The organism is Olleya sediminilitoris, assembly GCF_016785945.1.
Taxonomy (GTDB): Bacteria; Bacteroidota; Bacteroidia; order Flavobacteriales; family Flavobacteriaceae; genus Olleya; species Olleya sediminilitoris.
Window position 1 is genome coordinate 1 of sequence record NZ_JAEMEF010000009.1, and the last position, 57,671, is coordinate 57,671.

Below are 57,671 nucleotides of genomic sequence, written 5' to 3' on the forward strand. Positions count from 1 at the left end.
CAATAACATTATTTAAGTCTTGAGTAGTTGTATTATTAGTATCGTTCCAGATATAAGAATAAGGCGCAGTACCACCAGTTACAGAGATATCAATACTACCAGTAGCTTCACTATTACATAATACATCAGTGATAGATACTATACTAGCTGATAATATAGGTTGGGTCACTGTTATTGTTTGTGTATGACTTACAGTTAAGTTACACTCATCTGTTGCTATCCATGTTCTAGTTATAGTATAACTACCATCACAAATATTACCAGTTTCAATTTCAGAAAACGATACAACTGCCTCTCCACAGTTATCTGTAGCTGTTACAGTAGGAACGTTTGGTATATTTTCACTAGTTACAGTTATGTCATTTGGTAGCGTACTATCAAAATTAGGAGGAGTAGTGTCTTCAATGGTAATTGTTTGTACGTAATTTGAAATTGTACGACCACAAGAATCTGTAAAATTCCATGTATTTGTATAAGTACCAATGGTTGGACAATTTGAACTTGATACGAATGGACCAGAAGTTTTAATTACAGTAAGGCCTGAACATGATGCTTGAGGAAATAAAGCCTGAGCTAAATTTAATGCATTTGTATCATTACATTCAATTGTTCTGTCAAGATCATTTGTATTTGTAATCCATGTGGCTTCTGCAGGCGCATTTACAGTAACAGTTGTATTTAAGTTGTTTCCAATATTGCATTCATCTACATCATTGGAACTATTACTGACAAAATCTTTAATATTTAATTCTCCACTGTAATAAGCGACTAGATTGGATTCAAGAACATCAGAACAGTTATTTGTTAAATAATAACATTGATCGTTAATTGTTGTTTGATACTGTAAATCTAAACTTTCACTTGTGTCTAGTAAACCATTATCTATATTAAAGGTTAAGACTCTTGAGTTATTGTCATAATTATAAGTTATGCCAGAAGTTAAACCAGTAATGGGTAATGTTAATTCTGAACCTAGTGGAATAACTGTTGATAAAGAAACATTATTAGCGTTATCATTACCTATATTAGATATATTTGCTGAATAATTAACTGTTTGAGGAGTGTTACCAGGAGTAATATTAATTGGCGATGCAGTAAAAATGGTTTGTATGATAGGCTCATAAACTTCAACTGAAAAACCTAAAGCAAAAAGACCATAGGTTTCTTGATTAGAGGTTAATCTAAAAGTTGCGGAAGTTTGATTATTGTCAAGTATATTATTTCCATTATTACTCAAAGAAAATACAGAAGCATCAAATCCTAATGTATTTAAACTTGCTGGATTTCTATCTGTAAAGTTATTATTACCTACAGTTATTCTACTATTAAAGAAATTGAAAGTGTTTCTTTGTGGAGCATCAATGTCTACAAAGTTATTAAATGTATTTCGTATTTGTAATCTATCACCAGATAAAGATCTGTCTCCTTCTAAAGCACCAATTACAATATCTGCTTTAACGCTTCCGATTGGTACTGTTTGAAAACCAGATACATCAATATTAAAGTTGTTTTGAGAACTTGTTACATTTGCATAACCATCAAAAAGTGTAATGTTTCTAGTTTTTAGATTTTCACTTTTATAAACCATTATAATTTGCCAACCTCCAGAAGTACCAGTGTTTGTGTTTTCATGAGAAATTAAAAAGCCGGTTTTAGCCTCAACATTAGCTACTTGAAATTTACCAAATGGATTGCTTAAATTGTTTACACTGTTTGTAATATCTTTAACACAAACGTATGGGTCATTGTTAATAAGCGGATTTTCATCTCGACCTCTATAAATGACATCATCAGCTGTTATAGTTGTATAACTAGTTTGGCCAGGTAACATTAATTTTACATCATTGTAATTCCAGTTTGGTTGGTTGTCAGTTTGGGTTCCATTAGGTGTATCAGTACCTCTGTCTGCAGCAGCCCAATACAATAGTACTTTTTCAATTTGAAGACATGGATCATTTGGTCTTGGATTAGATAGGTTTGCACTACTGGAATTAAAGGTTGTATTATCGTTATCTATATCAACATAAACGTTATTGGTAAAAGTATGGTTATCTCCATTACCATTGTAATTTCCAGTAGCTGTCCTAGACAGCATATTATTAGCAATAATTGTTACGTCACCTGTTAAAGTAGAGTTATAACGTGGTGTAAATTGTTTTTTGACTTGAGCTTTAACAGATAAGCCAACCAAAAGGATTACTATAAATAGTAATTGCTTAATAAAATTTATTTTAATTTTTTCCAAAACTTTTTTTTATTATAAATTTTAAGCATTAAAACAAAATTCATTTATTTTGTATATACCAGTAAGAGACTTGTTAATTACCCTCATAATATAAATATTACTGCGTTAAAATATATTTTAAATTTAATTACTAAAAAAATTTACAACATAAGGGAGAACTACTACAGGTGCTAATTGTAGTTTATTGTTATTTATTAGATTTTAGGGATGTAATCAATTAATAGCACAACAAAAGAAGTATGAAAATTGCTCTGAATCAAATAAATATGTTATAGCACCCAAAAATACGTTAAAATGTATTTTTGAAAAATATTATCGATGAAATATGATTTTAAACGACTATTATGAATAAAAAGATACAATTTATTAGGCATGCTAAATCCTCATGGAAATATGATGTTTCAGATAAGGAACGACCTTTAAAAAAAAGAGGTGTAAATGATGTTGTATTAATGTGTAAACATTTAAAAACTAAAATTTTAAAGCCAGAGGCTATTTTTTCTAGTCCAGCTAATCGGACAAAATTAACCGCAATGTTGTTCGTCGATAACTTAAAGCTCAATTCTATAAAAATTGAGTACAAAAACGAACTTTATGACTTTTCAGGAGAGTCTGTTTTAAGTGTTTTAAAATCTTGTGACAATTCAATTAATACATTAATGCTATTTGGTCATAATTATGCACTAACCAATTTATGTAATTCTTTAGGAGATATAAGCATTGATAATGTAACAACATCAGGATTTGTAGAGATAGAATTTAAACAATCTTCATGGAAAGACATAAAAAACGGAAAAACAACTAAAATTGTATTCCCAAAACATTTAAAATAGCCAATCTATTTAGATATATTTGTAGTAAAATTTGCAAATAAATGACTGATCATATTTTAGACAAAAAGTACATAAATAGAGAGTTAAGTTGGTTACAGTTTAATCATCGTGTTTTGCAAGAAGCTGCAGATGAGACTGTTCCGTTAATAGAGAGACTTCGTTTTTTAGGGATATTTTCTAATAATTTAGACGAATTTTTCAAAGTTAGATATGCTACTGTTAAACGTATAGATTATGCAGGTAAAGCAGGTAAAAGTCAATTAGGAGGTATAAAAGCTTCAGAATTATTAGAGATTATTACCAACATTGTTATCAAGCATCAAACCGAAAGTCTAAAGATTTTAAATGACATTCAAAAAAAATTAGAAGCCGAAAATATTTTCATTCTAAGAGAAAATAAAGTAACAAAAAAACAAAAAGAATACCTTAGAAAATATTTTCTTGATAAAGTTAGTCCTGCACTTGTAACCATAGTATTAAATTCTGAAATCAAACTTCCTAATCTTAAAGATAGTGCAGCTTATCTTGCGGTAAATATGCACATGGAAGGTCAAGATAACCAATATGCTTTGATAGAAATATCAAAAAATATGGATCGTTTTATTGTCTTACCAAAAGATGGTGATACAGATAATATTATCATGTTAGACGATTTGTTAAGGCTATTTTTAGACGATATCTTTAATATTTTTGATTACACTAAAATTACTGCTCATATGATAAAAATCACTCGTGATGCCGAGTTAGATTTAGACAGTGATTTGACTAAAAGTTTCATGGAAAAAATTAGTGATAGTGTAAAAGATAGACAAGAAGGAGAACCAGTACGATTTGTCTATGATAAGACTATAGATAAATCAACGTTAGCCTTTTTAATGGACAAAATGGGAATTGATAATACAGATAGTATAATTCCTGGAGGAAGGTATCATAACCGTCGAGATTATATGGGTTTCCCTAGTTTGGGACGTACAGATTTGTTGTATGATAAGATTGTTCCGCTTCCTATTAAAGGATTAAGTCTAGAAGGTAGTATTTTTGAAGCTATAGCAAAAAAAGACTATTTGCAATACGCACCTTATCACACGTTTACTTACATTGTAAAATTTTTACGTGAGGCAGCTTTAGATCCTAAAGTTAAAACCATAAAAATTACAATATATAGGTTAGCACAAATATCTCATGTTGCAAGTTCATTAATAAATGCAGCCAAAAACGGAAAAAAAGTTATTGTTTCTATGGAGATACAAGCGCGTTTTGATGAAGAAGCAAATATCGCTTACGCGGAACAAATGCAGCGTGAAGGAATACAGCTAATTTTTGGAGTGCAAGGATTAAAAGTACACAGTAAAATGTGTATGATTGAAAGAGAAGAAGGTAAAAAAATGAAACGTTATGGTTTTATTAGTACAGGAAACTTCAACGAATCTACCGCAAAAATTTACACAGATTATACTTTATTTACAGCAAATCAAAAAATATTAAAAGACGTTAATAAAGTTTTTAACTTTTTTGAAGTAAATTATAAAGTACACCGTTTTAAACACATTATAACATCACCTCATTATACTAAAAACAAGCTTTTTCAATTAATAGATAAAGAAATTAGTAATGTAAAAGATGGCAAACCTGCATACATAAAACTTAAAATGAATAGTATATCTAGCTATCAAATGGTAGATAAACTATATGAAGCAAGTCAAGCAGGAGTTAAAATACAAATGATTGTTAGAGGTATTTGTTGTTTAGTTCCAGGTGTTAAAGGTATCAGCGAAAATATTGAAGTTATCAGTATAGTCGATAAGTTTTTAGAACACACAAGATTATATGTGTTTTGTAATAACAACGATCCAAAAGTCTATATCTCATCTGCAGATTGGATGACAAGAAATATAGAAAATAGGGTAGAAGTAAGCTGTCCAATATATGATCAAGAAATTAAAGAAGAATTAATTCATACGTTTCATATTTGTTGGAATGATAATGTTAAAGCTAGAATTTTAAATAAAGCACAAAATAACATTTACAAAAAAAATGAGGCACCTAAACTTAGGTCTCAATTTGAAGCTTATAATTACTTAAAAAATAAATTAGATGCTTAAAATTCAAAAATTTGCAGCAATAGATATAGGTTCAAATGCAGTACGCTTGTTAATATCAAATATTGTAGAAGAAAAAGATAAACCTACACGATTTAAAAAAAGCTCGTTAGTTAGGGTTCCTGTTAGACTTGGTGCAGATGTTTTTGTAAAAGAAGAAATATCAGAAAACAACATCATGCGTATGTTGGATACTATGCAAGCTTTTAAATTATTAATGCAAACACATGGTGTTGTAAAATATAAAGCTTGTGCGACATCTGCAATGCGTGAGGCTAATAATGGTAAAGATTTAGCTAAGTTAATTAAGAAAAAAACAGGACTACAAATAGATATTATTGAAGGAGAGGAAGAAGCAGCAATTATAGCAGCTACAGATTTACAATCTTATATAGATCCTAATAAAATATATTTATATGTTGATGTTGGTGGAGGAAGTACAGAATTTTCTGTAATAGATAAAGGGATAAAAACAGCGTCCAAATCTTTTAAAATAGGTACCGTTCGTCTATTAAACGACATGGTTAAAAAGGATGCTTGGTTAGAATTAGAGCAATGGATAAAAGCAAAAACCTCTAAACACGACAAAATTCAAGTTATTGGTTCTGGAGGAAACATTAATAAAATATTTAAAGTTTCAGGTAAAGCAATGGGTAAACCGTTATCATATTTTTACTTGACTTCATACTATAACATGCTTCAAACGTACTCATACGAAGAGCGTATCTCTACATTGGATTTAAATCAAGATAGAGCAGATGTTATTATTCCTGCAACACGTATATACTTATCTGCAATGAAATGGTGTGGAGCAAAAGATATTTTTGTTCCAAAAATTGGTTTATCAGACGGAATAATTAAAAGTATGTATAATGACACAGTTTCAAGTCATACAAAGTTAAAATAATACACTTTATCTATTTAATAGCTAGTTTTTGTCAAAAAAAATTATATTTACACTTATAACTATTTCAAAAAACTAACCAATTTAACTTATTTCATATGAAAAAAACTATTCTACTTTTTACATTCATGCTAGCCTCTTTTTATGGCTTTTCACAAGATGCTTTATATGGTGTTAGAGCTGGATATACAATCTCTAATTTAGACTTTGATCCAGAAGTACCAGCTGGTATTGAAAATGCACATAGAAATGGTTTTTTTATTGGTTTTTTTGGTGAATATAGTATATCTAAAACCTTTTCTTTTGCTCCAGAAATTCAGTTTTCTGCAGAAGGTGCTAAAGAGCAAAATTTGAGAATTAACTACATTCAAATGCCTTTATTTTTTAAATTTAAAATAGATCAGAGTTTATCTATAGGTGTAGGACCACAAGCTAGTTTAAAAGGACATTCTTACGAAGATGGATTTAAAAACTTTGGATTTTCTGCTTTAGGTGGTTTAGAATATTTAATTACTGACGAAATTTTTATTGACTTTAGATATTCTTACGGTTTAACCAACGTTTTTGATGACAATGATGTTGATTTAGAAGCTAAAAATACTAACATGCAAATTGGTGTTGGATTAAAGTTTTAATCTTAACAATCAAACAAAAAAAAGCCAACTATAAGTTATAGTTGGCTTTTTTTTGTTTGTCAGGTTTAATTAACCATGTATCGTTTCGTTTTTACTTAGGTTTTTCATTATGTCAGCTTCGTAGTCAAGTAAATCATTCCATTTTTGATCCACTTCTTTTCGGTCACCATATTGTCTTGCAAACCCTAAAAACATAGTATAATGGTTAGCTTCACTAACCATTAGTTTACGGTAAAATTCAGCTAAAGATTTATCTTCTAACTGCTCAGATAACAACCTAAAGCGTTCACAGCTCCTTGCTTCAATTAAAGCAGCATAAAGTAGTCTGTGTACTAATTGAGTCGTTCTGCTTCCTCCTTTAGGAAAAAACTTTAAGAGTTGTATCACATAATCATCCTTACGATCACGACCTAAAACCCAACCGTTTTTTAAGATTAAATCATGTACCATTTTAAAGTGGCTAATTTCTTCTTTAACCAAAGCAACCATTTCTTGAACCAGATCTGTATATTCAGGAAAACTTACAATTAATGATATTGCTGTACTTGTTGCTTTTTGCTCACAGTAAGCATGGTCTGTCAAAATATCTTCAATATTTTTTTCTACTATATTCACCCAACGTGGATCTGTTGGTAGTTTTAGTCCAAGCATAGTTATTGTTTTTGGATATTTATATTTTTGTAATCAAATACTCACCTTCAGGATCAATAGCAATATTATAAACAGGACAACTGACTGTTCTTGGTATACATGCTGATGCTACAAGATGTAACGTATTAGTGTTTAAGGATTTTATTTCGTCAATATAGACTTGGTTGAGTACATAATCAGTATTAGATAGCGATAAAAAAGCATCATCTAATACATGTTTAAAAATTTGCTTATTATTTTTATAAACTTCAACTTCTGTTATTACTTCCCTAAAATAATGTTTATTAGTAGTAGTTGACGTTTTAAATGTTTGTAACACATTGTTTTCCATGTCAGAATAGTTTTTTATTTTGACAGTATAACCATTGCTTAAAATGGTGTCATTAGTAAACTCAGTATATTCTTCAGGAAAGTACTTTAAATTTTCTGTAAAAGACAGTAGTAATTCTTTAGCAGCAACTCTATCTAAAGGTTGTTTTTTTGCATGATACCGACCATCACAACTAAATAGTGTAATTATTATTGTAATAATTAAAATGGAGTACTTAATCATAATCTAAACGTCTAAATCAAAAGTTTTTCTTAGTAATTCTAAGTTAGGGTTTTTTTCTTTAAGCTTTTCATATTTTTCAACAGGTGTGTAAGCATATTTTGTCTCTAACTGTTCATCAACAGTAATATCTAAAACTATATCATAGTTTTTAAGATTTTTACGTAAATAAGTCATTAGGTCAAAAGACTGTCGTTCAACCTCTACTTTGTTAGTGGAATTAGGAAAAGTCAACTGAATTGATACACCATCTGCTGCCAGTGTTGGTTTGTCAATAGATAATATAGATGCTAAATTAAACTTTCCTTCTTTTTCAATTTTTGACACAAAAGTATTCCAAACTTCAGTTAAGTCATCTTGATGAAAAGGTTCTCTTGGTAAGTTTTCTTCATCAACAACAACTTCTAATTGTTTAATTTGGTGTTCTTTTTTTGCTCTTATACTTTTTAGTGATAAGCCAGATGTTCTTTTTTTATTAGTTGCAATACCATTTTCTAAAACAATTTTTGGTTTAGATGGAGTAATAGGTTTTACTGCTTCCGCAGAAACTTTTGCAGTTGTATTTGTGTTGCTTACAACAGCTTCAACATTGGGTTTTGTAACTTTAACAGGAGTTATTCCAATTTTTTTGAAATAAGAAGGTGGAATTATGAACCGACTGCTATTTTTTTTTTCTCCATCAAAAGTGATAGAGGCTAATTGCATTAGGGTAAGTTCAACTAGGAGTCGCTGATTTTTACTGCTTTTATATTTCAAATCACACTCGTTAGCCAAGTTAATTCCTTTAATTAAAAAGTCTTGACTTGCTTTTTGAGATTGTTCTAAATATTTAGTTTTAGTGTCTTCACCAACTTCAAGTAACTCTATAGTTACTGGGTTTTTACAGACTAATAAATCTCTAAAATGAGACGCTAAACCTGCAATATAATGGTGACCATCAAATCCCTTTGATAAGGTTTTATTAAACTGAATTAATAATTCAGGTATTTTATTTTCTAGGATATTGTCCGTACTTTCAAAGTAAGTTTCATAATCTAAAACATTTAAATTTTCAGTAACAGATTGTCTTGTTAGTTCTTTACCAGAAAAACTAACGACACGATCAAATATGGATAATGCATCACGCATTGCTCCATCTGCCTTCTGAGCAATAATGTGTAAAGCATCGTCTTCTGCATTTATACCTTGCTCTGTAGCAATATATTTTAAATAATTTTTAGCGTCTTTAACAGTTATTCGTTTAAAATCAAAAATTTGGCAACGTGATAATATAGTTGGTATTATCTTGTGTTTTTCTGTGGTTGCTAAAATAAAAATACAGTGTTTTGGTGGTTCTTCTAAAGTCTTTAAAAAAGCATTAAAAGCGGATTGAGATAACATGTGTACCTCGTCAATAATATAGACTTTGTATTTACCAACTTGAGGCGGAATACGAACTTGGTCTGTTAGATTTCTGATATCATCAACCGAGTTGTTTGAGGCAGCATCCAGTTCAAAAATATTAAATGCAAAATCCTCGTCTTCAGACTCAGTACCATCACTATTTATCATCTTAGCTAAAATACGTGCACAACTAGTTTTACCAACACCACGTGGTCCTGTAAATAGTAAGGCTTGTGCTAAATGATTGTTTTCAATAGCATTTAGTAAGGTATTTGTAATAGCAGATTGCCCAACAACGTCCTTAAAGGTTTGTGGTCTATATTTTCTGGCAGATACTACAAAGTGTTCCAAATTATATCGAATTTTTAAACATCTGTTTGATGCTATAATAATGAATAACAAATTTAAAAAATACCCATTAAACTAAGAAACCTTATCCTTGATTTTATGGATAGTTATTAACAAAACTATAGTTATTGTATTTGTTGAAACTATTTAAAGTTTATTGTATACCAAATGTATTGTTTGTTGTAATTTTGCATTTAGTAAATCGCCTTATCGCTTTAAATTTAGTTTAAAGAGGAAAGTCCGGACACCATAGTGTAATCATAGTGGTTAACAGCCATCCACCGAAAGGTGAGGAAAAGTGCAACAGAAAGTATGTACAGGTCATGCTGTAGTGAAACCAGGTAAACTCTATGAGGTGCAATACCATGTATACTAACGTTTGAGCGTACACGCGCGATTGTTAGAGGGTAGGTAGCTAAAGCGTGTTGGTAACAGCAAGCTCAGATAAATGATAAGGGCTCTTTGTTAAGAGTACAAAATCCGGCTTATAGATTTGCTTAACTATAAAAAAACCATCTAGTAATAGATGGTTTTTTGTTTTATTCTTCTTCGTCGATAGTTTTATTTTCAAAAAAACTAAATACGTTTCCTCCATAACTTTTGGAGTGTGTATAGTTTTGTAATTGTGATAAATCTGTGTGTTTAGAATGTTCTACAATTAATAAGCCTTCAGTTTCTAGTAATTTGTTTTCAAAAATTAAGGTTGGAATTTTCGCAAATTCTTCAACAGGAAAATCATAAGGTGGATCTGCAAATATGATTGTATGTTGTTGTTTGCTTTTTTCTAAAAATTTAAACACATCACTTTTAATGGTTTGTATATCCATTTCAAAACTAGTAGCAGTTTCGTTTATAAATTTTATACAACCATAGTCTTGATCTACACATAAAATTTGTTCTGTACCTCTAGAAGCAAACTCATAGCTTATGTTTCCTGTACCAGCAAATAGGTCTAATACCGAAATATCATCAAAATAAAACTGGTTATTTAAAATGTTAAATAAGGCTTCCTTTGCCATATCTGTTGTTGGACGTACTGGTAGCTTTTTTGGAGCTGTTATCCTTCTTCCTTTAAATTGTCCTGATACGATGCGCATTATAAGCTTTTTAGTAATGTAAAATGTAAGTGGTTCTCTTTTGGTTTTTCGGTAAAATCTAAATTGTCATTTCTATTTCCAAAAGACACATGTCTAATGTATTTATATGAAATTTGATAGATAGGGTCTTCCTCTGTAACACTTCCTAAAAACACCACGTTTATAATTTCTGGATTTAGTTTTAATTGCTCCAGAGTAAATATTAGGTAATATATAAAATCTTCCTTTGTATGATACTCAAATGTGTTGTATAACAAAAGTTTTCCTTTTTGTATTGCTATTATCTGAAAATTAGAACTAGAAATATTAACATATACCTTAGCTTGGTCATTGTGCTTTTCTAAAATTAATAATTTTTCTATTAATATGGTAGAGAAGTGGTTGTAAGTAAATGTACCAAACTGATCAAATATAAAATTGTTTACATTGGTAAAAGGCACATAAACATTAACACTGTCGTTACTAATTATTGTATCAAATGTAATGAAGTCTGTCTTTAAAATTTTGGTGTTAAATTTTAAATAATCAGCTAAAGCGTCTTCTTTAAATAATGGTTTGGGTACTAATGTTGCCCAATCATTAACATGTATAATGTTGATGTTATCAAACTTAATTTTTAATAACGCTTCTGTTTTAAAAAGATCTTTAACTGCATCTAGTAACTCAGTAGGTGTTTTTTTTATTTTAAAGTCTTGAGACTTTAAGTGTAAGACAGTATTATTGTCTTTTTTTAAAACACAAAAAGAAAGTCCACTCAAACTAATTTGAATGGACAATTCTAAGTTGCTTGAATTATGTATTGTATTACTCGTTACTGCCATAAGTTTTAGGCCAGTTTCCAAGTGTTTTAAAATCGCTCATAGATCCTACACGTAAAGCATCACCATTAACACCTTCAACAGATATTACTTGATTTTCTTTAAGTCTTAAGTTTTTGTCTTGATCGTATAAGATGTCATCTTTTTTAACATATGCTTCAAAAACAGGAATTTCATTTCCGTTTTCATCTTCTAACATTCCAGCATCCATTGTAAATTTAGTACCTTCTTTTGCTAGTGGTACATTCATCATGGTTTTGTATCTGTCAGTATCTTTAAATAATCTGTCTTTTACTGGTTCATAACCAATAGTGTCAACAATAACTTCGTCTTTAAACATAGTTACACCACCATAAGCTAAAGTTCTTTCTTCATCAACAACACTAGTGTCTCTTCTTTCTACTAATGTAAATTTACCATTTTCGATAAATCTAATTAATTCGTCATAACTTTTAGTGAATTTTCCAGTAACAGTTCTGTGTGCTAATTGTGCATCTCTAATATCTATTAAACGCTCAATAGCTGCAGCGTAACGTTTTTCTTTAAGTTTATTAAATTCAATTTCGCCATAAACAGAATTAAATGTGATATAACCTAAAAAGATTATAAGTGCCCAAAGCGCTATTGTTAAAAAAGGTTTTGCTTTAGTTGGGATAAATTTGTCAATAAGCCAAACAATCAAAATTGTTAGTAAAATTGCTCCAAGTACAATAAGTGCTAATTTTATCATAGTATTTTATTAAATTTAATTAAGGTCAGTGACAAATCTACAATTTTTTTTTATTCGTTAAAACCATTGTTGGTAAAAATGATTTATATATTTGATAAAAAGTTTACAATTCACACAATTTAATGACTAGTTCTCAATTTTATTCCCTTATAAAACAGCATTTTCCGTTTAATCCAACCACAAAACAAGATATTTTACTTTTACAACTTTCTGAATTTATTTTAAATGATAAAGAAAATGGAGTGTTTTTGTTAAAAGGTTACGCTGGTACTGGTAAAACCACTATTATTGGTACAATTGTAGCAAATTTATGGAAGATCAAAAAAAGTGCAGTTTTGATGGCTCCAACAGGTCGAGCAGCCAAAGTAATCTCTAATTATTCTAAAAAAGAAGCATTTACTATCCATAAAAAAATATATTTCCCTAAAAAAGAAAGAGGAGGAGGTGTAAAGTTTGTTTTGCAACCCAATAAACACAAAAACACCATTTTTATTGTAGATGAAGCTTCTATGATACCGGATTCGCCAAGCGATTCTAAATTATTTGAAAACGGATCATTATTAGATGACTTAATGCAATATGTTTATCAAGGACATAAATGTAAACTGCTTTTAATTGGTGACACTGCTCAGTTACCTCCAGTTAAATTAGATATTAGTCCAGCTTTAGATGTAAATACGCTTAGTTTAAACTATAATAAGTCAGTAACTAAAATGGAACTTGATGAAGTTGTACGTCAAGGTGAAGATTCTGGTATTCTAGAAAACGCTACCATTTTAAGAGAAGCTATTTCTGACGGATTTTATGACAGCTTTAAATTTAATTTAAAAGCTTTTAAAGATATAGTCAGATTAGTAGATGGTTATGAAATTATGGATGCTATAAATGACTCTTATAGTAGTTTGGGTCATGAAGAAACCAGTATAATTGTTAGAAGTAATAAACGTGCAAACCTATATAATCAACAAATACGTAGTCGTATTTTGTTTAATGAAAACGAGTTATCTGCAGGTGATTACCTAATGGTAGTTAAAAATAATTACTTTTGGATTAAGCCAATAACCGAAGCTGGTTTTATAGCAAATGGTGATATTATTGAAGTTTTAGAAATCTTTAGCATTAAAGAATTATATGGTTTTAGGTTTGCAGAAGTTAAAGTGCGTATGGTTGATTACCCTAAAATGCAACCATTTGAAACCGTTTTAATGTTAGATACCATTGAAGCCGAAACACCATCATTACCATATGAAGAGTCTAACCGATTGTATCAAGAAGTCCAAAAAGATTATGAAGACGAAACCAGTAACTATAAAAAATTCTTAAAAATAAAAGGTAATAACTACTTTAACGCACTTCAAGTTAAATTTAGTTATGCCATAACGTGTCATAAATCACAAGGTGGTCAATGGAATACGGTTTTTATAGAGCAACCTTATCTACCTAACGGAATAGACAAAGACTACCTTAGGTGGCTATATACTGCAATTACTCGTGCAAAAGAAAAACTATATTTAATTGGTTTTAAAGACGAATTTTTTGAAGAAGACCATTAAAATACCTTATTTTTATACTCTAATTTAAAACTTAGATGAAAATAATAGCAATGATTCCTGCACGATATAGTGCATCTCGTTTTCCTGGTAAATTAATGAAAGATTTAGGAGGAAAACCTGTCATTACACGTACTTATGAAGCAACAGTTAATACCAAATTATTTGATGATGTGGTGGTGGTGACTGATAGCGATATAATTTATGACGAAATCAATAAAATTGGTGGTCATGTTTTAATGAGTAAAAAAGAACACGAATGTGGTAGTGATCGTATTGCAGAAGCTGTTCAAGATTTAGATATAGATATAGTCATTAATGTGCAAGGCGATGAGCCTTTTACTGATGCAGAGTCTTTAAAAAAACTGATTCAGGTTTTTAAAGAAGATAAAGATCAAATAGTTGATCTAGCATCATTAATGGTAAATATTTCTAATTGGGAAGAAATTAAAAACCCAAATACAGTGAAGGTTATTGTAGATCAGCAAGATTTTGCATTATATTTTTCAAGAAGCCCAATACCTTATCCAAGAGATGAAGCTGTAGCTGTAAAATACTTTAAACATAAAGGTGTCTATGCTTTTAGAAAACAAGCTATACTTGATTTTTATAATTTACCAATGCTAACGCTTGAAGCTTCAGAAAAGATTGAATGTATTAGGTATTTAGAATACGGTAAACGTATTAAAATGGTTGAAACAGATATCGAAGGAGTAGAAATTGATACACCTGAAGATTTAGAACGTGCAAAAAAACTATGGAAGTAGATTATAGTCATATTAAAGTTATCGGTTTTGATGCTGATGATACACTTTGGGTAAACGAAACGTATTTTAGAAACGCTGAGCAAGAATTTGCTAAACTTTTAAGTCAGTTTGAAACCGAAAATAAAATAGACCAAGAACTATTTAAAATGGAAATTAAAAATCTTCCAGTATATGGTTATGGTGTAAAAGGTTTTGTGTTATCCATGGTAGAAATGGCTTTAGAGCTTTCAAACCATACGGTTTCAAATGCAACTATATCTAAAATTTTAGATATAGGTAAAAATATGATTAATGAAAAAGTAGAGCTGTTAGATGGTGTAGAGGAAGTACTTAAACAATTATCTAAAAAGTATAAGTTAATTGTTGCCACTAAAGGTGATTTACTGGATCAAGAACGTAAACTAGAAAAGTCAGGGTTGTTAGATTATTTTCATCATATTGAAGTTTTAAGTGATAAAAAAGAAGCTAATTATTCTAAATTATTAAACCATTTAGAGATTAAGCCTTCAGAGTTTTTAATGATAGGTAACTCTTTAAAATCAGATATTTTACCACTTGTTAATTTAAAAGCCAGTGCCATACATGTTCCGTTTCATACAACTTGGTTGCATGAGCAAGTAGATGTTAATACCAACGATTTAAAACAATATCAAACACTTAAAAGTCTAAAAGACTTACCCAAATTATTAAAATTATAATTGAAAACATTAGATATAAATACCTGGAACAGAAAACAGCATTTTGAGCATTTTTCAAAATTGAAGGATCCTTATTTTGGGGTAACAATTCCTTTTGATGTAAGCAAAGCCTACGCTTATGCTAAAGTTAATAATGTAAGCTTTTTTGGTGTTTATCTTCATGCATGCATGACCGCTATAAATGCAATAGAAAATTTTAAATATAGAATAGTAGATGATGCTATTCAAATTTGTGATACTATCCATGCTTCGGCTACAATTATTAGAAGTGACAAAACCTTTGGTTTTTCTTTTATAAATTATGATACAGACTTAAATGTGTTTTTATCTAATTTATCTGCCGAAAAACGAAGAATTGAAAACTCACACGACCTGTTTCCACCAGTTAATGCTAATAATTGCATACATTGCTCAGCATTACCTTGGGTGAATTTTTCCGGTCATAAAGAGCCCACTTCAGGCGCAGTAGAATCTGTTCCTAAATTAGCATTTGCTAAAGCAATTAAAGACAATGACCAATTAATGATGAATGTAGCAATTAGTGTTAATCACGCTTTAGTGGATGGTTATCATATTGGTTTATTTTCAGAATTATTTCAAGAACAATTAAATAAGTAATAAATTTACAAATAAAGACTAAAAGTCAATGAGTTATAAAAATTTTCCAATGGTGTCAAATGTAGTATTTGGACGTGGTAGTTTTAATCAATTAGCAGATATTATTCAACCTAAAAGATTAAACACTAAAGCACCATTTATATTTTTTGTAGATGATGTCTTTAAAGGAAATGCTTGGTTAACCTCAAGAATACCATTATCCTATCAAGATAAAATAGTTTTTGTATCTACCAAAGAAGAACCAAAAACAGAACAAATAGATCAGTATGTAGAGGATATTATACTAAACTTTAAAGAACGTCCTTCTGGTATTATAGGTATTGGAGGTGGTTGTTTGCTAGATGTAGCAAAAGCTGTTGCTATAATGCTCAATAATGATGGAGAAAGTAAAGATTATCAAGGTTGGGATTTGGTAAAAAACGAAGCTGTTTATCATGTTGGTATACCTACAATATCAGGAACTGGAGCAGAGGTTTCTAGAACAACTATTTTAACTGGTCCAGAACGTAAATTAGGTATCAATAGTGACTACACTCCTTTTGATCAAGTTATATTGGATCCAGAATTAACCAAAGATGTACCGACTGACCAATGGTTTTATACAGGAATGGATTGTTATGTACATTGTATAGAATCTTTAAAAGGAACCTATTTAAATGCTTTTAGCCAATCTTATGGTGAGAAGGCATTGGAGCTTTGTAAAGATATTTTTCTAGGAGATCATTTAACCGAAGAAGAAGCTCAAGATCAATTAATGATGGCTAGTTGGCATGGCGGAATGAGTATTGCCTACTCTCAAGTCGGTGTAGCACATGCTATGAGTTATGGTTTAGGTTATTTGTTAGGTATCAAACATGGTATTGGTAACTGTATTGTTTTCGATCATTTAGAAGATTATTATCCTGAAGGAGTAGCAATGTTTAAACAAATGAAGATTAAACATAATATAACTTTACCTCAAGGTATTTGTAAAGATTTATCTGACAAAGATTTTGATATTATGATAAATGTTGCTTTAAGTTTAGAACCTTTATGGGAAAATGCAATTGGTAAAAACTGGAAAGACAAAATAACTCACGAAACGCTTAAGGCATTATACCAAAAAATGTAATATGTACTGGTTAGCAAAATTAATATATTTTAAAGTTATTGGCTGGAAAGTAGTTGGAAACACCAATTTTTCTCAAGACACTATTAAAAAGGCTGTTTTTATATCAGCACCACATACTAGTAATTTCGATTTTATTATTGGCATACTATTACGTAAGGTTACTCGGGTCAAAACCAATTTTATCGGTAAAAAATCATTATTTACGTGGCCATTTGGTTATTATTTTAGAGCTGTTGGTGGTGTACCAGTAGACAGAAAAAACAAAGAGAATAAAGTCTTATCTATAGCTAAGCTGTTTGAAAATAAAGAAGAGTTTAGATTAACCTTAGCACCTGAAGGTACTAGAAGTAAAGTAGAGGAGTGGAGAACAGGTTTTTACTACATAGCTAAACAAGCCAATGTACCTATCATTATGTTTACAATGGACTTTGGTAATAAGCAAAACAAAATATCAGAACCTTTTTACCCAACGGATGACGTAGAAGCTGATTTTAAATATATGAAATCTTTCTTTAAAGGAGTTAGAGGTAAAATTTCAAAAAATTCGTAATAAAATAAGTTTTTTTATTAAAAATTAAATTTTGGTACGGGATTTGTTATACTATAATCGTAGTACTTGATGAAACATACAGTAAACTTCAGTCACTAAAAAGAAACATTAAAACTACTACGCTTACACAAATAAAAAGCGCTTTTAAGTTTATCTTAAAAGCGCTTTATTTTTTTATAGAATTTATAAATTGTTTTATTTTTTATTAGGAATTTCCTCAGTTTCACAATTAAATAAACTTTGTTCCATAATTAGTTTAGAGACACCTTCTGGTAGCATTTGTTGCCATCCATCTTCTCCAGAATTTATCATTTTTAAAACCCTTCTAGAAAACACCTCTAGTGTACTTGGGTCAAAGTCTGTGATATCTACAACCTTTCCATTGTATTTAAAGAATTTATATAATTCTTTCATTCGTGGATGTACTTTTAAAGTATCACTGGTAGTTAAAGTACCATCTTCATCTTTCATTGGGTACAGGTAAACACGTAAATCTTTAAAGAATAATTTACCAAATGCTTCTAAGATACCACCACTTAAGTGTCTGTAATATTTCTCGTCAAAAATATCTACAAGATTATTTACTCCCATTGCTAATCCCATTCTGTTTTTAGAATATTGAGAGAAGTATTCTACCAATTTATAGTATTCTTGGAAGTTTGAAATCAATACAGTATGTCCTAAAGAGCATAACAAACGTGCACGATCCATAAAATCTTGCTCATCAATTTCACCTTCAGCTCTTAGGTTAGATAAAGTAATTTCAAAAATAACCTGAGTATTGTTTTCGTCTACTTTATTTTCTTTAATAAACATCTCCAAAGACTTTTCATACATGTCAATATTAACTTTAGTTACAGGTCTAAAACTACCACGTAACGCTAATATATTTTTTTTGTATAAAACTCTTGCTGGTAATACATTATTTCCGTCAGGAGCAAACATGACAGCATCAGTCATTCCGTTTTTAACTAATTGTAAACTCATTAGACGGTTGTCTACATCTTTAAAAACTGGACCAGAAAAGTTAATAGTATCAATTTCTATTTGATCTTTATCTAAGTGATCATATAAGTAACGTAACAGCTTTCTAGGTTCGTTATACTTATAAAAAGCACCATAAATTAGGTTTGTACCTAAAATTCCTAAAGTTTCTTGTTGTAATCTTGCATCGTTTTCTTTAAAACGTATGTGCAAAACAATTTCGTTATATTCTTCTTCTTCAGGATCAATTTGATATTTAATTCCTACCCAACCATGTCCTTTATATTTTTTAGCAAAATCAATAGTTGCCACAGTATTAGCAAAACTAAAAAACATTTTGTGTGGATTTTTTTCTCTTCCAATACGTTCTTCAATTAATCTAATTTCATGAGCTACCATTTTACGTAAACGCGCTTCGGTTACGTAACGTCTATCGTTTTCAATACCATAAATAGCATCACTAAATTCTTTATCATAGGCAGACATTGCTTTTGCAATAGTACCAGATGCTCCTCCAGCTCTAAAAAAGTGACGCACAGTTTCTTGTCCAGCTCCAATTTCAGAAAACGTTCCGTAAATATTTTCGTTTAAATTAATACGTAATGCTTTGTCCTTAAGAGACGGAATATTTTCAAACTCTTTATCTCCTTTTAGCCTTATTTCCATATAAAATTTACAATGATGTTAAGTTTTACAAAGGTATCAAATAACTATAGCAAACAAAAAAAATATTCTATTTTTGTGAGAAATCTTCAACCATTGAAAATAACATTTTTAGGCACAGGTACATCACAAGGAATTCCTATTATAGGAAGCACTCATCCTGTGTGTTTAAGCCAAAATCCTAAAGATAAAAGGTTGCGTGTTTCTATAATGATAGAGTGGGATAAAAATACATTTGTTATAGACTGTGGACCAGATTTTAGACAACAAATGTTACTTAATAATCCTACTAAAATTGATGCTTTATTATTTACACATGAGCATGCAGACCACACTGCTGGATTGGATGACATAAGACCATTTTGTTTTAGACAAGGCGAATTGCCGATTTATGCACATAAACGTGTGATTAACGAGCTTAAAAAGCGTTTTGAATATGTTTTTGAAACAGAAAATAGATATCCTGGAGCGCCAACAGTAGCTATTAATACTATTGAAAATAAGCCTTTTGAGATTAATAATAAAACAATTATTCCTATTGAAGGTTTGCATTATAAGCTTCAAGTATTTGGTTTTAGATTTGAAAATTTTGCTTATTTAACAGATTTTAAAACAATTACTGAAACCGAATTAGATAAACTTAAAAACTTAGATGTATTAGTTATAAATGCTTTGCGTATAGAAGCCCATATTTCGCATTTTAATCTAGAAGAAGCTTTAGCAATTATAAAAATATTACAACCTAAACGTACCTATTTAACACATATTAGTCATTTGTTAGGGTTCCATGAAGAAGTCCAAAAACAATTGCCAGATAACGTATATTTAGCTTACGATCAATTACAAATTACGATTTAAAAAAACTTAAAAAAATGAAGAACAAAATCTTTATGTACCTGTTTATTTTTACATTACTAATAGTAGTGTTTCAATATGTAAATTCTAAAAAAATATTAGAAGACAGTAGTAAACGTATTGAAGTTTTAAGAGTTAATAACGAATCCATGAAGGATTCTTTAACAACTTTAAATGATGAGTTATCAGATTTGTCATTGTTTGATTTACGTTACAACCAAGATGCAAAAGATTATTTTTATAACAAACAATTAGATACTGAAGCATTAATTCCGTTTTTAAAAAACGAATTGTATAAATTAAATGAAACCGATGGAGAACATCCTTTAATTCCTTTTGCTGCTTCAGAAGGTAGAAAATTACAATTTAACACCATAAAAATGTTAAATCACAGATGGATTGTTGCTGATTTTTCTGATGGTCAATTTTGGGGAGAATTACTAATACAATACTTTATAACTCCAGAACAAAATGTTGATTTTGAAGTGCTAGATTACCTTTTATATACTAGATAAGGTTAAGAAATATTTTTTCAATCTCAAAGATTCAAAATAAAAAATCCCTAATTAATAAATAAGCATTTATAATTAGGGATTTTTTTGATTATTTAATTGTAGTGTTTAAATCAAATTGACTAACCAATCTTTAAATTCGTAAAAATTTTGAGGAGCAACACCATGTCCAACCGGAAACTCGCTAAACTGATGTTTAATGTTTAATGCTTCTAAGAATTTTGGAGCTTGTCTTGCCCAATCCACAGGAATAACTTGGTCTACAGTACCATGTGATCCGTAAAAGTTAAGGTGTTTATAAGCCGAAGCATCTTTAGCAGTAAATAAATCTTCATTGACATAACCACTTAAAGCGATAATATTATTTACTTTTTCTGGGTATGTTAAAGCTACTGCATAGCTTAAAATACAACCTTGGCTAAACCCTAATAAGGATACACTATCTTTATTTACAGGATAGTTAGCAATAGCCTGATCTATAAATGTAGCTATTAAATCTCTAGATTCTATGGCTTGATCATTATCGCTCCATTTACCTTGTTCTGCATCAAAATTAATAGCATACCAGGCATTACCATAGGGTTGCATTGGGTAAGGTGCTCTAACAGATATTATAAATAATTCTTCTGGTAGCTCTGTTGTAAAGCTAAATAAGTCGTTTTCGTCACTACCATAACCATGAAACAAAATAAGTAAAGGTGCATTTTCTTTTAAAGACGATGGTCTTGTGATGTGATGTAAGTTAAAGTTTTCCATTATTTACCTAGTCCTTTAAAAATTTTTTGAAAAATTGGTCCAATAACCGGAATTGGTTTCATGGATCCATTAATAGCTGTCATTACACCTAAAAACAAAAGTGCTCCCATACTTATCCAAAATGCAATAGAGATTTGGAAGTTGTCAAATTGACTAACAAAATAGGCAATAAACATCCATAAAAGACATAAGCCTAACCCTTGTCTGTTATGAAAACTTGTAAATTCATTTTTCTTTTCTCCATTCATTATTATAGCAATAACGCTACCAATTATGGTTAAATAGCTAACGACTGCTAGTGTTTTTCCTTCTTCAATGGTGTTTTGATTCATTATATTATAAAACTGTTTTATTATTTGCGATTATTCCGTAGGCTTTTCCTTTTAATTCTTGACCTAAAAAGGCACTATTTTTAGATTTTGAAACAATATCACTTTCCGCGAAAGCGTATTTTAAATCAGGATTAAATAAAGTTAGGTTTGCTGCTTCACCTTCATTAATACTATTAATTTTTTGACCAAATCTAGTTTTTCCTTGTGTTAATAACTCAATAGCTTTTTTTGTAGAAACTACTGTATTTAAAGCTCCAAATGCACTTTCAAGTCCAATGGTGCCAAAAGCAGCATGATCAAATTCTACTTTTTTGTCTTCAATTGTTTTTGGATTATGATCACTTGTTACCATGTCTATGGTTCCGTCTTTTAAACCTTCAATTAAGGCATCAACATCCTTTTTTATCCTAAGTGGTGGATTGACTTTGTAATTGGTGTCAAATTGAACCAAAACATCGTCAGTTAAGCATAAGTTATGTATGGCAACACTACAGGTTACATCAAGTTTTTTGTTTTTGGCTTCTCTTATTAGAGCAACACTTTCAGCAGTTGAAATGGTTGGAATATGTAGTTTTCCTTCCGTATACTCAAGTAAAAATAAATCTCTAGCCACTTGCATAGCTTCAGCTAGATTAGGGCTTCCTTTTAAGCCTAAAGAGGTGCTTGTCAATTCTTCATTAACAATTCCTTTGCCAGATATTTTTGTTTCGATAGGAAAAGAGCAAACTAAACCATCAAAATTACTTGCATATTGCAGCGCTATTTTTAATAAATTAGGATTACTTATAGGTTTTTTGTAATCATAAAAAGCAACAGCTCCAGCGTTTTTCATATCAAATAATTCAGCTAAATCAATACTTTCACTGTGTCTAGTTAAAGCACCTATTGGTAGTAAGTTAACTGCATTGTTTTGAGCTTTAGATAGTACAAAAGCCACATTGGCATTGGTGTCTATAATTGGATTTGTGTTGGCTTGTACAGCCACACTTGTAAATCCAGATTTTGCTGCAGTTTTTAATCCATTAGCAATGGTTTCTCTATCTTCAAAACCAGGTTCTCCAAAACTAACACTACTATCAAACCAACCTTGTGAAACGTGTAAATTATCTAAGGTTATAGTTTTGTAATTGTTAGTATTATCAATGCTTTTAGCAATTTTAGTAATCTTACCTTTTTCGATTAAAATATCGCAAACTTGGTTATTAAATTTGCTAGAAGGATCAATTATTGTTGCTGTTTTTATTAAGGCGTTCATTTAAAGTATTTTAAGATGAGCATTTCTAAAATTAGTAACACGAGTCCCAAAATTACAAACCATTTCCATAATTCGTTAACTTTAGTATCGTTATTTATGTTATCTAAAACAGTAGTAATCGAGTTACTAACTGTTGCGTTATTATAATTATCAAGATTAAGGTAGTTTAAATTACTCTCGGTACGATTGTAATTGTAACTTACATTTTCCAATATTTTGGTTTTATCTTTAATATCGTAAATACCAGCTAATTCTGGTATGTCATTAGTTTTGATAAGGACTTTATTATTAAAATAATATTGTTCTGGGATGATTTTGTCATTACCATTAACTAAAGTTAAAACCGCATCTTGCTGTAAATTTGTAGCCACATCATAACTAGTATTTTGCCCAATGGTATAATATAATGTTGTTGTGTTTAAACTTTGCTTTGCTATGTTGTAAAACGTTGGAACAATTAAATTTATATTTTTAAAATTTGAATTATCCGTATTTATAGGAGCCGAAAAGACATATAAAGACTGGTTTTGTGATAAAAAAGATTTGTTATCTTCAAACTGTAAAATTGGTGTTGCTTTTAGATTTATCTGAGGAAAATAACGTTCTACTTTAGGATATTGAAAATTATCTACTCGTTTTTCAAATACACCATTAGCATACAGTGGATGCGCATAATTTATTGTTGTTATACGCTTTTGGTTAGCATTTATTGCGCTAAAAGGTGCAAAATTAAAACGCTGTAAAAAGGTGTTGTAATTATTAAGGTTTCCGTTTGTGTTTGGTATAAAAACAACCGAACCTCCTTGGTCTGTAAAAGCTTTTAAAGCAGTGGTTAGACTTTCTGGTAAAGCTTCAATTTCATTAATAACCACTAAATTTTGTGAGTCAAAAAGACTGTAATCTAGATTGTTTGTTGTTTTTGTAGTAAAAATGAATTCATCTTCTGTGAAAATTCGACTTAAATAACTGTCATTAGTATTACTAATAGCTAAAACGTTAATTTTTGAAGGCGAATTAATATTGAAATATAAGCTGTTGTCAAATTGTAATTGAGTATCTTCAATGGTTATTTTTCCTTTTGTAACTTGATCATTAGGAATAGTAAATACAGTGGACGCTTTTTGGTTTAAATCTACAGTTGCTTTGGATAATAAATTATCATTATTATAAATTGAAACTGGTAAAGTAATTTTTGATGTACTATTAGTCTTTAATATAACTGATAACTCTATATTATTTACTGTTTGTTTGGAAATATACAAACTATCAATACTTATATTACTTATACTTTCAGGTTTTAATTGCACTAAATTTACAGTTAGATTTGTATCTTTTTTAATAGTGAAATCAGTGTTTTTTTGCTGAAAATCTGAAATAAAAATCAAGTTTTTTACGGTATTATCTTGATTGTTAAATGTTTTTTTTGCTTTAAGTAAAGCTGCATTATAACTTAACTGATTAGAAGAATAATTAAGTTGTAATAAGTCGTTTTTAATAGCTTTAATTGTAGTATTTAAGTACGTTTCTGTATTTGTGACAATAGATAGGTTTTGGTTTTCAGGAAGGGTTTGTATTAAATCCTGAATAGCACGTTTTAATAATGGACCTTTAGCTCCTTTAGCTTGCAAACTAAACGAGTTGTCAAGATAAATAACAGTTTGTTTAGATGTATTGAATGCTTTTATTTTTGAAGTATAAGGTTGTGCAAAAGCTATAATAATAGCTGCTAATAAAAGTAAACGTGTTAATAGTATTAACCATTTTTTTATGGTAGCACTTTTACGAGTTTGTAATTGTACTTTTTTAAGAACATCAACATTGGTAAAGTACTCTTTTTGAAACTTTCTAAGTTGAAATAAATGGACAATAATAGGGATAAGCAGTAAGAAAAGCGCGTAAAGAAGTTCTGGGTTTTTAAACTGCATTAATTTTAAAGTTTGTCAAAGATAATAATTGCATTTATATAATAGCTATTCACAAAATAACATTTTAACAAAATCTTAATGTTTATATCATGTAACAAATTATACTTTTAAGCGTCTTTTATTATAAGACCATTAACAAACATAATAATTAATAATGAAAAAACTATTAGTAACTACTTTAGCAACAGGACTTTTATTAGTGGGTTGTAACAGTACAAAAACAACCGACAAATTGGCGTCACAAACTCCAATTGCAACATCCATTGACTTATCTAAAGTCGTTAATGATAAAGCTCCTGTAACCATTAATCCAGGACGTTTTACAACACAAACTGTAAATTACAGATTACCAAGGGTTGTACAAGGGACTTACTCTGTAAGTGATTTTGGAAAATATATTGACGATTTTAAAGCTTTTGATTATAAAGGTAACGAGTTGCCAACTACTAAAGTAGATACTAATACGTGGACTATAGCCAATGCTACACAGTTAGATTATATTACTTATAATGCAAACGATACATTTGATCAAGAAGCTAATTCTGGTGGTGGAATAGGAGGAGAAGTACCATTTTCTCCTGCTGGAACAAATATCGAGCCTACAAACTACGTTTTAAATTTACACGGATTTATTGGTTATTTTGATAGCCTTAAGGATAGTCAATATAGTTTAGACGTTACTGCACCAGTAGATTTTAAACGTACATCTGCATTACAAGAGACAGGTAAAACAACCAGTGAAGATGGTAAATTAGCAACTTCAAGTTATTTTGCACCAAGATATTTTGATATTACTGATAATCCAATGTTTTATGGAGAATTAGATGTTGAAGAATTTCAAGTTGGAGATATTAAAATTGTATTAAGTGTTTACTCGCCTAACAAAGTACATACAGCAGCAAGCATTAAAGAAGTAATGGAAAAAATGATGCAAGCTCAAAAAGCATATTTAGGAGACGTTAATAGTACACCACGTTATGATATCTATTTATATTTATCTGAAGGAAAGCCAGAATCACCTAAAGGATTTGGTGCATTAGAGCATCATACGTCTACAGTTGTAGTTTTAAGTGAAGATTCTCCTTTTGAAACTTTAGCCGAAAGCATGATAGATGTTGTATCTCATGAGTTTTTTCATATTGTAACACCTTTAAGTGTACACTCTGAAGATGTACACTATTTTGATTACAACCAACCAACATTTTCTAAACATTTATGGATGTATGAAGGTGTTACTGAATATTTTGCTACTTTATTTCAAGTAGATCAAGGTTTAGTAGATAATCAAGAGTTTTATGGAGATATTTTATCCAAAATACAAACATCTGCTAACTTAGATGATAGTATGAGTTTTACCGAAATGAGTGAAAATGTTTTGGATGAACCATATGCACCACAATATTATAACGTATACATGAAAGGAGCCTTAATAGGTATGTGTATTGACATTATTATGCGTGAAGAAAGCAACGGTAACAGAGGTATTTTATCTTTAATGAAAGAATTATCTAATAAATACGGAAAAAACAAACCGTTTGAAGACGATAAATTAATTGATGAAATTATCGCAATGACTTACCCAAGTGTTGGCGAATTTTTAAATACTCATGTTGTTGGAGGTACACCAATAGACTATTCTGTTTATTTTGAAAAAGTAGGATTAAAACTAGATTCTGGTCGTGTAAAAACTAATTATATCCAAAACGATGGAGCTTTAATTTTTACTCCAAATCGTGAAACTATGACTATTCCTTTTAGCGAAGCTGTAAAAGACAATAGCTTTTGGACAGAAAATGGAGTGTTACCAGGTGATGTTATAAAAACTGTTGATGGAGAAGCCTTAACTATGGGTTCTGCACAAAAGATATTAACTAATATGTACATGTGGCAACCAGGTAAAGATATTAATGTGGTTTTAGATAGAGCAGGAAAAGAGGTTGTTATCAAAACTAAATTAACACAGTCTTATACAACAGGAACTAAATTAAACGAAAATCCTGAAGCAACTTCTGCTCAAAAAGCAGCAAGACAAGCTTGGTTAAAAGGCTAAATATTTATTAAATAGTTTGGCACAAAAATTGAAATGTTTAATTTTAAACAATGATTTGTAGATACTTACATTTTAATTAAGATACAAACTTAAAAAAATATTACAATGAAAAACTTTATTATGATTGCTTTTGCTTTATTTTTAGGATTAAGCACAGTACAAGCACAAGACGCTAAACAAATTGAAGATGCAAACTACGTTATACTTTTAGATAGTAAAGTATATCATTACACTGCAACAGGTGTAGAACAGTTGCGTAAAGAGTTAAAATTAAATAACGGGACTTTAGTAAAAACTGATGGAACTTATATTACAGATAAAAAAACTTTAAAACTTGAAGATGGTCAATGTTTAGGTATGAGTGGAACATTGTATAAAGATCAAGAAACACTAAATAAAAAGCTTATTAAATACATGAAGCAATCATAGTATATAGAATTACTTATATCAAAAAGCCTAATCTTTAGATTAGGCTTTTTTATTTTTCTATAGTAAAAGTAAACGTACTTCCTTGATTTAATTGTGAGTTTAGACTTACGGTACCACCTAATTTTTTGACCAAATTTTTAACTGTAAATAAGCCAATACCTGTACCTTTTTTACCTTTAACGTCTGTTTGATTGTTGTTATTAAATAATTCAAAAACGTTTTCTTGTTGCTGTTTAGCTATACCATTACCATTGTCTTTTACTGTAAAAGTATAGTGTTTTTGATTTTCAGTAAAACTCAAATAAACTTCAGGATTAGCTTTATTATTATATTTTAAGCCATTATCAACTAGATTAATTAAAACTTGTGTAACAGCAGCAATATTAGTAAATATTTGGTTGCTATAAACTGTTGTTTTTAATTGGTTATCATTCAATAAAAGTATACGTTGTACCTCTTTAAACAAATCATTTACATTTATATAATCTTTGTCTTCATTTAATAACTCGTTAGATTTATAATGAATCAATATTCCGTCAATATAATTTTTTAAAGATTGGGCTGAGTCTTCAATATAGCCTAAAAATTCAGTAGACTCTTTAGTAAGCGTATTTTCTTTTTCTTCTTTTAATAAATCAGTTAAGGATACAATATTAGCTAAAGGAGATTTAAGATCATGAGACACATGACTAGCAAACTTATTAAGTTCGTTGTTTCTTTCAGTTAACTCTTGTTTAGTTTGATCTAACAACCTGTTGCTTAGCCTTAATTCGAATAAATTAATAACCTGTTTTGCAATGGTTTTTAATACTTGTTTTTGTGAGTCTGATAACTGTCTAGGTTTATGATCGTAGATACATAATGTGCCTAAAGGATAACCATTTTTGGTAATCAAGGGTACACCAGCATAAAATATTGTTTGATAAAGTTCAATAATTGGGTTGTCTTTAAATCTTGGGTCAATTCTAGCATCTTCGACTATAAAAATGTCATCTTGTAATATGGCATGACTACAGAATGAAGTATTTCGTGGTGTTTCATTAAAATCTATTCCATAGTGAGATTTAAAAAAATTACGATCTGCGTCTAAAATGGTAATTAATGAAATTGGAACATCAAAAATTGTAGATAATAAACTAGTAATATTATCAAAATCACTTTCTGGTAAGGTGTCCACTAATTTGTAATTGTTGACTTCAGATTGTCTTTCAATTTCATTAATTGGATAATCAGGTATTATCATTTGATCGTATTATTTTATAATAGTTACGTATACACTTAATAAGTTGGATTTAAGATACTAAAATTTTTCAAAGACACCTAAACCAAATAAGGCAAAATCATATTTAACTGGATCATTTACATCTAGTTGCCTTAAACTATTGTCTAATTGGGTTAAAGCTTTTCCATCATTTTGTATTCTGTCTAACAATCCTAGTTTACGTGCCACATTTCCAGAATGTACATCTAAAGGACAGGATAATTGAGCAGGAGAGAGGCTGTCCCAAAGCCCTAAATCTACTTTAGTGGTATTGGGTCTTACCATCCAACGTAAAAACATGTTAATGCGTTTTGCTGCACTATTTTTAAGAGGATCACTAATGTGTTTTTGGGTACGTGGTAAGTGTTCTATTTCAAAAAAAGTGTGTTTAAATTGATGGATAGATTGTTGCAAACTGTTTGATGTTGCATGTTTAGCAAAAACAGCTTCTAAACCATTATGGTTAGTGTAAATATGTTGTAAGCCTTTAATAAAGGTTATAAAATCTGCACCATTAAAAGTACGATGTACAAAGGTTTCAAGTTTTTCTAAATCAGATTCTTGATGATTCATCACAAAATCAAATGGAGATTGCTCTAATAAATCCATCATTTTATGACAATTATTTATAATGCTTTTACGGTTTCCCCAAGATATAGTTGCGCTTAAAAAACCTGCAATTTCTATATCTTCTTTTTTAGTGAATAAATGCGGAATTTGTATTGGATCACTATCAATAAATTGTGGCGTATTATATTGTTCTACTTTACTATCAAGAAACTCTTTAAGGTCTTGCTGTGTCATTTATTAATTGGTTACTGAATGATAAATGTATTTGAAGTTGTTGTAAAGATATTGCTATTTGAAGTTTCTATAGTTAATGTTAGCTTAAATTCTGTTTGTGACGGAATTGTTTCGTTAAAAATGAATAAGACATCATCTGGAGATTTTTGATGATTCATATTTGTTTCAGATGGATTGTAAAATTCTACTATATCCATAGTGTTTTCAATATCATAATATGAAAAACTCATTATTTGATTTAAGCTTTCTCCAGCTGCTATACCATTAATTTCAGTATTTGCTGTAATGTTTAGATTTGTTATTTGAGATTCATAAACATAAATATTATCAGGACAAGTTGTGGCTAATGCTGAATTAATATTAGTATTGGAAAACATAGATATATCCTCTAAATCATAGATTAAATTTAAATATAATACAAAGTCTTCAGTAGTTGTAACTTGTGAGTTGTCTGTTAAATTAACAATTTCAATAGATTGTAAATTAACTAGATAGGTTTTTTCTTTACAACAAGAGAATAGAAGGCATTGAATAGCTAGAAAGCATCCATAAACATACATTGATTTTTTTATCATAAAATTGTTTTTTACAAGATGCTAAAAGATGTATTTAGTTGCGTTTAAAAGTGTTAATTATTCTAATAATAATACAGCTGGAATAATTAAAATACCATTGTAACACGCGTGTAAAAGCATAGAGTATGTTAATCCTAATCTTACGCGTATGTAACCAAATACTAGACCTATAACTATTTGTGGAGCTACTAATAATGGTGAAAGTAACAATATTTGTGATGTTATTTCAAAATTAAAAATGTGTACATATCCAAACAGAATAGCCATTAGGTAAAACGCTATTTTAAAATACTTTGTACTAAATAAGGTTAGAGGACCTCTAAATATTAATTCTTCAATCACAGGAGCCATAATTACAGCAGTAAAAATTATAGTAAAAGGAGTTTCTTCCTCCATTAATTTATTAATCGCATGACTATCTTGACTGTATAAACCCAAACTTTCAAGTGCACCAATAAACAATCCAAATCCTAAGCCTAATAAAATACATATTGGAATTGCTGTAAAAACAATGATTAATTTTTGGGACGTTGTAACGTGTTTTAATTGTTTTAAACGCGGATTTTTAACATAGTTTAGTATGGAGTTAAATAATAGCTTCATAGTTATATAATGTTTCCGTCTACCATAGTTAATTTACGATCTGCTAAATTTGCTAAAGTTTTATTGTGTGTAACAATAACAAAGGTTTGTCCAAACTGGTCACGTAATTTAAAAAATAGGTTATGTAAATTTTCAGCACTTTCGCTATCTAAATTTCCAGAAGGTTCATCTGCAAAAATCAGTTCTGGATTATTCACTAAGGCTCTAGCTACAGCAACACGTTGTTGCTCTCCACCAGACAACTCGCTTGGTTTATGATTATAACGGTGTGATAAGCCTAGAAAATCAAGCAATTCTTTAGCTCTATTTTCAGCTTCGTTTTTATTAGTCCCTTTAATATAAGCTGGAATACAGACGTTTTCAACAGCGGTAAACTCTGGCAATAATTGATGAAACTGAAATATAAATCCTATATGATGATTTCTAAATTGTGCTAATTGTTTTTCGGTTAAACCAGTAATATCTTTACCGTTAATTTCTAGCTGACTTTCTTTTTTATTTTCAATAAAATCTAAAGTTCCTAAAATTTGTAATAAAGTTGTTTTTCCTGCTCCAGAAGCTCCTACAACACTTACAATTTCGCCTTTTTTGATATGAACATCAACACCTTTTAGTACGTGTAAATCTCCATAATATTTATGTATATTTTTTGCTTTAATCATAGTTATTTATAAAGAACGGAAATTACTACTTTATAAATTATTAGACAACAAATAATGGCTTAGCTTTGTTTTTTTAAGACGTTTTTAATATCGTTATAGTCAACAAAATAGACTAACCTTAATGAAACAGTGTTGCGTTGTTCTTGTTTAAATAAGTCTGATGTACTTTCAAACAAGTTAGCTTCAGAGTCGTTAGATAAGTTGAAAATCTGATTACGATATAAAGCTGTTAGTTGACTTCCAGGTGCAAATTGCCATGTGTAGCTCAAGTCTAAATTCCAAGTATTAAAATTAATGTCTGGATCGTAATCTGGATCACTATTTATAGTGTTTTTAGTGTAAATAGAAGACCGTTCTAGACGTCCATTATCCTGTAAAATATACATATCGTTATCATAAGTTACAGTACTTAAATAGTTTCTAAAACTTAAGGTTAAAGCATTAAACGAGTTGAAGTTGTAACTACCAGAAATACTTGCTGTCATGTCTACGCGATCACGTTGACCAAAAATAATCCTATCGTCAATATCTTGACCATTTACATAACCTCTGTCTGCTGTATAGTTGTCATAGTCAAAACCTAATACCATTAAAAACTTATCGTTAAATTTAAATCTTGGATTTAAACCAAACCAAATATTGTTAAAATTTTTGCGTGTGTCATTAAATAAACGTCCATAACCAAGATTAGCATCTAGAGCAAAAAACAAGTTGTAATTACTGGATATCCATGCGTTAGATTGTGCATAGTTTTCGGTAATAAAATAACTATTAAAGCCATTTCTAGGTTCAAAATAGTCATATTGTTTACCAAAATTAAAATTACCATTTATACCTAGATTGTGTAATGTTTTAGTTTGACCATTAAAGTTAAAACCAGTATTAGCACCTGTAAATGTATTTGGATTAGCCAGTTGGTTATAATTTATCCAAGTACCAAAATAAGTATTGTTAAAGGTTTTTCCTGGCTCAAAGGTACGATAGCTAACTTCTGCATTAAAATTGCTGTAATTATTTCTAAATAATATACCAAGGTCATTAATATCATAGTTTTCATCAGCATAATCATAAGTCGCGCTATAACGTAAATTACCACTATTTTTTCCTAATCCAACTCTTGCTGTATAGCCATTATCTTTTGATGCTACATCATTAAAGGTGCTCATTTTAACTTCTGCAATTGCTCCGTAAGTGTTTTGCTTGTTAACTAAATCTAATAATAATCCTGTTACATTAGCGTCTCTAAAATCACCATCTCTAGTTACATTAGTATTAATTAAGGTTACAGCAGAGTTTTTATTAAATTGTTGGTCTAAAACCATGATATTGTAATTGGCTAATGGCTCAATCACTTGGCTACGTTTTTGACCAGTTTCTGTATTAGTGATGTCTACTGTTGTTTTTTCTGTAATAGCATTAAAAAAACCAATACCTAAACCTTGCTTTGTACGACCAGAAACTTTTACAGCATTTAATAGTTGAACTTTTTCAGGAAACTCTTCAAAAGTTTCATTGTCTTGAAGATTTAATCTTCCTGAAGCACGATCTCCAATGCGTCTAGAGTAAAATAAGTTTCCTTTGCTAAAAAGGTCAACACCTTCAGTAAAAAATTGACGTTGTTCAGAAAATTGTTGTTCAAAAGGACCAAGGTTTAATTGTACATCATCAAAACCTGCTTGACTAAAGTCAGGTATTAATGTAGCATCTAAAGTTAAGTTTTCGGTTAAACCGTACTTAATATCCATTCCTGCAGCAAAATCGCTTTCGGTTTCACCATCAAAAGTACTAACTAATCCAGAAGCATATGGAAAAAAGCTTAATCTTGTAGGAGGACTAATGTTTTTAATCCCTTTTAATTCAGCGTTATAAAGTCCTGCATTACCTTTGGTAACATCAATTGGACTCCAAGTCATTTGTTCTCTAGTTTTACGATAATGTCTATGAAACTGAATTCCCCAAGTTGGATCTTCTTGTTGCGTAAAACGCAAAGCACGATATGGTATTTTAATTTCGACAATCCAACCGTCATCAACCATTTTGACACTACTTTCCCAAACTGCATTCCATCCAAAGTCTTCACCATAATTTGGGCTTTCAACAGCATCAGCTTGTGTACCAGAGCTAAAAACGAAAAATTCGGTATTATTTTGTGCATCATTATTTGGATTAAATATCAATCCAAAAAAATCAGCTTGACCAAAATTATCACGCTGTGTAAATTGGCGCATGATGTCTTCTTTTACATCATAACAATATGCAGCAACGTAGATCCCAGAATCGTCATATGTCATTTTAACAGATGTTCTTTTATTGTCTGGAGCAACATCACCAACATCAGGTTTAAACTCGGTAAAATTTGTTGCAATTTGTGCATCATTCCAAGCCTTGTCATCTAAAACTCCATCTATTTTAGGAGGATGGTCTGTGCGTTTAATTTGATACGTTGGTTTAACTTGTGCTAACGTTTGTAGTGATACAAAAATGACTGATAGTAAAGTGAAAAAAGATTTCATTTAATGTTTTGGTTGATGATTACTGAACTAAAGACTAACTATTTTTAGCATTGTTACAGTTTGATTTTGCAAAACTATATTTGAACTAAAAAAAATCTCTTAATTAAACGTTAAATATTTCTTTTATCTATAGTTGAATAAATATAAGCTATGTTAAATTGGTTATTTTTATATTATGAAAGAAGAAAATTTACAAACAGCAACTTTTGCAGGAGGCTGTTTTTGGTGTACCGAAGCCGTATTTTTACGCATTAAAGGTGTTAAAAAAGTAGTTTCTGGTTACACAGGAGGTACCATTAAAAATCCAGCTTACAGAGAAATTGGTACAGGTAGAACAGGTCACGCTGAAGGCATTCAAGTTTTTTATGATGCTACAATTGTTGCCTATACAGAGCTTTTAGAGTTGTTTTTTGCCACACATGATCCTACAACTTTAAATAGGCAAGGACATGATATTGGAACGCAATATAGATCTGCAATATTTTATAGTACAGAAGATCAAAAAGATAAAGCAGAAGCTTTTATACAATTGCTAGAAGACCAAAACGTATTTAACGATCCAATTGTTACAGAAGTTACCCAATTAGGTCCTTTTTATATAGCAGAGGACGTGCATCAAACTTATTATGATAGAAATAAAGAAGCCTCTTATTGTCAGTTTGTTATTGATCCAAAAATTAATAAATTGAAACAATATTATACTGCTAAGTTAAAAGAAAACTATATTTAAGATGCTTTACAAAAAAAATGAAGAATATAACATGTAGGTTACTGAAGATGTCAAACAGCCTTATAAAGTTATTATTGAATAGTTAGGTAAATATAGTTGACACAAAGAGTTATTAAAACACCAGAACATGCAGCAAAAGCAATGTGAGTTTTTAACTTAAGGTTATGATTAATATGTTGCTATTTTTTTTGGAATACTATTTGCTTTCTATTAATTAGAAATACAAAATATTATAAATGAATATTAATAACACAAACAAATACACCAAACTTTTTTTAGGAATTATCTTTGATGCTTTAGGTTATGTCAGCTTTATTATACCTGGTATTGGTGAGTTTTCTGATATTATTTGGGCTCCAGCTTCGGCTTGGTTGATGACAAAATTGTATAAAGGAAGAACAGGTAAAATTGCAGCTGTATTTTCTTTTATAGAAGAAGCTTTACCTGGTTTAGATATTATACCATCATTTACCTTAATGTGGTTTTATACTTATATATTTAGTGATCAGGCTAAATCAGATCAAGTAATGCCTAAATAATAATTAATTAAAATAGTTTCCATATTTGCACACGTAATTAGATGTATTGTAAACGTTAAGTTTGGTAATAACCTGAAATTTGTAATATGAAACAAATATCAAACTTCGGGATTTTTACACTACTATTTGTTAGTAGTTTAACCATAATGGTAGGTACAGTTATTGCGCCTTCATTATCAGGTATAGCACAACATAAAAATTTAGCATTTTCACCTAGCTGGTTAATTACTTTACCATCACTAGGCGTTGTTCTTTTTGCACCAATAATAGGACGATTATTACCTAAATTAGGTACAATTAAACTTTTAAGCTTAGGACTTATACCATATGCAGTATTAAGTTTTATTGGTGCGTTTATTACCAATAATTATATATTAATATTAGATCGTATTTTACTTGGTGCAGCAACTGTTGCTATACAAGTATCAGTCACAGCTTATATTGCAGATTTCTTTACGGGAGAAGCTAGAATAAAAATGATTGCTTGGCAAGGCATGTCTATAGAGCTAGGAGGAGTAGTGTTTTTGGCAATTGGTGGAGTGTTAGGTCAAATACATTGGCAATTTCCTTTTTATATTTATTTAGTAGCTATTATTTGTTTGTTTTTGGTCGTTAAAACATTGCCAAAAACTAAATTTAGATCACAGAATATAACAACGGATACAAACGTAAACAAAAGGAACACAAGACAGGTAAACCTAATATTTATAGCGTCACTTTTAGCTATGATGTTTTTTTTTGTTGGTTTTGTAACTTTACCCATATACTTACCAAATTCTTTTGGTTTTACAGAGTCAGAAACAGGATATTTAATGGCTTTTATATCTGTAATAGCTATTATTACAGCAAGCCAAATGCCTAAAATGGTAAGTGCTTTTGGAGAGAGTAAAACTGTAACCATAGGATTTGTTTTTTTTATGCTAGGCTATTTAGTATTATCTACAAAACTAAGTCTACCGTTTTTGGTGCTAACTACTATTTTTATTGGTATTGGTATTGGTTTTGGATTTACAATTCCATTATTAAATCATATGATGTTAGAGGTAAGTACCTTAAAAACTCAAGGTGAAAACTTAGGATTATTTTCAATGGGTGTGTTTGGAGGGCAATTTTTATCTACATTTATAGAGTATGTTTCTAATAATTATACTGCAATCTATGCAGTTTCAGCAGGATTGGCAGCAATAATTGGAAGTGTTTTATTCTTTCTTTTTTCAAAAAAAACTAAGTATTAAATATGAGAAAAATCTTCTTACTTTTGAAGTAGAGTTAAAAGTAAATGAAGACAGAGCAGTGGAATAGTAAAATTATACTTGTTGAACAATTTGAAAGTAATAACCAATTACTATCAGATGCTTCTATGGGAATTTACTTTCATTTAGCAGATAATAACCAGATGATTATTCATTTTAAACCTTTAAATGAAGTGTTTAAACAAGAGGTTTTTACTACATCTGAAGGTCTTTTAATAAATTTTGAACGTGATTTAATAGATGAAGATGATATTGAATATGCTTTAGATGTCATGTCATTATTTAATAAATACCCAAAGTTTATTTTAAACAAATTAGTAGAAATTAAGCAAGTACAAAGTATTATAGGTTTACTTAAAACTGAATATAATAATAAAGAGGCCTCTTATATAATGTTTAAAACAGTTTTGAAGGTTTTAATTTTACATTTAATACGATATCAAAACAATCAGTTTCTAGATCAAGATTTAAACCAAAAAAGGGTGTTTCAGTTTTTAGAACTTATGGAAACAGAGTTTTTAAATCAAACCAAAACCTTATTTTATGCTAATAAAATTGGAATAAGCACTAAAAGATTAAATCAAATTTTAAAAGAAAAATTAAACCTTACAGCTAAGCAAATCATACAACAGCGACAAGTAACTGAAGCAAAACGAAGACTTATTAAAAGCGAAATAACGACTAAAGAACTAGCTTTTTTACTGGACTTTGATTCGGTTAGTAGTTTTTCAAGGTTTTTTTAAAAAAAATGTTGGTGTTAGTCCAACCATTTTCAAAACAGATTATAAAAAAAATATCCCGTAAATTTTACGGGATATTTTTTTATTAAATAATAGAAATTACTCTACTACTATAGGGAAAATAGCCATAACATCTGTTTCTCCACCAGCATTAGTACTATCACCATCACTTACGCCTTCAGCAGACTTATTTGGTAAATGCTGTAACTCTATTGTAATGTTTCCTGTTGATGCAACATCAGCAGTTGTTAAAGTAAATTCTAAACCTAATGGATTTCCGTCACCATCAAAATCTACGTAAGCAAATGTTGCTACATCATTTGTTGCTGTGTAAAAAAATTGGTGCTCATCATCCTCTTCTTCAATTTCTTCATTAATTGATTCAGCAGGACTTTCTGTTTCATTTAATAACTCTAAGCTTACATTATAAGTTGTACCTATAGCTAAAGGAGAAGATACTGTAATTACCGCATCATCTGGTCCATCACCATCTGAATCTTGTTTTTGTAAAGTAATTTCTGTTCCTCCACCAACTGGAGTTAATGTAGCTGTTAAAGTTGTGATAACTTCCTCTTCATTTACAGGTACTGGGTTGTCTGTAGCATCATCATCGTTAGAGCATGATACAAATGCAATAGCTGCTAATAAAATAAGAGATAATTGTTTTAAATTTTTCATTTTTAGTGTTTTGTGTTAATAATTTAATTGTAATTGTAACATAATATTTCTTGCTAGATCATCAGCAAAATATCTTGATCTATTTAGGTTTTCTCGGTAATCTGTATTAAATATATTAGTAATGTTTAGTCCAATATTTAAATTGGTTTTTTCAGATATATTTAATGTTATATTACTTTGTAAGTGTAATAAATGATAGGTTGGAGGTGTAGTACTTACATCTACCAATACCATTTGATCAGTTGTAGGGTTGTAGACTTCAAAATTATTGTTTGGATAATCATTCTGTCTAAAAACCAGTTCGCTTTGTAATTCGGTATTTAAATTCAGCCATTTTTTATTTGTATAGCCAATACTATTTACAGTTTTTGTTGAAGGCATATCAATTAAAGCATCATTTCTAGTTAAATCTCTTCCTTTTATAAAAGACGACTTATTATTTATATACCATTGGTTATTAAAGCTATAATTAGCTGTTAGATCCAATCCATATAAACTAGCATTGGTTTGATTATAACTCCAAACCGGAAACGCACCACGTATGGTTTGTGTTGTTCCTATTGGTTCTATAAAAATATAATCGCTTATGTGATTATAAAATGCTTCAATGTTTAATGTCAATGCTTCGTTTTTATAGTTATACGTACCAGAGACACGATTGGATGTTTCTTGCTTAATACGTAAGTCTCCTAATTCAATTCTTGCTGCAGAGTGGTGTAAACCATCACTAAACAACTCGGAAGCATTAGGCGCTCTATTTGATAAACCATAATTAAAAATAAAATCACTACTGTCATTTAATTGATAAGATATACCTGCAGAAGCAGATACATTATGGTAATTTAAAACAGGATTTACTAGTAATTGTGTGCCTAAATCATCTATAACAAGATCTGGAAAATCTGTGTCATAACCACGTTCTTCCCAACTACTTGTTCTGTAGAATTTTTTAGCATCAATTTGATTAAAGTCATAACGTAAGCCAAAGTCTAAATTAATGTCATTATTTAGTCTTAAAGACGAAATAACATAAGTACCTAAATCATATTTATCATAATCAGGTATTAAACGTCTGACACCAGTTGTTGGGTCTGCAAAATTATTCTGAAAACTTGCATTTACACCAAATTGGTAGGTCACATTACTTTTAGAATCTAATTTCACATTAGTTTTTAAAGTATGCGTTTTTAATGTTAAATCTACAGCTGGCTTGTCTTTATCATCTCCAACACGAATATCATACTCATAGCGATGGTTGTTTTGATAGTCATACTGAATGTCTACACGTCCAAATTTTTTAAAACGTTTATAAAATTCGGTTTTAAAGATTTGATGTGTAACTTCTTGTTTTGGAGCGTTAATATCATAACTAAAATTTTCAATAACAGAAGGTTCAGGGCTATTTATAGCGTTTACTAAATCATTAACGTTTCCTATGTGTGATGATCTTAAAATACCTATTTCGTTATCTAAATAACTATAAGATATATTAAACCCTTTTTCAAAAGTTTTAAAACCACCATTTACAGAAAACCCTTTAGTGTTTAAACCTGTATTGGTTAAGCTATAATCAGGTGCTTCAAAATCACCAAAACGTTTTAATGAAGCTTGAGCACCTAAATACCAACCTTTTTTATACGTTTTAGTTAAAGAAGAGTTTAGATTATAACCTCTACCATTACTATGACCTGTAATAATTGTTTTACCGTAAAGTGAATCTTTTAAACTAATTTTTGAAGGCTTAACAACAATAACTCCACCAATAGCGTCTCCACCATAGGCTAAAGCATTTGCACCTTTAATAACGTTAATACTTCCAGCTGTATTTAAATCGATGTTTGGTGCATGCTCAATTCCCCATTCTTGGTCTTGCAGCCTAACACCATTAGTCATAACAATAATTCTACTACTATGTAATCCATTAATAACCGGTTTTACAATTGTGCTACCAGTATTTATAGAGGATACACCACTAATTTGTTTTAAAGCATCACCTAAATTAAGAGAGCTAAAACGGTCAATGGTTTCGGATTTTAGAATTGTTTCTTGAGTAGTTTTGGTTAATTTAGAGGTGTTAACACTTTTAACTTCAACTTCACTTAACGCTTCAATATGATGTTCTAGATTTATTTCTAAATAGGTGTCACCATCAATAGTTACGTCCATTTTTTTGGTTTCGCAAGCTAAATGAGAGACCTCTATTTTAATGACGTCGTTACATAGGTCATTAATAGAAAACTGTCCGTTAACATCAGTAGTAGTATACTTGTTAAGATTTTCAATAAAAATAGTAGCATTTATTATTGGCGTACCATCATGAAAATCATGCACTTCTCCAGAAAATGTAGAACTGCAATTTTGACTTTGTACAAAACTGAAAACAGAGAAGCACAAAATCGATATAAAATATTTCATCGTAAAAAAATTAGTTTAAAAAATACTTATTTTAAACTACAAATGGAGGTCCTCGAAGAGAGTAGGATAATTGCTGATAATTAAACTGAAAGTTATAATATGTATCTTTAATTTTAAAGAAGTTGTCTTCGATTATTAAATCGAAATTCTCTAAAAGTGTATAATATTGTGTATTGAGTTTAAATTTGAAAAATTCGCATTCTAAATCAATTTCATGCATGTGGTTAGTTGAATAATCTGTGCACACCTCGTGCTTATGATCTTCAAAAACATGCGTAAACTTAACCACAGACGGAAGCAATATAGCTAATAGTAAAACTACTGCTACATATTTTAATAAAAAATACTGTTCCTGTTGGTTATGCTTCAATTAATCTACAAATTTTCCTAATCCAAATCGTCTAATCATTTTCTTTTCAAATTCCCAAAAGAATTTATGTTGACCAGCTAACCAGCCAAAACAAACTAATAGGACTTGATAAAAAATAAGGCCAATGATAATATATAATATCCAATAGACAAAAACATTTAAGTTTTCTTTAGTAATTCCTAACCATTTAATTATTGGTCTTCCAATAAATACAGAAGAGCTTCCTGTGGCAGCAAATACCATAAAAATGCGAATCATTTCCCATTTATAATCTACTTTCCATTTATTTTCTAGCTTTTTAAAAAGAAATAAAATGAATTTTAGTAAACCAAAAGTGATGACAATAGTACAGATAATAACTAATAACAAATTGTTGTTAATTAATAGGTTAGCTAATTTATAGCTAGAATAGAGTAGGGCTAAAAAACCTAAAATAGGGAATAGGAGTTGCCAATTTTGTTGGATTTCCCAACGTGTTTTAAATGTATTCATTTCAATTTTTGTCGTTGCAAATATATTGAAAAGCCTTTAATTAAGAGGAATCCGACCACCTAAAAGATTTTGTTTGTATCTATTTTGAAAGTAAACAAAGTAGTTATATAGTTTATAATTAACCTCATAGCCATAATCAATATTGGATTGATAGTCTATATTTAATTCGTAAAGACTTGGGCTAAAACGTTGTGGCTGTCTTACGCGACTGTTCCACTCGTTAACATAAAATAAGTTTTTATTTTCAAGATATTGTTGAGAGTAATATCCTTCTGGTTGTGCTATACTATTTAGCCATGCATTAAAACCAGGTTCTATAATTATAATATCATACTCTGTTTCTTGACTAGACAGTGTAATTGTGTCTCCCACTTGAACTGCACCTTTATCTGTATTAGTTATATGTTTTGGCGAACCACAACTAAAGGCTATTAATATGATAGTTATTACAAATAGTGTGTTTTTCATAACAAGATGTTTTACTAAAAATACAAAATATTTATACTTGTATCAAATAAAAAAGCCAAACATAAGTTTGGCTTTTAAATACATACTTTATAATTTGGATTTTATTTTCCGAAAAGACCTCCTAGTAAACCTCCAAGTCCACCTTTTTTAGATCCTCCACCTAATACCATTCCTGCTACATCGTCAATTACACTACCATCACCATCTGCATCTAATATTTTTTCTAAAAAGCTTTGTTCGTTTTTAGTTTCGCTACCACCAAGTAATCCACCTAATAATCCACTTAAACCGTTTGTAGAACTTACATTACTCTGTGAGGCTTGTTTACCTAAAACACCCATTAAAATAGGAGCTGCAACTTTTAATATATTTCCAACAGCACCAGAGTCTAATCCAGATTTTTGACCAATAACTTGCTCAACACCATTTCTTTTAGCTCCTAATACGTGGCCTAAAATTTTATCACCATCATTTACTACTTCTTCATTTACTCCACCTCCAAAAAGGTCTCCTAAATTATCTAATATTCCACCATCGTGTTTTCCTTTAATAGCTCCTAATAATCCTTCTGCACCTTCTGGTGTTGAAGCATTACGTTCCATTGCTTTCATTAATACAGGTAAAGCCATAGTTAATACGCTTCCTGTTCTGTCTTGATCAGTTCCTGTTGATCCTGAAACACCACTGATAATTGTTTTTCCTAAATCTGAGTTTAGTAAGTCTAAAATTCCTGCCATTTTATAAAAGTTTAATAGGTTATTTAATTTTGATATTTTAAAATTACAAAAAAAAGCCACATTTTAACAATGTGGCTTTTAATATATCAAACACTTTATAAAACATCGATAAAAACAATGGTTTATCCGTTTAAAAGTATGTTTTTAATTTGTGTAGCTAATTCTGTTCCGATTCTATCTTGAGCTTCATTGGTTGCTGCACCAATGTGAGGCGTTAAAGATATTCTACCATTCATTAATAATTGTACAGCAGGAGTAGGTTCGTTTTGAAAAGTATCTAAACCAGCAAAAGCTAATTTACCGCTTTCTAATGCGTTAACTAACTCTACTTCATTAACAACACCACCTCTTGCTGCATTTATAATAGCAGATCCATCTTTCATGTTGTCAAACTGTGCTTTATCAATTATGTAATCTTCTTGTGCTGGTACATGTAATGTTACAAAGTCAGATTGCTTTAAAACTTCATCCATAGATTGTGTTTTAATATTGAAACTTACAGATTGTCCATCAAAAAAGTCTACTTTAACATCTGCTGCTTCAATAAATTTATCGGCAGCTATAACTTTCATTCCAACACCTAATCCAATTTTGGCAACTTCCTGTCCAATACGTCCAAATCCTACAACACCAAGAGTTTTTCCTCTTAATTCAACTCCCTTTGCATAGTTTTTCTTTAGTTTTTTAAACTGAGAATCTCCATCTAAAGGCATGTTTCTGTTAGCATCATGTAAAAACCTAACACCACCATAAAGGTGAGCAAATACTAATTCTGCTACAGATTGTGATGAAGCTGCAGGAGTATTGATTACGTGTAATCCTTTTTCTCTAGCATATTCAACATCTATATTATCCATACCAACACCACCACGACCAATGATTTTTAATTCTGGACAAGCATCAATTAAGTCTTTTCTTACTGTTGTTGCACTTCTAACAAGAAGTACAGTAATGTTTTTCTCGTTGATGTAATTAATTAATTGTTCTTGAGCAACGGTTGTTGTACTGACTTCAAATCCTGCTGCTTCTAATGCATCAATTCCGCTTTGTGATACACCATCGTTTGCTAATACTTTCATTTTTTTAAGGTTTAAAGCTAAAATGTTTAATATTCAGCTTTAGTTAATTTATTTTAAATATTACAGTTATTAAAACTGTTAATTAGGCTTTACTTTCAAGTTCACTCATTACCTCAACCAGTACTTTTACACTGTCAAGAGATAATGCGTTATACATGCTTGCTCTGTATCCTCCAACACTTCTGTGACCATTTAAGCCATTAATTCCTGCTTCTTTCCACATGGTGTCAAAAGTATCTTTTAAATCGTCATTGGTTAATGTAAATGTTGCATTCATGTCAGAACGGTCTTCTTTTGCAGCAAACCCTTTGAATAATGGGTTTAAATCAATTTCAGAATACATTAAACGAGATTTTTTTTCGTTTTCTTTCTCGATAGCAGCAATTCCACCTAAATCTTTTAACCATTGTAAGGTTAGCATTGATGTGTATACAGCAAAAACAGGAGGAGTATTAAACATACTACTTTTGTCAATGTGTACTTTATAATCTAACATTGATGGAATTTTACGAGAAACTTTTCCTAATATATCCTCTTTAACAACCACTAAAGTTGTACCTGCTGGTCCCATGTTTTTTTGAGCTCCTGCATAAATTAAATCAAATTGAGAGAAGTCTAATGTACGTGAAAAAATATCACTACTCATATCACAAACTAATGGAATAGGTGATTTAGGAAAGTTTTTAATTTGTGTACCAAATATGGTGTTATTTGAAGTTAAATGAAAATAATCATGATCTTCAGGTATATCAAACCCTTTTGGTATATAATTAAAATTTGCTGATTTAGATGAAGCAACTTCTGTTATATCATCAAATATTCTTGCTTCTTTTATAGCTTTGTCAGACCAAGTTCCTGTATTTAAATAAGCAGCTTTTTTTTCTAGTAAATTTTGAGCTACCATTAAAAATTGTGTACTAGCTCCACCTTGTAAAAACAATGCTTTGTAACCTTTGCCTTCTAAGCCTAATAACTCTAAAGCTAAGGCTCTAGCTTGTTCCATAACATCAACAAAAGCCTTGCTTCTGTGGGATATTTCAATTAAAGATAAACCGTTGTCAAAATCTAATAAAGCTTGTGATGCTTTTTGTAATACTTCTTGTGGTAAAACGCATGGTCCTGCGCTAAAATTATGTCTTTGCATGGTTACAAATTTTGTTTCTGTTTAACAGAAATTATGTTTTATTTTTTACAATTAACAAAGGTGATAATTATTGTACTAATTTAAGTTAAGAATATAATAATTTATTAACTAGATTTTTAATAAAAATGTAATGGTATCCACATCATCTGCATAATCTGAAAGCTCAGGTTTTTGAGTTTTACCAAACGGAATTTCATTATCATCAAAGCCACTAGCTACGATACATTGTATTAGGTCTTTGTCAGTTTTAATTTTTTGCTGTAAAGCTTCAGTTGAATCATAAAATTCATAAAAAATAGTGGCAATTGGTGAGGCATAACTCTGGTCTTCTTTTATCATTAAAAAACCATTTTCCAACATGTCAAATTCGCTCATTAAGTATACAGCTTTATTATAATCATAATTATTAGCGTATTTGGCTTCGTTAATAATAGGGTTCCATTTATACATGGCTTCAAAAAATGCATCAAAATTATAGTTTTTAGGGACAAATAGTTTTGATACGTTTCGGCATCCTAAACCATAATATCTAAAAATGTCTTCAGATAACAAATCTAACTGTTCTGAGGATTCATGACCTGTTAAGATGGCTGCCGAATTTCTGTTTTTTCTTATTATTGATGGTTTGTCTTTAAAATAGTAGTCAAAATAACGTGCTGTGTTATTGCTTCCTGTTGCAATAACTGCATCGTAATTTTCTAATTTATCTTCAGTAAATCTAATACTTCCTTTTAATTTTGGAGCTACAGTTTCTAAATACTTAGCTAAAAAGGGGAGTAGATGTTTGTCATTAGAGGACTGCTTAACTAGTACATTATGACCTGTTATTAAAACACTTAAAAAGTCATGAAAACCAACCAAAGGAATATTTCCAGCCATAATAATAGCAACAGTTTTTGGTTGTACATCGCTAAAATTATAATCTTTAGTCCATAGATTAAGGTTGTCTTCAGATAATTGTTTACTCCAACCATATAATGCAAATTGTATGTTTTTTTGAGTAAACCAACCGTTATATTCGTTGGCTAATTTGATTTGATGTTTAAAACCATCAAAAAACAAATCGTTATGCGGAATGGTTTCATTTTTAGTAATTCCTTCTGAAGAAAATTGACTAATAAATTGACCTAATTTTACAAAAGCTTCTAATATGTAATCTTTGTTGCTCATTATTATTTGTATAACACCTTTTTTGGCTTTATTTTTGCACCACAAAGTTAAGTAAACCAAAAAGAAAAATTACAATATGGCTATTATTATAACAGATGAATGTATTAATTGTGGAGCTTGTGAGCCTGAATGCCCTAATACTGCAATTTACGAAGGTGCTGACGATTGGAGATATAAAGATGGAACAAGTCTTGACGGAAGTTTAGTATTGCCTAACGGAAAAGAAGTTGATGCAGACGAAGCACAAGAACCAATAAGTGATGAGATATATTATATTGTACCTGACAAATGTACAGAGTGTGTAGGTTTTCATGAAGAGCCACAGTGTGCTGCAGTTTGTCCTGTAGATTGTTGTGTACCTGATGATGACAATGTTGAAGCGGAAGATGTATTGTTAGGAAAACAAAAGTTTATGCATCCAAACGGATAAATTATAAAACCTAAGCTTTAGCTTAATCCTTTATATTAAAATTAAAAAAGCAACTCAAAATTGAGTTGCTTTTTTTTGGTTTTAGTTAGAGGGTTAGTTTTTTAAAACTTATAGTTTAAAGATAAATTAAACATTGTCCCAAGTTGACTAAAATGGTAACCATCATAAGTCATTTGAGAGTAACGTTGATTAAATGTAATTAAATTAGATTGGTTTTTTGTAGCTGCAGGATCTGCTAAAATAGCTTCACCAGCTGCATTTTCGGCTTTAAATTCCCACTCAGGTAACACATTTAATAGGTTGTTAACGTTTAACGATAGCGTTAGTTTTTCTGAAGCATTATAATTTATACCTAAATCTGTTACTATTTTAGGTATAAACTCTGTTCGTAAATCATCACTCATACCTTGTTGTTTAAAAGTGGTTTTACCAAAATAGGTGTTATTTAATGAGAAACCAAATTTGTTAATATCATAATTAGCACCTAAAATCCATTTAGACTTTGGTCTAGAAGTGAAAAACAAAGCTTCTTGAGTTGCGTTTACAACAGACTGTCCTGCATTTGCGACTAAAGCAATGTCTTTAACATCACCATCTCTTTCGTTTTGAATTGTATAGTTACCAGATAAGTTTAAATCTAAGTCACCTTCACCAATACTTATATTTTTTTTGCTTAATACTAGATCTATTCCTGAGGTACGTGTGTCTATTGCATTAGAGAAAAAACTAACATCGCTTAGGTTATTGTTAGTTAGTAAAATATCTAATGGATTAGTTGGATCTCCTGTAGCACTTATTTCTGAACCTAATACAATTCTGTCTTCTACAGATATGTTATAATAATCAACCGTAAAAGTTAAATTATTAGCTAATTTACCACCAAAACCAATTGTAAAGTTATTAGACGTTTCAGCATCCAATTCTGGTATACCTAATAGCTTTGCTTGAGTGGAGACGTTATTTATTAAACCTCCTACTTGTATTCCCTGACCAGGTATAAAGCTGTATTGAGCTTTTTGTGTGTAAATTTGATGTAATGTTGGCGCTCTAAATCCTGAAGAAACTGAAGCTCTTGCAGTCAAATTGTCTGTTAATTTGTAGCGAGTACTGAATTTGTAGACAAAAGTATTACCAAAGTCTGAGTAATTTTCAGTTCTTATAGTTCCGCTTAATAAAAAAGCATCACTAACATCATAGTCTAAAGAGAAATATCCACCAATATTATAACGGTTAAATTTTCCTGAATTTTCAGGGCTATTTCCAGCAAACGAATCTGCACCACCACCATCATAAGATGCTAATTCTCCTTCAATAACTTCAAAGGTTTCATTTCTAAATTCAGCACCAAATCCAATACTAACTTTGTCAGATAGTACTCTGGAAATATCTATGTTACCAACATTATGGGTGAATTTAGTTCCTCCTGGATCAAAAGATTGTTGACTGTTAGCTTGATATAATGGTGTTGCTTCAAATTCATCTGTTTCTGGATTATAACTTACGCCATACACTTCATTTCTGTTATGAGATTGACTAACGGTGTAAGTTTGTGTATTTCCACCAGTAGTATAACTTAAATCAATATTCCAATCATTAATTTTAGTTTTAATTCCAACAGTTCCGTTGTAATCGTTTAACAGTCCTTCAAAAGTAGGAACGTATCCATCATAACCTCCTGCATTATTAGGGTTTTCTCCAGGGAAAAAATCTGCTAGATATGGATATTCATCAACTGTTCTCCAGTATGGTGTTCTATAATTAGCAAAACTATTAACTCGCTTATATACATATGCAGCATTAAAATAAAGATCTGTATTATCATTTAAATCTAATCCAGAGTTAATTAAAAATTTAGACGCTGCAGTTTCAGGAGAACCATTTATGTTATTAGCATCTGGATTTCTACTTAAAAACTCCTGTACATCTGCAAGGTCTGCTCCAAAATCACCAGCTTCTCCTTCAGCATCAACCGTTCCTGGTCTATTAGCTAAATTAGTTTTAGAAAAATCAATAGTATAGTTAATAAAACCTTTATTATCTCCAATTGTAGATCCATTGTTTACTGCAATACCAATCATTTCTCCGTCACCTTCGCTTGTAATTCCGCTTCTTAAGGTTGCAGAACCAAAATTTGCGTTGTCTTTAAGTATTATATTCATTACACCAGCAATAGCATCAGACCCATATTGTGCTGAGGCACCATCACGAAGTATTTCTACTCTTTTGATAGCATCAGTAGGTATTGCAGAGATGTCTGCACCAGTTTCTCCACGTCCAGGAGAAGTTTGTGTGTATAATAAAGCACTTAAGTTTTTTCGTTTCCCGTTAATTAAAATTAATGTTCTACTTGGTCCCATGTTTCTAATTTCATAAGGATCTAATAAGGATGTAGCGTCATTAACAGGTGTTTGTACAGTGTTGAAAGAGGGTATTCTGTACTGTAAGGCCTTATCAAATGTAGGTTGTCCAGTAGAAGTTAATTCTTTGACTCCAACAACATCAATAGGTAGTGCACTATTGACGTTACTTCTAGGAGCTGTTCTGGATCCAACCAATACAACTTCGTCTAAAGCTTCTCCACTAGTTAGTGTGACATTAAAGTTGGTTGTGTTGTCAACACTTAGTTCTTTAGTTTCATAGCCAACATAACTAAACACCAATACAGCTCCGTCAGAAACATTAAGTGTGTAATTACCATCAAAATCCGTTGTGGTTCCGTTTGATGTTCCTTTTTCAACAACATTAACGGTTGGTATTCCGTAGCCATTAATGTCTGTCACTGTTCCAGTAACACCAGTTTGTGCTTGTGCAAATGCTACAGTAAAAAGCAGCAAAAACATAATTTTCAGTTTTTTTATCATTTAAATGAAATTTTGGTTAATTACTGCTAATTTATGTTAAAAATGTAACATTACATATTAATATTCTTACAATTTTAGTTTTAAACTTACTGATATTGTAAACTTTAGGTTAATTTTTTAGTTAAAACGAAATTTAACTTTAGTTGTATTTAATTCTTGTTAAGTGAGAAATAGTTAATGATATAGTACTATATTTGCATCCTTAATTTGTGATAAATTTTTAGTAAATGAAAGCAGGAATTGTAGGATTGCCTAACGTTGGTAAATCAACCTTATTTAATTGTTTGTCTAATGCAAAAGCGCAAAGTGCAAACTTTCCGTTTTGTACTATAGAACCAAACATTGGAGTCGTTAACGTACCAGATCCAAGATTAGAAAAATTAGAAAGTTTAGTTAATCCAGAACGTGTAATACCAGCAACTGTAGAGATTGTAGATATTGCAGGATTAGTTAAAGGTGCTAGTAAAGGAGAAGGTTTAGGGAATCAGTTTTTAGCTAATATTAGAGAAACTGACGCTATCTTACATGTTTTGCGTTGTTTTGATAATGATAATATCGTACATGTTGATGGTAATGTAAATCCGATTAGAGATAAGGAAACTATTGACATGGAGTTACAGCTAAAAGATTTAGAAACTGTAGATAAAAAATTAGATAAAGTAAAACGTGCTGCTAAAACGGGAAATAAAGAAGCTCAAGCAGAAGAAGCTGTTTTACTTAAAATTAAAGAAGCTTTAGAAGCAGGAGTATCTGTTAGAGCTATTGAATTTTCAGAAGAAGATTATAAAGATTACGTCAAACCGTCTCAATTAATTACCGACAAACCAGTAATGTATGTCTGTAATGTAGATGAAGGCAGTGCAGTTTCGGGTAATCAATATGTGGATTTAGTTAAAGACGCTGTTAAAGATGAAAACGCTGAAGTGTTAGTTTTAGCTGTTGGTACAGAAGCAGATATTAACGAGTTAGATGATTACGAAGAGCGTCAAATGTTTCTTGCAGATATTGGTTTAGAAGAGCCAGGAGCAGCTAAATTAATTAGATCAGCTTATAAATTATTAAACCAACAAACGTATTTTACAGCTGGTGTTAAAGAGGTTAGAGCATGGACCGTAAATGTTGGTGCTACTGGTCCTCAAGCAGCAGGAGTTATTCATACGGACTTTGAAAAAGGTTTTATTCGTGCAGAAGTTATTGGTTACAATGATTATGTAGAGTTTGGAAGTGAAGCAAAGGTTAAAGAAGCTGGTAAGATGCGTGTAGAAGGTAAAAACTATATAGTTAAAGATGGAGATGTAATGCATTTCTTATTTAACGTGTAAATAAATTATTACAATAACATTTAAACGCCATAATGATGTTAGTCATTATGGCGTTTTTGTATATATTTACATCATGCCATTAATAACACTTAAAACCATAATTGATGCAGATATCAAAACGTGTTTTGATTTGTCAAGAAATATAGATTTTCATACTGAGTCACTAAAACATTCAAAAGAAAAAGCTATTGCTGGTAAAACATCTGGTTTAATTGAACTAGGAGAAACTGTAACTTGGGAAGCGTTTCATTTTGGTGTTAAACAACAGCTAACATCAAAAATAACACAATTTAATTCACCTAATTATTTTGTTGACGAAATGGTTTCAGGAGTGTTTAAAAGTTTTAAACATGAGCATATTTTCTCTGTTCAAAACAATAAAACAATAATGGTAGACAAATTTTATTTTAAATCCCCTTTTGGAGTTTTAGGCAAAATTGCAAATGTTTTATTTTTAAAAAAATACATGTCCAATTTACTTAATACAAGAAATAAAAGTTTAAAAATCAAGGCAGAAATACTTGAAAAATGAGGTTTTTAATCAGATAAATTATCTATTGTTAATTACTTTATTAAGTCAGTGTTTCATTTTTTAATGTGTTATATTATATTAGCACAGTATCTCTAAATTGCACCAAAACCATATGTCAGAACAAACTAAATATACCGAAGACAATATACGATCACTAGACTGGAAAGAGCATATACGTATGCGTCCTGGTATGTATATTGGTAAGCTTGGTGATGGTTCTTCTCCAGATGATGGTATATATATTCTAGTAAAAGAAGTATTAGACAACTCTATTGACGAGTTTGTTATGGGAGCAGGTAAAACCATCGAAATTTCTATTCAAGGTAATAAGGTTATTGTACGCGATTATGGTCGTGGTATTCCTCTAGGTAAAGTGGTAGATGTAGTATCTAAAATGAATACAGGAGGAAAGTATGATAGCAAAGCTTTTAAAAAATCTGTTGGATTAAATGGTGTAGGTACTAAAGCGGTTAATGCATTGTCTTCTTATTTTAGAGTAGAATCTTCTAGAGATGGTAAAAGTGCTTCTGCAGACTTTGAGCAAGGTAATCTTGTAAATCAAGAATTTTTAGAAGAAACCAGTAGACGCAAAGGTACCAAAGTATCTTTTATTCCTGATGATTTAATATTTAAAAACTACAAATTCAGACCAGAATATGTAGTTAAAATGCTTAAAAATTATGTCTATTTAAATCCAGGTTTAACTATAGTTTTTAATGGAGAAAAATTTTATAGTGAAAACGGTTTAAAAGATTTATTAGCCGAAAAAATAGCCGAAACCGATCTACTATATCCCATCATTCATTTACGTGGTGATGATATTGAAGTAGCAATTACACATAGTAAAACACAATATAGCGAAGAGTATAATAGTTTTGTAAACGGTCAAAATACCACTCAAGGTGGTACGCACTTAAATGCCTTCAGAGAAGGTTTAGTCAAAACTATTAGAGATTTTTTTGGTAAACAATATGATGCCTCAGATATACGTAAATCTGTGGTTAGTGCAGTCGCAATAAAGGTAATGGAGCCTGTTTTTGAAAGTCAAACCAAAACAAAATTAGGATCTACAGATATGGGAGGAGAGCTTCCAACTGTACGTACTTATGTAACAGACTTTCTAAAAACATATTTAGACAATTATTTGCATAAAAATCCAGAAACAGCAGATAAATTACAGCGTAAAATATTACAAGCCGAAAGAGAGCGTAAGGAACTATCAGGAATACGTAAATTAGCTAAAGATAGAGCTAAAAAAGCCAGCTTGCATAACAAAAAATTGCGTGATTGTCGTGTGCATTTTGGAGACACAAAAAACGAACGTAACTTAGAAAGTACACTGTTTATAACAGAGGGAGACTCGGCATCAGGAAGTATCACAAAATCTAGAGATGTAAATACTCAAGCGGTTTTTAGTCTTAAAGGAAAACCTTTAAACTGTTATGGATTAACAAAAAAGATTGTATATGAAAATGAAGAGTTCAACCTACTTCAAGCAGCTTTAAATATTGAAGAATCCTTAGAAGATTTAAGATATAACAATGTAGTAATAGCTACAGATGCCGATGTAGATGGAATGCACATTAGATTGTTATTAATAACCTTCTTTTTGCAATTTTTTCCAGAAGTCATTAAAGAAGGACATTTGTATATTTTACAAACACCATTATTTAGGGTTCGTAATAAAAAAGAAACCATCTATTGTTACTCAGAACAAGAACGTGTAGATGCAATTGAAAAATTAAAACCTAAACCAGAAATTACTCGATTTAAAGGATTAGGTGAAATTAGTCCAGACGAATTTGTACATTTTATTGGTGAGGATATTAGATTAGATCCTGTAATGTTAGACGACAACATGTCTATTGAAGAGCTGTTATCCTTTTACATGGGAAAAAACACACCTAAAAGACAAGAATTTATAATAGATAATCTTAAAGTAGAACTTGATTTAATTGAGGAAAGTAAATAAATGGCAGAAGACAACGACGACCTAACCAACGACAATTTAGATAATTTAGAAAACCAAGAACCTCAAGAAACCATTACCAGAATTACTGGTATGTATAAAGAGTGGTTTTTAGATTACGCATCTTACGTAATTCTAGAACGTGCAGTACCAGCTATTGAAGATGGTTTTAAACCTGTACAACGTCGTATCATGCATTCAATGAAAGATTTAGACGATGGACGTTACAATAAAGTAGCAAATATTGTAGGTCATACGATGCAGTATCATCCACATGGTGATGCTAGTATTGCTGATGCTATGGTTCAAATTGGTCAAAAAGATTTGCTTATAGATACCCAAGGTAACTGGGGAAACATCTTAACAGGAGATCGTGCTGCAGCCTCAAGATATATTGAAGCCAGAATATCAAAATTTGGTTTAGACGTTGTTTATAACCCTAAAATTACTGAATGGCAAGCCTCTTATGATGGTCGTCGTAAAGAGCCTGTAAATTTACCAGTAATGTTTCCGTTATTGTTAGCCCAAGGCGGAGAAGGTATTGCTGTAGGTTTGTCAACCAAAATTTTACCTCATAACTTTATTGAGCTTATAGATGCTTCAGTAAAACATTTACAAGGTAAACGCTTTACATTAGTACCAGATTTTCCAACAGGAGGAATTGCAGATTGTAGTCAATATAATGATGGATTACGTGGTGGAAAAATACGTTGTCGTGCCAAGATTAATCAATTAGATAAAAATACTTTAGTGATAAATGAGTTGCCTTTTGGGACAACAACATCATCACTAATAGATTCTATTTTAAAGGCTAACGACAAAGGAAAAATAAAAATTAAAAAAATTGAAGACAATACATCTGCTGAAGTAGAAATACTAATTCATTTACCTTCAGGATTATCTCCAGACAAAACTATAGATGCATTATATGCGTTTACTGCATGTGAGTCTTCAATTTCGCCTTTAGGCTGTGTTATTGAAGATAATAAACCACTATTTATAGGTGTTACAGACATGTTACGTCGTAGTACAGATAACACAGTTCAGTTATTAAAACAGGAACTAGAAATTAAGCTTGGAGAGTTTGAAGAACAATGGCATTTTGCGAGTTTAGAACGTATTTTTATAGAAAACCGTATCTATCGTGATATTGAAGAAGAAGAAACTTGGGAAGGCGTAATTGAAGCTATAGATAAAGGTTTAAAACCTCATATTAAGCATTTAAAACGTGCTGTTACTGTTGAAGATATAACAAGATTGACAGAAATTCGTATTAAGCGTATTTCAAAGTTTGATATTGATAAGGCTCAACAAAAAATTGATGCTTTAGAAGAACAAATAGCCGAAGTAAAGCACCATTTAGCAAATTTAATAGAGTATGCAATTGCGTATTTTACTAGATTAAAAAAAGAATATGGAGAAGGTAGAGAGCGTAAAACAGAATTACGAGCTTTTGAGGATGTTGATGCCACCAAAGTAGTCATACGTAATACAAAATTATACGTCAATAGAGCAGAAGGCTTCTTAGGTACGTCTTTGCGTCGTGACGAATATGTATGTGATTGTAGTGATATTGATGATATTATTGCTTTTACTACAGATGGTAAAATGATGGTTACTAAAGTGGATAGCAAAACCTTTATTGGTAAAAATATCATACATGTAGCGGTTTTTAAAAAGAAGGATAAGCGTACCATTTATAACATGATTTATCGTGATGGAAGCAAAGGTCCATCTTATGTTAAGCGTTTTGCGGTAACTGCAATGACACGTGATAAACTTTACGATTTAACTAATGGTAATAAAGGCTCTAAAGCTTGGTATTTTTCAGCTAATCCTAATGGTGAAGCAGAAGTAGTAGCAATAAGCTTACGCCAAGTTGGAAGTGTTAAAAAGTTAAAATGGGATTTAGATTTTGCTGATATTTTAATTAAAGGACGTGCTTCTAAAGGTAATTTGGTGACTAAATATGCTATCAAATCTGTAGACTTAAAAGAGAAAGGAATTTCTACTTTAAAACCTCGTAAAATTTGGTTTGATGAGACTGTACAACGTATTAATGTTGATGGTAGAGGAGAGCTGATTGGCGAATTTAAAGGAGAGGATAAACTGTTGTTAATCAATCAAAAAGGTATAGTAAAGACAGTAACTCCAGAAGTGACTTTACATTTTGATAGTGACATGATTATCATGGAAAAATGGATACCAAAAAAACCGATTTCTGCAGTATATTTTGATGGAGATAAAGAACGATATTACGTTAAACGTTTTTTAATTGAAAATGAAAATAAAGAAGAATTATTTATAACAGATCATCCTAACTCGCAATTAGAAATTGTCTCTACCGACTGGATACCAGTTGCTGAAATAGTATTTTCAAAAGAAAGAGGTAAAGATAGAAAGGATAATGAAGAGGTTAATTTAGAAGAATTTATTGCTATTAAAGGGATTTCAGCTTTAGGAAACCAATTAACTAAAGATAAAGTAAATGCTATTAATTTATTAGATCCAATACCTTTTGAATCGCCAGAAGAAGTTGCAGCAGAGACAGTTGAAGTAAATGATGAAGAAGTAATTTCTGATAAAAAAGAAAATAATTCTGAAACTACTAAATCCGCAGAAAAAGAAACTAAATCTAATGATAATGAAGATAATGATGCTGACGACAAAGGTCAAGCTAGTTTGTTTTAATTGTTAAGTAAATCATAAAATGTTAAATATTTAAAACCTTGTTTTTGTTGTTTACGTAAGTACAGCAAAACCAATAAATATTTAACTTTTATGAAAACAACAAGATTAACAAAAATCACAATTTTTTCCCTATTTACAACTATTTCATTATTATCATGCAGTGATGATGATGATAATTCTGTAGCTATGGATGACCAACCAGTAGCTTCCGTACAATTATATGCTTCAAATAATTCTGACGGAAATATTACCATTTATGATGTAACAGATCAAAGTGCAGTAACAACTTCAACTTTAATAACTGCAAGTTTAGCAGCAGATGGTGTGTATTATAATCAAGATGAAGATTTTTTACTACAAGCGTCAAGGTCAGATTTAGGTTTAGAAGGTTATAATACTACTAGTATTTTAACTTCTGGTACCACAATAAATGTGGATGCAGACGGAACTAATGATATGGAGAGTCCTAGGGAAGTAGCAGTTAATGGTAATTTAATTGTTGTTGCAGATAATGCAGATGTAGATGGTGATACTACTACACCAGATGGACGACTTTTTATTTATAGAAAATCAGGTAATAATATAACTTTAAGAAACACTATAATAACAGATTTTAAACTTTGGGGCATTACCTTTAAAGGTGATGATTTATTTGCTATAGTTGATACTACAAATCAATTAGCAGTATTTACAGACTTTTTAAATAATACAACCGATATGTCTTTAAGCGCTACAAAAACGATAGCTGTTGAAGGTATAGTTAGAACTCATGGTTTGACTTATGATGTACAATCAGACGTTATGATTTTGACTGATATTGGAGAAGCCTCAAATGGTCAAGATGATGGAGGTTTTCATTATATAGAAGGTTTTACAAATAAATTTAACACGCTTTCTGAAGGAGCAACTTTAGCTTTAGATCAGCAAGTTAGAGTTTCTGGATCAGCAACATTAATGGGTAATCCAGTAGATGTAGCTTATGACGCAACAACACAAACCGTTTATATTGCAGAAGCTGGTAATGGTGGAGGACAAATTTTAGCTTTTAATAATTTTGAATCAGGAGGTAATATTGCGCCTTTTATTAATAATAGTTTAGCAGCAGCTTCTTCTGTATATTTATCAAAATAATCTTAGCATAATATTTATAAAAAAAAAGCCATCCGAAAGGATGGCTTTTTTTATTTTTTCTTGCTAATTTTCTGGTTTAAAAACTCAACAAATAAAGAGAAAGCAATAGCAAAATATAAATAACCTTTAGGTATTGCTCCAACTGTATTACCAAAAAATGTAGTATGTGATAGGTGACCAGCTTCTGTAATTAACATAAAACCAATCAATATTAAAAACGATAAACCTAATATTTGTATACTAGGATTACTCTCTATAAATCGTCTAATTTTATTAGCAAAAGAAATCATTATGACTATAGAAATTATAACTGCAACGATCATTAAAATTAAGTTGTAATTATGATTTTCAGACAATCCATTAGTCATACCTACAGCTGTTAAAATAGAGTCTATTGAAAATATAAAATCTATAATTAAAATCTGAACCACTGCCTGTTGTAAGGACTTAATCACCTTTCCTTTAACCTGGTCTTCATCATGTTTTGGTGTATCAACTTTTTCTCTAATTTCAGAAGTTGACTTGTATATTAAAAAGAGTCCTCCAAAAAATAATATTAAAGCTTGCCAACTTAACTCAAGATGCATCCAGTCTAAATCCAACTTGTAAAATGGTTCTGATAAACCAACTAAAAATGATACAAAAAATAATAGTATTATACGTTGGACCATTGCTAATAACAACCCAATGTTAGTCACTTTACTACGTTGTTCTTCGGGTAATTTATTTGCAGCAATAGATATAAAAACAATATTATCTATACCTAAAATTATTTCAAGAAAAGTTAGGGTAAGTAAGGCAAAAATAGCATCACTTGAAGTAAAAAAATCTAACATAATTTATGGTTTTAGATAAGCAGTTCCTTTTTGTTTATTTATTTCACCTACATATGAATATTCAAAAGTATAAGAAGAATCCGTTGTGGTTAAAATTTTAAGATGAACATCTTTACGTTCAGCCATATTTTTAGGATTAATAGTTTTGTAAATCACTTCACAATCATTGACCCATCTTACTTGAGTGCTGTCAATTTTACCATCATAAGTTTCAATTTGTAAACTATCGTTTCTTGTAAAATTAGATTTGTAGGTAATATCTCCAATTTTTACTTCACTGTAAAATTGTCCTGTTTTAAAAGTTTTACAATCTCTTTC

54 protein-coding genes and 1 other RNA gene (1 of these 55 running past the window's edge) are annotated in these 57,671 nt (G+C 30.3%); 25 read left to right on the plus strand and 30 right to left on the minus strand.

Translation table 11 applies throughout. The annotated features are described in order from the left end of the window. On the minus strand, positions 1-2,245 hold a 2,245-nt coding region (locus JAO71_RS10515), incomplete at its 3' end, for a SprB repeat-containing protein (RefSeq protein ID WP_203000737.1). Positions 2,246-2,589: 344 nt separating this feature from the next. On the opposite strand from JAO71_RS10515, the gene JAO71_RS10520 reads away from it, so the two are divergent. The 4 genes from JAO71_RS10520 to JAO71_RS10535 all read left to right on the plus strand — a co-directional run bounded on the left by JAO71_RS10520 (position 2,590) and on the right by JAO71_RS10535 (position 6,716). Then, complete coding sequence (locus JAO71_RS10520; RefSeq protein WP_054850898.1) at positions 2,590-3,078, plus strand: SixA phosphatase family protein; 489 nt, start codon at positions 2,590-2,592, stop codon at positions 3,076-3,078. 41 nt (positions 3,079-3,119) lie between these two features. After that, entirely contained in the window at positions 3,120-5,180 is a 2,061-nt protein-coding gene (gene ppk1 / locus JAO71_RS10525; RefSeq protein WP_116822655.1) for a polyphosphate kinase 1, read from the plus strand. Continuing rightward, positions 5,173-6,084 (plus strand): Ppx/GppA phosphatase family protein, encoded by a 912-nt coding sequence (locus JAO71_RS10530; protein ID WP_028607489.1) that lies wholly within the window; start codon positions 5,173-5,175, stop codon positions 6,082-6,084. Before ppk1 ends, JAO71_RS10530 begins: the two co-directional genes overlap by 8 nt. 95 nt (positions 6,085-6,179) lie before the next feature. Further along, entirely contained in the window at positions 6,180-6,716 is a 537-nt protein-coding gene (locus JAO71_RS10535) for a porin family protein (RefSeq protein WP_116822656.1), read from the plus strand. A 69-nt stretch (positions 6,717-6,785) separates the two neighbouring features. On the opposite strand, the gene miaE is transcribed toward JAO71_RS10535, so the two are convergent. From miaE to dnaX, 3 genes are read right to left on the minus strand one after another with little or no spacing between them, the layout of a single operon-like run. Then, positions 6,786-7,367 carry a tRNA-(ms[2]io[6]A)-hydroxylase gene (gene miaE, locus JAO71_RS10540; RefSeq protein ID WP_054850901.1) on the minus strand — a complete coding sequence of 194 codons (582 nt, stop codon included), beginning with the start codon at positions 7,365-7,367 and terminating at the stop codon, positions 6,786-6,788. A 19-nt stretch (positions 7,368-7,386) separates the two neighbouring features. Then, positions 7,387-7,920, minus strand: a complete 534-nt coding sequence (locus JAO71_RS10545) for a hypothetical protein (RefSeq protein WP_203000739.1) — start codon at positions 7,918-7,920, stop codon at positions 7,387-7,389. A 3-nt stretch (positions 7,921-7,923) separates the two neighbouring features. Continuing rightward, positions 7,924-9,651 (minus strand): DNA polymerase III subunit gamma/tau, encoded by a 1,728-nt coding sequence (gene dnaX, locus JAO71_RS10550; protein ID WP_203000741.1) that lies wholly within the window; start codon positions 9,649-9,651, stop codon positions 7,924-7,926. A gap of 191 nt (positions 9,652-9,842) precedes the next feature. On the opposite strand from dnaX, the gene rnpB reads away from it, so the two are divergent. Next, an RNA gene (rnpB, locus tag JAO71_RS10555) (RNase P RNA component class A) lies at positions 9,843-10,152 on the plus strand. Positions 10,153-10,187: 35 nt separating this feature from the next. On the opposite strand, the gene rsmD is transcribed toward rnpB, so the two are convergent. From rsmD to JAO71_RS10570, 3 genes are read right to left on the minus strand one after another with little or no spacing between them, the layout of a single operon-like run. Next, entirely contained in the window at positions 10,188-10,745 is a 558-nt protein-coding gene (gene rsmD, locus JAO71_RS10560; RefSeq protein ID WP_116822660.1) for a 16S rRNA (guanine(966)-N(2))-methyltransferase RsmD, read from the minus strand. After that, positions 10,745-11,566 carry a DUF3822 family protein gene (locus JAO71_RS10565; protein WP_203000743.1) on the minus strand — a complete coding sequence of 274 codons (822 nt, stop codon included), beginning with the start codon at positions 11,564-11,566 and terminating at the stop codon, positions 10,745-10,747. Before JAO71_RS10565 ends, rsmD begins: the two co-directional genes overlap by 1 nt. Further along, positions 11,550-12,293, minus strand: coding sequence for a hypothetical protein (locus JAO71_RS10570; protein WP_203000745.1), 744 nt, complete (start codon positions 12,291-12,293; stop codon positions 11,550-11,552). Before JAO71_RS10570 ends, JAO71_RS10565 begins: the two co-directional genes overlap by 17 nt. Before the next feature lie 122 nt (positions 12,294-12,415). On the opposite strand from JAO71_RS10570, the gene JAO71_RS10575 reads away from it, so the two are divergent. Genes JAO71_RS10575 through JAO71_RS10600 form a run of 6 tightly spaced genes read left to right on the plus strand, consistent with a single transcriptional unit; the run spans position 12,416 to position 17,587 of the window. Beyond that, positions 12,416-13,846, plus strand: a complete 1,431-nt coding sequence (locus tag JAO71_RS10575) for an ATP-dependent DNA helicase (protein ID WP_203000747.1) — start codon at positions 12,416-12,418, stop codon at positions 13,844-13,846. 35 nt (positions 13,847-13,881) lie between these two features. Further along, the gene (gene kdsB / locus JAO71_RS10580; RefSeq protein WP_236011249.1) at positions 13,882-14,610 is read left to right on the plus strand and encodes a 3-deoxy-manno-octulosonate cytidylyltransferase; all 729 of its coding nucleotides are present in this window, start codon (positions 13,882-13,884) and stop codon (positions 14,608-14,610) included. After that, complete coding sequence (locus tag JAO71_RS10585; protein WP_203000749.1) at positions 14,601-15,308, plus strand: HAD family hydrolase; 708 nt, start codon at positions 14,601-14,603, stop codon at positions 15,306-15,308. Before kdsB ends, JAO71_RS10585 begins: the two co-directional genes overlap by 10 nt. Continuing rightward, a complete protein-coding gene (locus tag JAO71_RS10590) occupies positions 15,309-15,926 on the plus strand; it encodes a CatA-like O-acetyltransferase (RefSeq protein ID WP_203000751.1) in 618 nt (205 codons plus the stop codon). 28 nt (positions 15,927-15,954) lie between these two features. Then, on the plus strand, positions 15,955-17,037 hold the full coding sequence (locus JAO71_RS10595; protein WP_236011251.1) for an iron-containing alcohol dehydrogenase family protein: 1,083 nt from the start codon (positions 15,955-15,957) through the stop codon (positions 17,035-17,037). 1 nt (position 17,038) lies between these two features. After that, positions 17,039-17,587 carry a 1-acyl-sn-glycerol-3-phosphate acyltransferase gene (locus JAO71_RS10600; protein WP_203000753.1) on the plus strand — a complete coding sequence of 183 codons (549 nt, stop codon included), beginning with the start codon at positions 17,039-17,041 and terminating at the stop codon, positions 17,585-17,587. Between the two features lie 195 nt (positions 17,588-17,782). Here the strand turns inward: JAO71_RS10600 and JAO71_RS10605 are convergent, their stop codons facing one another. Further along, positions 17,783-19,237, minus strand: coding sequence for a hypothetical protein (locus JAO71_RS10605; protein ID WP_028289853.1), 1,455 nt, complete (start codon positions 19,235-19,237; stop codon positions 17,783-17,785). 93 nt (positions 19,238-19,330) lie between these two features. Here JAO71_RS10605 and JAO71_RS10610 point away from each other — a divergent pair, with 93 nt between their 5' ends. Both JAO71_RS10610 and JAO71_RS10615 read left to right on the plus strand, forming a co-directional pair. Beyond that, complete coding sequence (locus JAO71_RS10610) at positions 19,331-20,092, plus strand: MBL fold metallo-hydrolase (RefSeq protein WP_054850979.1); 762 nt, start codon at positions 19,331-19,333, stop codon at positions 20,090-20,092. A 14-nt stretch (positions 20,093-20,106) separates the two neighbouring features. Then, positions 20,107-20,604, plus strand: a complete 498-nt coding sequence (locus JAO71_RS10615; RefSeq protein WP_203000755.1) for a hydrolase — start codon at positions 20,107-20,109, stop codon at positions 20,602-20,604. A 105-nt stretch (positions 20,605-20,709) separates the two neighbouring features. Here JAO71_RS10615 and JAO71_RS10620 read toward each other — a convergent pair whose 3' ends face one another. Genes JAO71_RS10620 through JAO71_RS10635 form a run of 4 tightly spaced genes read right to left on the minus strand, consistent with a single transcriptional unit; the run spans position 20,710 to position 24,869 of the window. Next, positions 20,710-21,357: an alpha/beta hydrolase gene (locus tag JAO71_RS10620; RefSeq protein ID WP_116822667.1), complete on the minus strand. Its 648-nt coding sequence runs from the start codon at positions 21,355-21,357 to the stop codon at positions 20,710-20,712. After that, positions 21,357-21,689: a hypothetical protein gene (locus JAO71_RS10625; protein WP_028289849.1), complete on the minus strand. Its 333-nt coding sequence runs from the start codon at positions 21,687-21,689 to the stop codon at positions 21,357-21,359. The genes JAO71_RS10620 and JAO71_RS10625 overlap by 1 nt, the downstream gene beginning before the upstream one ends. Positions 21,690-21,693: 4 nt before the next feature. Further along, positions 21,694-22,944, minus strand: coding sequence for a dihydroorotase (locus JAO71_RS10630; RefSeq protein WP_203000757.1), 1,251 nt, complete (start codon positions 22,942-22,944; stop codon positions 21,694-21,696). After that, positions 22,941-24,869: a vWA domain-containing protein gene (locus JAO71_RS10635; RefSeq protein WP_203000759.1), complete on the minus strand. Its 1,929-nt coding sequence runs from the start codon at positions 24,867-24,869 to the stop codon at positions 22,941-22,943. The genes JAO71_RS10630 and JAO71_RS10635 overlap by 4 nt, the downstream gene beginning before the upstream one ends. Positions 24,870-25,023: 154 nt before the next feature. Here JAO71_RS10635 and JAO71_RS10640 point away from each other — a divergent pair, with 154 nt between their 5' ends. Further along, positions 25,024-26,919: a M61 family metallopeptidase gene (locus JAO71_RS10640; RefSeq protein ID WP_203000761.1), complete on the plus strand. Its 1,896-nt coding sequence runs from the start codon at positions 25,024-25,026 to the stop codon at positions 26,917-26,919. 105 nt (positions 26,920-27,024) lie between these two features. Beyond that, entirely contained in the window at positions 27,025-27,348 is a 324-nt protein-coding gene (locus JAO71_RS10645) for a DUF6799 domain-containing protein (RefSeq protein WP_116822671.1), read from the plus strand. Between the two features lie 49 nt (positions 27,349-27,397). Here JAO71_RS10645 and JAO71_RS10650 read toward each other — a convergent pair whose 3' ends face one another. Genes JAO71_RS10650 through JAO71_RS10675 form a run of 6 tightly spaced genes read right to left on the minus strand, consistent with a single transcriptional unit; the run spans position 27,398 to position 33,766 of the window. Next, on the minus strand, positions 27,398-28,591 hold the full coding sequence (locus JAO71_RS10650) for a sensor histidine kinase (RefSeq protein ID WP_203000763.1): 1,194 nt from the start codon (positions 28,589-28,591) through the stop codon (positions 27,398-27,400). A gap of 57 nt (positions 28,592-28,648) precedes the next feature. After that, positions 28,649-29,413 carry a TIGR02757 family protein gene (locus JAO71_RS10655; protein ID WP_203000765.1) on the minus strand — a complete coding sequence of 255 codons (765 nt, stop codon included), beginning with the start codon at positions 29,411-29,413 and terminating at the stop codon, positions 28,649-28,651. Between the two features lie 11 nt (positions 29,414-29,424). Further along, positions 29,425-29,988, minus strand: coding sequence for a hypothetical protein (locus JAO71_RS10660; RefSeq protein ID WP_116822674.1), 564 nt, complete (start codon positions 29,986-29,988; stop codon positions 29,425-29,427). 57 nt (positions 29,989-30,045) lie between these two features. Further along, on the minus strand, positions 30,046-30,591 hold the full coding sequence (locus tag JAO71_RS10665; protein WP_116822675.1) for a CPBP family intramembrane glutamic endopeptidase: 546 nt from the start codon (positions 30,589-30,591) through the stop codon (positions 30,046-30,048). A 2-nt stretch (positions 30,592-30,593) separates the two neighbouring features. Continuing rightward, the gene (locus JAO71_RS10670) at positions 30,594-31,253 is read right to left on the minus strand and encodes an ABC transporter ATP-binding protein (RefSeq protein WP_028607468.1); all 660 of its coding nucleotides are present in this window, start codon (positions 31,251-31,253) and stop codon (positions 30,594-30,596) included. 59 nt (positions 31,254-31,312) lie between these two features. Continuing rightward, a complete protein-coding gene (locus JAO71_RS10675; RefSeq protein ID WP_203000767.1) occupies positions 31,313-33,766 on the minus strand; it encodes a DUF5916 domain-containing protein in 2,454 nt (817 codons plus the stop codon). 175 nt (positions 33,767-33,941) lie between these two features. On the opposite strand from JAO71_RS10675, the gene msrA reads away from it, so the two are divergent. The 4 genes from msrA to JAO71_RS10695 all read left to right on the plus strand — a co-directional run bounded on the left by msrA (position 33,942) and on the right by JAO71_RS10695 (position 37,031). Beyond that, the gene (gene msrA / locus JAO71_RS10680; RefSeq protein ID WP_028607466.1) at positions 33,942-34,496 is read left to right on the plus strand and encodes a peptide-methionine (S)-S-oxide reductase MsrA; all 555 of its coding nucleotides are present in this window, start codon (positions 33,942-33,944) and stop codon (positions 34,494-34,496) included. 236 nt (positions 34,497-34,732) lie between these two features. Continuing rightward, positions 34,733-35,035, plus strand: coding sequence for a hypothetical protein (locus JAO71_RS10685; RefSeq protein WP_028289837.1), 303 nt, complete (start codon positions 34,733-34,735; stop codon positions 35,033-35,035). 86 nt (positions 35,036-35,121) lie between these two features. Continuing rightward, positions 35,122-36,270 carry an MFS transporter gene (locus tag JAO71_RS10690; protein WP_203000769.1) on the plus strand — a complete coding sequence of 383 codons (1,149 nt, stop codon included), beginning with the start codon at positions 35,122-35,124 and terminating at the stop codon, positions 36,268-36,270. Between the two features lie 44 nt (positions 36,271-36,314). Then, positions 36,315-37,031, plus strand: coding sequence for a helix-turn-helix domain-containing protein (locus JAO71_RS10695; RefSeq protein WP_236011253.1), 717 nt, complete (start codon positions 36,315-36,317; stop codon positions 37,029-37,031). A gap of 96 nt (positions 37,032-37,127) precedes the next feature. Here the strand turns inward: JAO71_RS10695 and JAO71_RS10700 are convergent, their stop codons facing one another. The 9 genes from JAO71_RS10700 to JAO71_RS10740 all read right to left on the minus strand — a co-directional run bounded on the left by JAO71_RS10700 (position 37,128) and on the right by JAO71_RS10740 (position 45,581). Further along, positions 37,128-37,706: a hypothetical protein gene (locus JAO71_RS10700; RefSeq protein WP_028289835.1), complete on the minus strand. Its 579-nt coding sequence runs from the start codon at positions 37,704-37,706 to the stop codon at positions 37,128-37,130. Positions 37,707-37,721: 15 nt separating this feature from the next. Then, complete coding sequence (locus JAO71_RS10705) at positions 37,722-40,121, minus strand: TonB-dependent receptor (protein ID WP_203000771.1); 2,400 nt, start codon at positions 40,119-40,121, stop codon at positions 37,722-37,724. A gap of 31 nt (positions 40,122-40,152) precedes the next feature. Then, positions 40,153-40,491 (minus strand): hypothetical protein, encoded by a 339-nt coding sequence (locus JAO71_RS10710; protein WP_116822679.1) that lies wholly within the window; start codon positions 40,489-40,491, stop codon positions 40,153-40,155. Then, positions 40,492-40,983, minus strand: a complete 492-nt coding sequence (locus tag JAO71_RS10715; protein WP_116822680.1) for a DUF6787 family protein — start codon at positions 40,981-40,983, stop codon at positions 40,492-40,494. A 36-nt stretch (positions 40,984-41,019) separates the two neighbouring features. Next, positions 41,020-41,451, minus strand: a complete 432-nt coding sequence (locus JAO71_RS10720) for a DUF6146 family protein (RefSeq protein WP_116822681.1) — start codon at positions 41,449-41,451, stop codon at positions 41,020-41,022. 101 nt (positions 41,452-41,552) lie between these two features. Beyond that, complete coding sequence (locus JAO71_RS10725) at positions 41,553-42,188, minus strand: DUF937 domain-containing protein (protein ID WP_028289830.1); 636 nt, start codon at positions 42,186-42,188, stop codon at positions 41,553-41,555. A gap of 122 nt (positions 42,189-42,310) precedes the next feature. Next, positions 42,311-43,267 carry a D-2-hydroxyacid dehydrogenase gene (locus tag JAO71_RS10730; protein ID WP_054850928.1) on the minus strand — a complete coding sequence of 319 codons (957 nt, stop codon included), beginning with the start codon at positions 43,265-43,267 and terminating at the stop codon, positions 42,311-42,313. A gap of 82 nt (positions 43,268-43,349) precedes the next feature. Then, the gene (serC, locus tag JAO71_RS10735) at positions 43,350-44,411 is read right to left on the minus strand and encodes a 3-phosphoserine/phosphohydroxythreonine transaminase (protein WP_028289828.1); all 1,062 of its coding nucleotides are present in this window, start codon (positions 44,409-44,411) and stop codon (positions 43,350-43,352) included. Between the two features lie 108 nt (positions 44,412-44,519). Continuing rightward, a complete protein-coding gene (locus tag JAO71_RS10740) occupies positions 44,520-45,581 on the minus strand; it encodes an acyl-CoA reductase (RefSeq protein ID WP_116824486.1) in 1,062 nt (353 codons plus the stop codon). 76 nt (positions 45,582-45,657) lie between these two features. On the opposite strand from JAO71_RS10740, the gene JAO71_RS10745 reads away from it, so the two are divergent. Then, the gene (locus tag JAO71_RS10745; protein ID WP_028289826.1) at positions 45,658-46,011 is read left to right on the plus strand and encodes a 4Fe-4S dicluster domain-containing protein; all 354 of its coding nucleotides are present in this window, start codon (positions 45,658-45,660) and stop codon (positions 46,009-46,011) included. A gap of 101 nt (positions 46,012-46,112) precedes the next feature. On the opposite strand, the gene JAO71_RS10750 is transcribed toward JAO71_RS10745, so the two are convergent. Then, positions 46,113-48,872 (minus strand): TonB-dependent receptor, encoded by a 2,760-nt coding sequence (locus JAO71_RS10750; RefSeq protein ID WP_116822682.1) that lies wholly within the window; start codon positions 48,870-48,872, stop codon positions 46,113-46,115. A gap of 227 nt (positions 48,873-49,099) precedes the next feature. Here JAO71_RS10750 and ychF point away from each other — a divergent pair, with 227 nt between their 5' ends. From ychF to JAO71_RS10775, 5 genes are all read left to right on the plus strand, one after another. Then, complete coding sequence (gene ychF, locus JAO71_RS10755) at positions 49,100-50,194, plus strand: redox-regulated ATPase YchF (RefSeq protein WP_028289824.1); 1,095 nt, start codon at positions 49,100-49,102, stop codon at positions 50,192-50,194. A 73-nt stretch (positions 50,195-50,267) separates the two neighbouring features. Beyond that, positions 50,268-50,726 (plus strand): SRPBCC family protein, encoded by a 459-nt coding sequence (locus JAO71_RS10760; protein WP_116822684.1) that lies wholly within the window; start codon positions 50,268-50,270, stop codon positions 50,724-50,726. A gap of 112 nt (positions 50,727-50,838) precedes the next feature. Next, positions 50,839-52,698, plus strand: a complete 1,860-nt coding sequence (locus tag JAO71_RS10765; RefSeq protein ID WP_203000773.1) for a DNA topoisomerase IV subunit B — start codon at positions 50,839-50,841, stop codon at positions 52,696-52,698. Further along, positions 52,699-55,386, plus strand: a complete 2,688-nt coding sequence (locus JAO71_RS10770; RefSeq protein ID WP_116822686.1) for a DNA gyrase/topoisomerase IV subunit A — start codon at positions 52,699-52,701, stop codon at positions 55,384-55,386. It abuts the gene before it with no gap. Between the two features lie 90 nt (positions 55,387-55,476). Then, on the plus strand, positions 55,477-56,517 hold the full coding sequence (locus tag JAO71_RS10775) for a hypothetical protein (RefSeq protein ID WP_203000775.1): 1,041 nt from the start codon (positions 55,477-55,479) through the stop codon (positions 56,515-56,517). Between the two features lie 50 nt (positions 56,518-56,567). On the opposite strand, the gene JAO71_RS10780 is transcribed toward JAO71_RS10775, so the two are convergent. Continuing rightward, entirely contained in the window at positions 56,568-57,353 is a 786-nt protein-coding gene (locus tag JAO71_RS10780) for a TerC family protein (protein WP_028289819.1), read from the minus strand. 3 nt (positions 57,354-57,356) lie between these two features. Continuing rightward, a protein-coding gene (locus JAO71_RS10785; protein ID WP_028289818.1) for a hypothetical protein crosses the window boundary here: on the minus strand, positions 57,357-57,671 show its 3' portion. 60 nt of this gene lie beyond the right edge of the window; 315 of the gene's 375 nt are visible here — the last part of the coding sequence; its start codon lies beyond the right edge, outside the window; its stop codon occupies positions 57,357-57,359.

What these genes read in the sequence shown, in the direction of transcription:
- JAO71_RS10520 (WP_054850898.1), top strand. Translation starts at nt 2,590, where the DNA reads ATGAATAAAAAGATACAATTTATTAGGCATGCTAAATCCTCATGGAAA.
- ppk1 (WP_116822655.1), top strand. Translation starts at nt 3,120, where the DNA reads ATGACTGATCATATTTTAGACAAAAAGTACATAAATAGAGAGTTAAGT.
- JAO71_RS10530 (WP_028607489.1), top strand. Translation starts at nt 5,173, where the DNA reads ATGCTTAAAATTCAAAAATTTGCAGCAATAGATATAGGTTCAAATGCA.
- JAO71_RS10535 (WP_116822656.1), top strand. Translation starts at nt 6,180, where the DNA reads ATGAAAAAAACTATTCTACTTTTTACATTCATGCTAGCCTCTTTTTAT.
- miaE (WP_054850901.1), bottom strand. Translation starts at nt 7,367, where the DNA reads ATGCTTGGACTAAAACTACCAACAGATCCACGTTGGGTGAATATAGTA.
- JAO71_RS10545 (WP_203000739.1), bottom strand. Translation starts at nt 7,920, where the DNA reads ATGATTAAGTACTCCATTTTAATTATTACAATAATAATTACACTATTT.
- rsmD (WP_116822660.1), bottom strand. Translation starts at nt 10,745, where the DNA reads ATGCGCATCGTATCAGGACAATTTAAAGGAAGAAGGATAACAGCTCCA.
- JAO71_RS10565 (WP_203000743.1), bottom strand. Translation starts at nt 11,566, where the DNA reads ATGGCAGTAACGAGTAATACAATACATAATTCAAGCAACTTAGAATTG.
- JAO71_RS10570 (WP_203000745.1), bottom strand. Translation starts at nt 12,293, where the DNA reads ATGATAAAATTAGCACTTATTGTACTTGGAGCAATTTTACTAACAATT.
- JAO71_RS10575 (WP_203000747.1), top strand. Translation starts at nt 12,416, where the DNA reads ATGACTAGTTCTCAATTTTATTCCCTTATAAAACAGCATTTTCCGTTT.
- kdsB (WP_236011249.1), top strand. Translation starts at nt 13,882, where the DNA reads ATGAAAATAATAGCAATGATTCCTGCACGATATAGTGCATCTCGTTTT.
- JAO71_RS10585 (WP_203000749.1), top strand. Translation starts at nt 14,601, where the DNA reads ATGGAAGTAGATTATAGTCATATTAAAGTTATCGGTTTTGATGCTGAT.
- JAO71_RS10595 (WP_236011251.1), top strand. Translation starts at nt 15,955, where the DNA reads ATGAGTTATAAAAATTTTCCAATGGTGTCAAATGTAGTATTTGGACGT.
- JAO71_RS10600 (WP_203000753.1), top strand. Translation starts at nt 17,039, where the DNA reads ATGTACTGGTTAGCAAAATTAATATATTTTAAAGTTATTGGCTGGAAA.
- JAO71_RS10605 (WP_028289853.1), bottom strand. Translation starts at nt 19,237, where the DNA reads ATGGAAATAAGGCTAAAAGGAGATAAAGAGTTTGAAAATATTCCGTCT.
- JAO71_RS10615 (WP_203000755.1), top strand. Translation starts at nt 20,107, where the DNA reads ATGAAGAACAAAATCTTTATGTACCTGTTTATTTTTACATTACTAATA.
- JAO71_RS10620 (WP_116822667.1), bottom strand. Translation starts at nt 21,357, where the DNA reads ATGGAAAACTTTAACTTACATCACATCACAAGACCATCGTCTTTAAAA.
- JAO71_RS10625 (WP_028289849.1), bottom strand. Translation starts at nt 21,689, where the DNA reads ATGAATCAAAACACCATTGAAGAAGGAAAAACACTAGCAGTCGTTAGC.
- JAO71_RS10630 (WP_203000757.1), bottom strand. Translation starts at nt 22,944, where the DNA reads ATGAACGCCTTAATAAAAACAGCAACAATAATTGATCCTTCTAGCAAA.
- JAO71_RS10635 (WP_203000759.1), bottom strand. Translation starts at nt 24,869, where the DNA reads ATGCAGTTTAAAAACCCAGAACTTCTTTACGCGCTTTTCTTACTGCTT.
- JAO71_RS10640 (WP_203000761.1), top strand. Translation starts at nt 25,024, where the DNA reads ATGAAAAAACTATTAGTAACTACTTTAGCAACAGGACTTTTATTAGTG.
- JAO71_RS10645 (WP_116822671.1), top strand. Translation starts at nt 27,025, where the DNA reads ATGAAAAACTTTATTATGATTGCTTTTGCTTTATTTTTAGGATTAAGC.
- JAO71_RS10650 (WP_203000763.1), bottom strand. Translation starts at nt 28,591, where the DNA reads ATGATAATACCTGATTATCCAATTAATGAAATTGAAAGACAATCTGAA.
- JAO71_RS10655 (WP_203000765.1), bottom strand. Translation starts at nt 29,413, where the DNA reads ATGACACAGCAAGACCTTAAAGAGTTTCTTGATAGTAAAGTAGAACAA.
- JAO71_RS10660 (WP_116822674.1), bottom strand. Translation starts at nt 29,988, where the DNA reads ATGATAAAAAAATCAATGTATGTTTATGGATGCTTTCTAGCTATTCAA.
- JAO71_RS10665 (WP_116822675.1), bottom strand. Translation starts at nt 30,591, where the DNA reads ATGAAGCTATTATTTAACTCCATACTAAACTATGTTAAAAATCCGCGT.
- JAO71_RS10670 (WP_028607468.1), bottom strand. Translation starts at nt 31,253, where the DNA reads ATGATTAAAGCAAAAAATATACATAAATATTATGGAGATTTACACGTA.
- JAO71_RS10675 (WP_203000767.1), bottom strand. Translation starts at nt 33,766, where the DNA reads ATGAAATCTTTTTTCACTTTACTATCAGTCATTTTTGTATCACTACAA.
- msrA (WP_028607466.1), top strand. Translation starts at nt 33,942, where the DNA reads ATGAAAGAAGAAAATTTACAAACAGCAACTTTTGCAGGAGGCTGTTTT.
- JAO71_RS10685 (WP_028289837.1), top strand. Translation starts at nt 34,733, where the DNA reads ATGAATATTAATAACACAAACAAATACACCAAACTTTTTTTAGGAATT.
- JAO71_RS10690 (WP_203000769.1), top strand. Translation starts at nt 35,122, where the DNA reads ATGAAACAAATATCAAACTTCGGGATTTTTACACTACTATTTGTTAGT.
- JAO71_RS10695 (WP_236011253.1), top strand. Translation starts at nt 36,315, where the DNA reads ATGAAGACAGAGCAGTGGAATAGTAAAATTATACTTGTTGAACAATTT.
- JAO71_RS10700 (WP_028289835.1), bottom strand. Translation starts at nt 37,706, where the DNA reads ATGAAAAATTTAAAACAATTATCTCTTATTTTATTAGCAGCTATTGCA.
- JAO71_RS10705 (WP_203000771.1), bottom strand. Translation starts at nt 40,121, where the DNA reads ATGAAATATTTTATATCGATTTTGTGCTTCTCTGTTTTCAGTTTTGTA.
- JAO71_RS10715 (WP_116822680.1), bottom strand. Translation starts at nt 40,983, where the DNA reads ATGAATACATTTAAAACACGTTGGGAAATCCAACAAAATTGGCAACTC.
- JAO71_RS10720 (WP_116822681.1), bottom strand. Translation starts at nt 41,451, where the DNA reads ATGAAAAACACACTATTTGTAATAACTATCATATTAATAGCCTTTAGT.
- JAO71_RS10725 (WP_028289830.1), bottom strand. Translation starts at nt 42,188, where the DNA reads ATGGCAGGAATTTTAGACTTACTAAACTCAGATTTAGGAAAAACAATT.
- JAO71_RS10730 (WP_054850928.1), bottom strand. Translation starts at nt 43,267, where the DNA reads ATGAAAGTATTAGCAAACGATGGTGTATCACAAAGCGGAATTGATGCA.
- serC (WP_028289828.1), bottom strand. Translation starts at nt 44,411, where the DNA reads ATGCAAAGACATAATTTTAGCGCAGGACCATGCGTTTTACCACAAGAA.
- JAO71_RS10740 (WP_116824486.1), bottom strand. Translation starts at nt 45,581, where the DNA reads ATGAGCAACAAAGATTACATATTAGAAGCTTTTGTAAAATTAGGTCAA.
- JAO71_RS10745 (WP_028289826.1), top strand. Translation starts at nt 45,658, where the DNA reads ATGGCTATTATTATAACAGATGAATGTATTAATTGTGGAGCTTGTGAG.
- JAO71_RS10750 (WP_116822682.1), bottom strand. Translation starts at nt 48,872, where the DNA reads ATGATAAAAAAACTGAAAATTATGTTTTTGCTGCTTTTTACTGTAGCA.
- ychF (WP_028289824.1), top strand. Translation starts at nt 49,100, where the DNA reads ATGAAAGCAGGAATTGTAGGATTGCCTAACGTTGGTAAATCAACCTTA.
- JAO71_RS10760 (WP_116822684.1), top strand. Translation starts at nt 50,268, where the DNA reads ATGCCATTAATAACACTTAAAACCATAATTGATGCAGATATCAAAACG.
- JAO71_RS10765 (WP_203000773.1), top strand. Translation starts at nt 50,839, where the DNA reads ATGTCAGAACAAACTAAATATACCGAAGACAATATACGATCACTAGAC.
- JAO71_RS10770 (WP_116822686.1), top strand. Translation starts at nt 52,699, where the DNA reads ATGGCAGAAGACAACGACGACCTAACCAACGACAATTTAGATAATTTA.
- JAO71_RS10775 (WP_203000775.1), top strand. Translation starts at nt 55,477, where the DNA reads ATGAAAACAACAAGATTAACAAAAATCACAATTTTTTCCCTATTTACA.
- JAO71_RS10780 (WP_028289819.1), bottom strand. Translation starts at nt 57,353, where the DNA reads ATGTTAGATTTTTTTACTTCAAGTGATGCTATTTTTGCCTTACTTACC.